The following is a 57,671-nucleotide window of genomic DNA, read 5'->3' on the forward strand; positions in this document are numbered from 1 at the left end:
CAGTCATGGCAACGCGCGTGGGAGCACGTCATACCGTTCTTCGTGTTTCCGCCGGAGATCCGACGGGTTGTGTACACAACGAATGCCATTGAAAGTCTGAACATGCAACTGCGCAAGATCATCAAGACCCGTGGTCACTTCCCCAATGACGAGGCGGCGATCAAGCTGCTCTGGCTGGCGCTGCGCAACGTGCTGGCCAAGACCGTGCGGGCCGCCTTCGACTGGAAATCAGCGATGAACCAGTTTGCTATCCTGTTCGGCGAGCGATTCACGCAGGCGCGTGGATAACCTGTTGTTCAACCGCCTCGCCCACAAAAATGCGGACAGGTTCGGCGAATGGGCCGTCCTTCATGCCAATTGGCCGTCTCGGCAGGCTCGGGCACCTGAAGGGACGATATTCATTTCGGCATGTCTCCCTGCATCTTTAGCCCATTCGACGTCAACTCGATACGCAAGGGCTTGTCCGCATCGAGCTTCTTTTTCTCGATGACTCGCTTCCAGTCCTGGGCGGCTCCGGGTACGCGGTACAACGCAACGACCGCCACATACTCCGTCTCTCGCTGCATCGGCTGAGACAGGCTTGCCGATGCTCCAGGGTTCACGACCGTCGACATGTCCGCCTGCAGATCCTGGGCGAGCACAGTCCGGTCGTGCTTCAACAGATCGTCGTATGACGCCCCATCGAACATCTTGCGATCCTTCAACTGGTAGACGCGCACGGCGACCGACGTCGGTCGTCCCGCGGCGTCCGGGTTCAGCGCGGCACGTGCATCAAGGTCTACATCAAGCACCTTCACCTGCTTGAAAAATACGGCCCGATACGCATTCGACGACGCGTCCGACACCGACTGCCAGGCACCACAACCCGACAGCAACAATACGGCGGCAGCGGTGGCCGCACTCATTCGGTAGAACATGGAAACTCCGGAATCAGATCGTGCGCGGCACGAGGTGCGGGTTGGGTTTTGACGCGGGCAACGCCTCGTAGATACCCAGTGCGATGTCGATCATTCGTTCGTCCGCCGACGGCAATACCGTCGTCCAGCCGAGACGCGGCGCCGGGCCGGCACGTTCGACCCCGACAGACGGATGCGGCACGAACCGGGACGACACCTCCATCCGCAAATGCACATCGGCCTTGATGCCCACATACAGCTGGACGAATGCCATCACCTCCCGATGCAGCCATGCGCCCGGCAACAGATCCTGGGCCTGCCGCGCATCGGCCGGCCGCAGCGTCACACACACCGCCCGGCTGCGATACGCGAGACGCCTGCCGAGCACGTAACCGCCACCGAGCCCATTGCGCTTCCCGTCCGACAGCGCATCCGCACCCGGCTTCGCCGACGTCAACGGTTTCGGCCGACCGGCACTCGTCGTCACGGCCCAGAATTCGTCGACACGAACATCGACGCCCGGCGCAGCCAGCGCCACCACGCCGGCCAGCCCTTCCGACGTACGCGTGCGCTGGATCAGCAGCCCCAGCAACGCGAGCATCCGCGAATCCGGTAGGCCTGCCCGCAAAGGCTTGTCGCCCCATCCGAATCCGGCCAGACACAACAGGCTCTGCGAATAGTCGTCAACACCGCCGGCGCGGAAATGCTCCGGATAACGATATTTCTTCCATGCGCGATACAACAGCGTCGCCGTTCGGTGATTGAACGGATCGAGAAACGCCTCGACCGCCTCATGCCCTTCCTCCCGCAGCACGATCTCGTCGATCATGTGCGACGGCATCGCCGCATCGACGCCGTAAAGCCCCATGAAGGTCGTGCGTACGGTCGGCGGCGCATCGGGTTGTTCGTCGTCGAATTCGACGGCGGCCATCTCGCCCGCCGGAAACCCCAATCGCGGACGCGGCCGGAATCGCACCGGCTCGTATTCCGGCGTATCGCGCGTGCCGAACCCGGTGCGTTCGGGCGCGCATGCCTCCAACAGACGACAGAACTGCATGAACGTCATTTTCGGCGCCTGCGCGAACAGCGTCCCGGCAATGGCCGGCAGTCTTGTCGGCTCGGTAACGTCGGCGCCCGTCTGGTCGATCGAAGCCGTCATAGCGGTGCCCGCCGCGCCTTGCTGCGCGGCCATTCCGTTCTCGACCGCGACGGCAGGCTGACGATCGCCAGCTTCGTGAACAGATTGATCTCCGCATACGCACCGAAGAAGCGATGCAGCAATTCGCCGAACAGCATCACGTCGCCTTCGCCGGAGAACGCATGCGTATCGAGCATGACCTCGATCAGCACGCCGCGCTCGACCGCGCCGCGCGACACCTCCTCGATCATGTCCTGCGACACATGCAGGATGCCGGCGAGCCGCCGCCGGTTCAGTTCGTCGTTCGTCCAGTCGTACAGCGCCAAAGCGCCACGCAACACTTCCGCGTCCATCATCGACAGGAAGTTGGGCGCGAGATGCGACAGCACGCGCCACTGGAAACGGTCGTCCGTCGGCGGATACAGCGGCAACGTCGGCGACACGAGATTGCGCACGCCCGCGACGTTCGGCGTGCTGGCCGCCAGCGCATCGAGGCTCGCTTCGCGCAACCCCTTGCGCGGCAGCAGTCCGTTCGTGCCCGTCACGCGCAGCGACAGGCTTTCCTCCGGCAGCGTGTCCATCGTTTCCCACGCGTGACCGCCGAGAATCACCCACATTTCGTGGAGCCCCGATACGCCCGCACGCACGCGCGTGTGGAAATAGCGCTCCGGCGCCTCGTGCCGCAGCATGCCGCCGCGATGCCGGAACGTCGCGAACGGCACGTATTCGTATCGCTCGGCCGTATCGTGATCGAACGTCGCGACCGCATCGACCGAGTAAGTCTCGACATGCGCGCCCTGATGGCCCGCCGGCACGACGCGATATTCGGTTTCGTGATGGTCGATCTCGATGGGCTCGGCATCCAGTTCGAACAGGTTGATCACCGGCGAACAGAACAGCCGCACGTTCTCTGCGTTGAACCGCTGATCCGACGGATAGGCTTCCTTCAGAACGATTTCCAGTTCGAAGCGAGTCGATTTTTCGGGCAGCTTCGTGATGTCGAGTCCGCACAGATCGACGAACAGGAATTTTTCCCGGAACGTGAAGTATTCGAGCAGCAGCTGATAGCCGGAGAACGCCGCATCGGCTTTGGGCCACAGCCGCTCTTCCGTCGAAAAGCCTGCCGGCTCGATCGTGACGCCCGGCAGCGGCACGGTTTCGCCATCGCGTATTTCCGGAACGCGCCAGTGAATTGCATCGACCTGGCGCGTCAACGCAAGATGCATCGCGAACGCGGTCGGCTGATCGGCGTTCAGATGCAGCCGCAGCCGCGACAGATCCGTCTCCTTGCGCAGCGCCGAGCCTTGCAACGCGAAGCCGACGCGGATCACCGAGCGGCCGTCGTGACGCACGGCCGGCCCGGCATGCGTGATCGACACCGGCTGCAATGCAACCGCCTGCGTCGTCCGGTACAGGCATTGCACCGTTCGCGGCGCCACGCCTGGGGCTGCGCCCGCAGCAGGCACGTTGATCGGCGAGGAACGCACCGGCACGCCGGCCGGCACGACGATCGTTTTCTGAAGCGTCTCCGCGAACGGCGTCAGCTCGACGATCGACAGCGAAGGAATCATCCGCAGATAGTGCGGCCACAACAGGCTGACGAGCCCTTCGGTCAGTTCGGGCAGTTCGTCGTCGAGCTTTTGCCTGAGCCGGCCGGTCAGGAACGCGAAACCTTCGAACAAACGTTCGACGTACGGATCGCGATCGCCGACGCGGTCGAGATTGAGCAGGCGAGCGCGGTCGGGGTGCGCCTTCGCGAATTCCTTGCCGGATTCGCGCAGATAGCGCATTTCCGCTTCGTAGTAGCGCAGGATGGGATCGTTGTTGTTCATGAGAATCCGTTACGAAAGGGTCAATGCACGGGCAGGGTCGAGTACCGTGAGTTCCGCCTGCAATTCGCCGATGCGGCGGGCGAGCGCCGGCTTGTCGGCGTCCTTGCGGTTGCTCATCGCTTTCAGTGCCTTGACAAGTTGTTGCTTCACCTCGAACGTCAGCGCCGGCTCCCAGCGCATCAGCGGCAGCGACCGGGCCGACGCGTCGAGTTCGGCCAGCAACGCGAGCGACGTATCGGGCCGGCCGGCATGGTCTGCCAGGCGCGCCATCACGAGCCGCTGCAAATAGCGATGCCGATCGGTTTTCATGCCGGGCAGCGCTTCGAGCCACGCGAAGGCCATCTCGACGCCTTCGCGCGCGGCGAGTTCACGGGCCTGGCTTTCGATCTCCGGCCAGTCGCCGGTTGAATCGCTTTCGCTATCCGCGCAGACGGGCAGCGGCACGACCGTCTCGCCCGCTTCCAGATTGCGCACGACGGCATGCCGGGCGATCCATTCGAGCGTCGTGTCGTCGGCGAACGGCGTGCCGTCGCTGAATGCCAGCCGTTCGATGCCCGGCAACCGTTCGAGGAACAGCGCGAAATCGGCGCGCAACAGTTCGCGCCACTCGCTGTATGGGGTACCAACATGATCGAGCGCGACGTGCTGGAAATACTGCAAGTCGAACCACAGATGATTCACGCCCTCCATGAACGCACCCTCGACACGCTCCAGCAACTCGTGCCAGTGCTTCTGCAGCGCGAGCCGCTTCATCTGCTGTCGCAACTCGGCGCGCGGGGGTGTCAGGCGCGTGTGAGAAGCGGCGTCCGCAGGCGGCACGTCGTGCAACGTGTCCCATCGAATGCTTCGCACGACGCGCACCGACGGCAAGTAGCCGTTTTCCTGATCGCGCAGCCACGCCGACATTGCACGTGCCTGATTGAGCAAATCGAGCGTCGAGGCGATCGAGCCGGCTGAAGTTTTGCCCGGAGCACTTGCCGGCGGCATTGCCATGCCCGAATCGGCACCGCGCACCGGTGCTTCCTTTTTATCGAAGCGGGACACGAGCGGCTGCAGATTCGGACGAGCAGCGTCGGGCCACGCCTGCGTATGCGTCATGAGCGCGTCGAGCGCTGCGAGCGCACGCTCGAGATCGGCCGGCGCGAAATCGCCGTGGCGATCCAGCGTTTCGATCAGGCGCGCGGTCGCGAGCATTTCCAGTGCGGCTTTCTTCGCTTCGTGACGGGCCGGCAACACGGCCTCACCGAACCGGTCGACGAGCGCGGCGCTCAGTTCGAGTCCATCGGCGAAACCTGCCGGGCCGTCCTGCCGCAGGCGTGCGAACGCGTAGTAGCCGGCGACGCGCAAATCCTTGCCGGTTTCCTTCAGCAGGTGTTCGCATGCACGGACGATCAGGCCGTCGTCGATTCCCGATAGTTTGCCGGCCTCGTCCTTCAGTTCGAAGAAGGCGTCCTCGTAGCCGGGGTCGCGCCCGCACGCGTGGTCGCCCGGTATCGGCGCAATCCACGCGGCCCAGGTATCCGTCCGTGCCCTCTGAAGTGAGTCGTCGCGAGGGCCCCCGACGAGTGTCTTTACAAAATTGGCTAGCGTCATCGCATGACTCAAAATACAAATGCGTCGCCCAGCAACGCGAGGGCATGCCCGAACGGGCTGGCGGGTGAATCCGAAAGCGCCGACGTCGTCGCCGCGGGCGAGATCGCAGGCTTCGGCGTCGTTTGTGTCGTCGAGACGGCCGTGGTCGTTTGCATCGGCGCTCGAGTCGGCTTGAGATCGGTATCCCGGCCGGATATCTGCTCCGGCGCCGCCCACATCGTTTCATCCGGCAACGGGCTTCTGCCCGGAAGCCCCCGCGGCAGCGGCACGGCCGCATGCTTCGCCGCCTCGATCGCCGACATCGGCAACGGCGGCGGGCCGCTCGCCGAGGCCCGCGCCCCGGCGTTCGCTGCTGCCGTCACGAACACGCGTGCCGGCAACGCGAAATGGCGCAACTGGAGAACGTCCAGCGGGCCGGCGCCGGCTTCGCTGCGCAATTGCACCCTGAGTGGGATGCCCTGGCTCGTGTCGGGCGTCCAGGTCAGCAGATAGCGGGCGTTGTCCTGCTGTGTGACCTTCGCGCGCTCCAGCAGCCTGATGAAACCGAAGCGCCCCTGCGAATCAAGCGCGGTGCGCAAGCCGCCCTGTTCCGTCTGCCACTCGATGTGCGACAGGTTCTCGAGCGACTGCCCCGGCCACTCGAACGGCGTCCACTCCTGCTTCTGGTTGAAGTAGTGCAATTCGCGGCCGGACAGCACGAATCGCATGTCGGTGATGCCCGGCGTCGGCTCGGCCCGCAGTTCGTAACGCACGCGTGCATCGCCTGACGGGAACAGCACCGTCGACGTGCGCGTGAGCTTGTTCAGGCCGTTGAGGAAAGCCGGATCGATCGTCAATGCGCCGGAGTCGGCTCCCTGCGCGGCGACCCACCGGTCCCCCTGCCGTTCGACGACACCGGCCAGTTGCGACGTCACGAACCGCGCGATCACGCCGCTGTCCGGACGCATGAAGCGCGCCATCTCGGGCAGCGACGCGTCGTTGTCCGAATCCGCGAACGGATAGCGGCCGCCGAAGGTCTTGTTCCAGTCCGCCAGGATCGCGATGCGCCAGATTTCGTTCAGGCTTGCAGCGGCCGGCTGCACGATGACCTGCCACGACTGATCGAACGGTGCGCGGAACAATGCGCCGAATCCGGACCATTGTTCACCGAGACTTGCGGCGACACGGCTCGCGTAATCGCGACTGTCGGCGATATCGGAAGTCTTGCCCTGCAGCACGGATTGCGCGGCCAGCCGTGCGATCGCGTCCGGATCCGGGCTGGATACGATCTGCGACGTTTTCAGGCGCATCGCCGTGATCCGCTCCAGATAGCGTGCCAGGCTCAGGTCGCCGGTTGCTGCCGGCGGTGTGACGGCCTTGCCGCCGGATGGCGCCCCCGCAACGAGATCGCTACCGGTCAAACGCAAGATCGGCCCGAATGCGGCCGCGAGCGGCGCAAGTTGTGGCTTTGCCTGCTTCGACGGATCTTTCTCGTCGGCACCGACCAGTTGCTGTGCCTTGCTGATCAGCGTGTCGGACAGCGACTGGGTGTTGGCTCCCGTTCCCGCCTGATACACGATCGCATTCATCAACGCGACGAGCGGCGAGCGTTGCGGATCGCCCAGTAGCGTGAGTTGATCAGCCGTGGCTGATAGCGTCGGTGCAGGTTGCCAGCGCAGGCTATTGAGGAAGAGCGCCCATGCGCGCGCGTAATCGTCGAAGTAGCGCCGGCGCAGTTCGGCCTTCAACGTCGACGGGGAGGCATTGGCCGACTTGGTGTCGGAGAGTATCCAGTCGCTCGCCACATCGCGTTGCTCGCCGGCTTCGTCGATTGCCTTCGAGATGCGCTCTTCCCATGCTGCACGCGTGAATACGCCGGGTACGGTCGCCGTCGTGCCGAACAGGCCACGGCTCGTCGCGCTGCTGACCGACGCTTGCGACGCCGCGTCGCCGAGCAGCGTCGCGAGTGATAGCGGCGGATATTTCGGTATCGCTTCGTCGATGATCTGCTGGTAGATCGCTTCCCCGGAGTTCTGAATGCCGCGCACGCCGACGATCGTCTGACGGGTGGACGCGATCAGCGCACCGTCCGGGGAAATCACCAGCGCGGCGCGGCTCGCTCCGGCTTCGTGCCCGATGTGATTGGCAAGGAACGTGATCGCGTGCTGACGCATATCTTCCCATTTGCCTCGCGACAGCTGCGAACCGGCCGGGCGTCCCGGCGCGGATGTCGCGACAAGTTGGGGCGTCAGGAATGTGGCCACGGCCCGCTCGGGCCTGGCGAGCATCAGGTAAGTCTTGAGCGTGTCGTAGGCGGCCTGCACCTGGGCGTCGCCGCCGCTCGCGATTTCCGCGTCGGACAGCGACGCGAGTTGATGCAGTCTTGCCTCGAGTCTCTGGCGGATCGGGCCGATGAGGATGCGGTTTGCGGCATCGGCGTAGTACGGCCAAAGGGCGTCGAGCAGCGCGTGGTCGCGGTTCAAGCCGAAACGGGTGGTGACAGATGCGCCGGTGCGCAGGTGGATTTCGAGTGTGTCGATTTGACGGTCGAGGTCGGTGAGCGTTTGCAGCGATTGCGTCGGGTTCAGGGCTCCGGCGAGCTTCGCAACCGTATTCGTGGCGCTCCCGATCGTCGCGCGGTTGGCGAAGCCGGACAGCAGCGTGCCGACGAGCCAGCAGCCGATCAGCGCGGTCGCCATCCACGCCGCCGTGGTCGATAGCGAAAAACCGATGCGGCGACCGTGTACCTTGCGGCTGTGGGCGGCGACGGTTTGCCAGATGGTGCGGTGTTGGGCGCCGTTCGACGGCGCATTGTCACGCGTGAGACCCGACGCGGGCCGTACCAGTTCTCTCTCCTTGAATAGCGGCGCAAACAGCACGCCATGGACGGCGTGCTTCCACGATCGGGACCGGGTAATCTGCTGTATCCGGCCCGCCAGCGCGCCGCTCACCCCGGAAATATGCTGCGACAATTCGGCGGGATACCGATCGCGGGCATCGTTCGCAAGCCGGGCAGCCCCAACATCCGCGAGATTGCTGGAGAGATTCTGCAACGAGGCGTCGATTTCCTGTGCGTCGACATGCGCACTCGTCCATGTGAAGCCGATCGCTTCGTCCGGCCCCGCCGACTCGCTGCCGAAATCCGTGACGTTCAGCAAATACACTGGAGCCGCCCAGCGCAATGCGCGCGTGTACCGCATCAGCCGCTGAGACGGATCGTCCGCATCGCATGGGGAACCGCCCGAACTGCCGTTGCGCTCCACCGCGACGATTGCGTCGACAGGGCGACGCCTGCGCATGCCCCGTACATGGTCGAGCCAGCCGGTATCGAGCGCGTTGCTTGTCTGCTTGGCGTACAGGAGAATCGCATCACCGGTGATCGCATACCCGGTGTCGGCGAGCCCCGGGGCCAGGCGCTTGACGAACGATTCATCGCCGACCACGAGTACCCATTGCTGGCGATAGCGCCACCGCCAGCCATGTCGGTCGCGAAGGCTATTGGCCAGCGAAGCGGCACGTACCGCCCCCTCGGGAGTTGCGCTGTCGCGCCGTTCGGCTTCCGACTTGAACTGCCGTCCGACCCAATGCCTGACTCGCCGCATTGCTACCGCAGGGCGTGCCGAGGAATCGAAGCTGTACCACAAGAAAAGCACGACGAACAGGATACAAAGGGCGACAATCCATCCTGCCCGCCCTTCGGCAGAACGCAAGCCAAACCAGGAATCCCCCTTTAGCCAGACCGCCAGTCCGGGCAGGACGACCGCTATAACGACGCTCAGAATGTCGATCCGAAACTTGTTCAGCATACTCAATCAAGGTTGGAACAGGCTGGGCGGCGCGACGGCCGCCACATGTCCTGCTGGTTAATCGCCACGTGACCGGAGCGCGGTTGGCTCGGGGTCCCGGGATAATTCGTTTAAACATCGACGTAGGACGAACGCTGCGACGGGAGCAGACGAGGAGGTGGATCGCATTTGCATACGCACAAATCGTCACTGAGCGCACCCTCTCTACCGTTCGGATCTTTCATCGACAATCGCGGCCCGTCGCACACAATGAGCCCCATCGACTGACACGTCGGACACCAAACCTCGTCGCGCTCGTATGCTTGTTCGCGATCGCCGATCCTGTCGTTCGCATCGCCACCCAATACGGTGCCATCGGACGTTGTCTTGTCGCCTTTCAGAATGTCATACCGCCTTATCATGATCTGGGTCTCCTGATTTCCCGGTGGTGCAATGCGCTGCGAGGTTCTCCAACAAACGTTGGGTAGTCGATGTACGGTTCAACGCGTACCGAGATTCCTTACTACCGCGAAACACGGTTTCGTCCTGCTAGTCGCCACAACCAGTTGAGTCGAGCCATCCCGGGCCGCCGCTTTGGCCGCGCACGCCATGCTCAACCACGACGCGGCCTCACCGGCATGGCCGACCATGTAATCGAGATCCGCCGGCTTCGTACCTATGCTTGCCCTGGCCAGCGCAGCCGTCGTTGCATTTGCCGTAGTGCCATCGACACCACCTCGCCATACGCCCTTAATTTCCGACGTCTGCACTTTTCCCCATTGCACAGCACGAGCGAGAGCGACGTCTACAGAACAGTCGCTTGTTCCGTTGGGTCGATGCATCAGCGCTACCGATGCGAGATTGAACTTGCGGCGCACAGCCTCGGGTACGAACAGAATCGCGACGACGCTTTCGGCGCTTCCATCTGGCGGCATCGCCTGAAGAACGGCGTTCAGCTGAACAATGACGAGAAGTCGCGCTTCCTGATCGGAATTCTGTTCGACGCGATCAAGCCAGGTGTCGACGTACATCAGATCGGCAATATCCGGCAAAACCTCCGCATCAAGCTTTCGACCATCCAGCTTCTGCCACTGTGCGTGCCATGACGCCAAGATTTCATCCGTTCTCGCCGCACCCGGCACGACCAACTGGGCCGTCAGCTTCAAATCCGGCGGCATTGAACGCACCGCGTCAGCCACCTCATCGATCACCGCGCCGAACGCCCACGCAGTGACATGGCGTCGTCGCTTATCATCGGTATCGAACCGCACGCCATCCTCATCCGCGTCAGGCTTTTCGAACCAACGCGCGTTCACCGGACGCGTATCGGGCTTCGGGGCGATTCGCGGCTCGAGCATCACGGACCCATCCAGCAATTTGGCGAACGCATCTTCCTTGGCGTCGCTTGCGAACCTGTAGCTCGCAGCCAGAACCGCGAGCGGCTGACTTGCCTGTTCGAATACATCATCAACATATTCTTTGCGGGCTTCGTTCCACACGATTGCGTCCAAACGTCGGCCTTCGTAGACGCTATAGCGCCTCAACACGACGAAGGAAGCAACGCCGAGCGGATATACGATGACGCAGACCCAGAACCACGGAGTCCGGGTTGGCTCTCCTTTCGGCCAGAGAAGGAGGACCAGAAATACGCCGGCCAACACGATCACGAAGAAAACAATCGTCCATACGAGTCGCGACGGTGGATCGTCTGGAACGGGCTCCTCGGGTGGTAGCTTGTTGAAGTCAACGGGCATTCGCTACCCTCAAAAACCATTTTGATACGGGAGCACCGCTCTGGGAGTGATCTCCCAAAGAGATACGCTGAAATTTTTCAGAAAGCATCACGACGTGGACGAAGGCTTCGGGACACTGCATCCCACAAGGCGACAGATTCGCCATCCGTTAAGGAAGCCTTGTCAATTTTCTCCTGCAATACATTGTTCGGCGCCCCGGTGTCCATGTCCAACGTCAGCAAAGGTGTTGCAGCGCTTCCCGTCTTTGAGTTGGCCTCCAGTGTCATATGATGTCCCGGTATCTCGAACACCGTCTTTCCCGACACGAGCCATTCTTCAGCCTCCATACCGTCCAAAGCGACTGAACCTTTGCGAATCGTCCGGCCACCGTTAAGCCGAAGTGCGGCATTGACGCTATCGCCTCGCTCCAGAAGCGTGTTCGGCTCCTGAATGTCGGTATCGGATTCGATGTTGAAACTAACGTCTCGATAACCACGCAAGACGAATTGCGTAAACACTTGCTCCCGTTCGCCGGCCTTACCTGGAAGAAATCCCCCAAGGAAGCAAACGCCGGGCACTGTAGGAATAATTTGGGTAGGGCGCCCCTCTACCCTTCGAAGTAGATCGAAGATGAGTTGCCTTTTTTCCGGCACGTTATTGATCAATTTTCCCGGTATGCCGTACGGCGTTCCTTTATGTTTTTTAACGTACTCACTATTGACTCTATCTGACGCGCCTACAAAAAGTTTGATTTGATATCCATCATGCCACTTGTAGGCCTCCACAAGACGATGCATGTCCCCGGGCTGGCCTTCATTTTCTAGACGAACAAAATATCGCGTACCTTTTTCTGGACCTTCGCCATGTTCATAGAGGAATCGATAGCCCAATGGACTTTCCTTCGCCTTCAGCATAGCTTCATATGCATCGATTGCATGGAGATAAGCCTCCTCCGACATCGCTTTTGTTTCAAAAGATACCCCCTTGATCTTGGCTGTTCCAAAAACATGCACTTCGGCCGGCATGTCGATCAAAAATCGTCCAATGCAGTAGGTATTTTTTTCAGAAAATTTATCTGCGGCCATTTCCTCTTGACCGTTAAGTTTCGTTGATTTATTACATCCCGCAAGAAATACCGCTAGAATCGACGTAACCCAAAAATTGATCGACATCATGATTTGTACGCCATATGCGATTCGAATCGCTTCTGGCATGGCGAGGGGAATACCTCCTCGCACAAATACCGCATGACTTCACCCACCGTCGTGACGCGCGGCGTACAAAACGAAATACGTGGCGTCAACGTGACTACCGGCGCGACGACGAGCGCCATCAAGACCTTCCTGCGGGACAAAGTCTTCATACCGCCCCCGGACGCAACCGAATAGAGTCCACCACGGCATCCCACAACTCCAGCGCCTCGTCGTCGTTGGCGAACGATTCCTTGTTTGTGGGATACGCGCTCTCGCCTACCCGCAACGATGCGTTCAGATTGGGTTCGGCCAACGAGTACGCCTTGCCAGGCGCTTCCCATTTGAAGCCGTAAGTCCGCTTGCCGTCCTGCGTGCCAGCCACCAGAATCTCGTCGGCTTCGATCGGGCCGACTGGTCGCGCTCGGTTGCGCAATTGGCCCACGCCCGCCACCGTTCCCAGCAATGCCGACAGAATGCCACCCGCGCGGGCGCGCAAGCCTGGCTCAATTTTGCGTTGCGTGTACGCTGTCAGCCGAAACCAGACATCGGGCTTGTTCGGGAGTTTTATGACCATCTCCCAACTTTCGAGATTGAAATCCGCATCAACCAATATAGTGTCGCCAGCCACAAAACCAACGCCTTCCGGCAATTCGTCGGGTGGAATTTCCTGCCACTCTCGTGATAGATCCTCACAAAAATCCAGTATCAACCTTTTCCTATCGCTGCCGACATTAGCCGTATACATCAATGCCTTTGACCCGGCTTTTAAATAAGAGTTAAAGCAATACTGTCGCTCCGAGTACTCACTAGACCAAGATACCAAGGTAACAGAGCCATTGGAATGCGGCACGCGCTCAACGAACATACTTCCAAGCACGGCGTGCTTACTGGCCCGCAACCCTCGCTCCCTTCTATCGACTAGATTATCGAAGCTTATCTGCGTCCTAATCTCTTGAAGTAGCTCAATGCGGCCATGGTTATATGAATACGTCTCAGCAGTGATCGCCTCAGCCGGCAAATCCACCAGATGGCGCCCAATAGCGTGAGTTCTCCAACCTTGCTTCATATCGACTTCTTCTTATGCCATCGGTCTGCGGCACAATGCGGTTCATTCCGCTTTTGATTCGGTGAGGGAAACACCTCGTCGCATAAATAACGCATCGCATCGTTCACCGTCATCACGTGCGGCGCGCCCAACGAGACGCCAGGAACCATCGTGGCGGCTGGCACGGCAACAAGCATCATCAGAACCGCTCTACGAGACAGCATCTTCATACCGCCCCCGGGCGCAGGCGAATCGATTCCACTACGCCATCCCACAGCTCCAGCGCCTCACCGTCGTTGGCGAACGATTCCTTGTTCGTGCGGTACGCGCTCTCGCCTACCCGCAACGATGCGTTCAGGTTGGGTTCAGCCAGCGAGTATGCCTTGCCCGGCGCTTCCCATTTGAAGCCGTAAGTCCGCTTGCCGTCCTGCGTGCCAGCCACCAGAATCTCGTCGGCTTCGATCGGGCCGACTGGTCGCGCTCGGTTGCGCAACTGGCCGACACCGGCCACCGCTCCCAGTAATGCCGGCAGAATCCCGCCGGCGCGAGCGCGCAGGCCTGGTTCTACCCTCTTCTGCGCATAGGCGGTTAGTCGGAACCATACATCGGGTCTGTTCGGCAACCGGATGTTCAACTCCCAGCTTTCTGGGTTGAAACGTTTGGCCACCAAGATGACGTCCCCAGCCACGAAACCGATACCTTCCGGTAGTTCACCGCGAGGGATTTCTCGCCATTCACCGGACATTTTTTGACAGGTCGCCAATGCCGCGTCCCGGAGATCCGGCGATACCTCTCCGGAGTACTTCAGGCTTTTTGAACCCGCTCGGAAGTAGGTATCGAAGAGGTATAGTATGTTCCCTGTGGGGCGATTCCAGGAGATCAGCGTCACCGAACCATTGGCATGCTGTATCCTCTCAACAAACAAACTGCCGTGCTTGACGTGCCTAATACCACGAAGCTCCTCCTCCCTCTTTGAAATCAAATCATCGAAGCTCTCCCGCGTAGTTATCTCGCCAAGAATTTCAATCGTCACCTCGTTGTATTTATACGTTTCAATAGTTACTGCTTCACTGGGCAGGTCTACCAAATGTCGCCCAATTGCGCGCGTTCTCCAGCCTTCCTTCATGCCGACTCCTTTTTATGCCAGCGGGCCTGTTGAGCAATCTTGATAATTGCGTACATGGTGGCGTACAGTGATCGCCCGTGCTCGTCGCCATAACTGGCTTGATGGTCATATCCGAAATGGTCATTGCATCGACCGGGATTGCCGTGCCCATGTGCGAAGCTCATGGCAATGCCCGCTTTACCCGGCGCTTCGCCGGAATACGCTCTCATCCCGCGCTCAAACTCCTCCAGCGTCTGGAATATCGCATTGACCATCACGCCTTCAAATTTTGTATGGCCAATCGGCTGAGTGCTGGCTGGCAAATCAATCAGATAACGCCCGGCACAGTTGGGCTTCGTTTCTGCCGTCATCTCCATTACCACCTTTCCCTCCTGCGCGGAGAGCAGGAGTGTCTTCCGCCCGCCGGTCGCAAGCGACATCATCCAGCAGATCGAACTAAGCCCAATCGCTTTCATCGCTCAGAATCCGTTGGGACGTGGCCGCAGCGTACGAATCACCTCGTCCCACAACGCAACCGACTCCCCTTCCGTGAGCGAAGATTGCTTGATGGTGTCAGCCTCTGTCAGAAAATTCGGGCTCGCGGTTTCCATGTCCAGAACGATGTAAGGCGCCTGCGGAGTGCCCTGGTAATTCGTTTCTACCGAGAAATGATGCCCCTGCACCTGTACCAGCGTCAGTGCCGACGTCAATACCTCGTCCACCTTCATGCCGCTGGGGAGCGTGACGCTCCCGGATCGAATGACGCGACCCCGTGCAGTTTTCAACGCGTCCTGAACATCCGCGCTCCATACGCGCGGCAGCAGAGTGCTGGTTGCCTGCAAATTGGCGAAGCTGTCCCAGTTGAACGACACATCCGTCTTGTCGGCCAGTACATAGTTGGTCGAGATATTCTCGTTTTCTGCACTTGCCTTACCCGGCATGAATCCGCCAACGAAGCAGGCACCAGGCTCGGTCGGAATAACATTTTCGGCACGGCCTTGCAAATTTTCTATCAGATCGAAGGCGAGTCCCATTTTGCGCGGCACGTCATTTTGGATTTCCTTCTTCTTGACCCAAGATTTTTCCTTGTCTACAGACTTAGTCCAATCCGTTCCTTCAACCTTCAGGCTGATCTGATAACCGCGATCCCACTTATGAACTTCGATATCTCGATTTGCATCGCTCAACTCCGGATTGGAGATGAAATATCGCGTGTGTTTGATGCCTCGCACCTTGCCGCTCTCAAAGAAGAACTGATACCCGAGTGGATTCTTGGTTACCTTCAGTTCCGCCTCACGCACTATCATGCCGTGCTCGAACTCCTCCAGCGTCTGGATTTTCGCATTGACCATCACGCCTTCGAACTTTGCATGGCCGATCGGCTGAGCGCTGGCAGGCAAATCGATCAGGTAACGCCCAACACAGCGGGGCTTCATATCCATTGTCATTTCCTTCACCATCTTTTTCTCTTGTTCCGTGAGCGCCGGTGTCTTGACACCGCACGCCGTCAGCAATATTGCGCAGATTAGCCAACTGGTCTTCAACATGCGCGGTATTCCATGGACGTGCCCTTGACGTTCCACACCAGGCGCGTGATTGCCCGAAGCGCGAACAATCGGCATGGCAGCGGGTTGTACGCGCCCTCGTGGTCGACACCCTCGAAGGCGACGCAAGCCTTTGCATGAGGTGTGGGCGCACGGCCGGAACGGACCGGAACGGTGCCATCGCCGTTTTCCTCGGCCGGTTGCAAAACGAAATCATGTATTGCTGGGACGGGTTGCTTCGTACGGTCAATCACGCGCTGAACACCAGTGCGGGAATCCCATTTTCCTTCCAGCTCCAATGGCTTCATAATGGGCGGCGTACTGCTAGATAACAGGTTGCGCTTGGGCAAGCTCCGCCGCCACACTACATCGCCCCAGGTCTTGTGTTTCTCGTCGTTGCCGTAGAAGGCATACGTGTACTCATGGTAACAATCACTAATTACGGTTTGAAACGTTCTAACCTGCTTATCAATGAGATCAACATATGCGATCCAATCTCGCTCCAAATGAACCTTCGCCTTATCGAGAGGATTGATAAGCTTATCGTCGACAAGTCCCCACCACGTCCCGCGCATTTTATAGATCTCATCATAGGGATCTCCCGCTCTAGGCAACGAATCAAATCGATCGCCGTCCCGAATCTTTAACCAACCGTTACCGTAATTGGCATCCGGAAGTAGTTGCAATGGTCCAGGCGATTGCGCAAATACTGCTGTGATCTCTGCGGCGGTTTCGCCTAATACCTTGCGGCCGATTCCCTCTTCGATTGTGTTACCGGGCTCCCACCCCGCCTTTACCCGCTTGTAGGCTGTAGCCGAACCGATGGCGGGCATCACGCTGTGCACGATGCCCAGAATATTGGTGCGATACCCTTTTACTTCTGAGCAATAGCGTGCCACCAACCCGCCCATCGAATGAGTAACGACAATGACCTTTTCGCAACGAAAATGCTTACGATAGTCACTCATGATTCGATCAATTTCGAGAGCCAGATATTCCCCCGAATCCTTGTTCGAACGAAGCCAGTTATAGCCCACTGCGTGAACGGGAAGTTTGTATTGATACGACAGCTCAACTTCATCGTCGCTCAGTGTGTCAAGGCCCGGCGCCACCACCTGCTTGATCAGACTGTTGCGCAAACCGTTGCGGCCGTGATTGGTTCCCGCGTGAGCATCGTCGAGCGCGTCCTGCAGCCATACCAGCCAGTCCCCGTAGCTTTTCTTGGAAACCGTGCCCCACCCGCGCGCCTTCTTTTCGGCGTCGGTAAGCGACGTGCCTTTCGGGAGATCGCCTCCATCGAAGACCTTGGTATTGGCTGGGTCCAGCGCCTGCTTCCGGTATGCTGCATCTTTCCAAGACCAAGGCAGCATGCCGGCGCCGCTATTGACGACCCACACTGACTGATTTTGGTTATTCATCAAATTGCTGCCCATGACTCCCGGCACGAAAATCACCGGAATCACCCGGTCAGGCACCATGTGGCAAACGGCGTGGCTGTCATCCGATGGTGACGAAGCCGACGAATAGTGCGCCGAACCATCGTCGGCAAGTTTGGCGGCAAGGATACGTTCAACAGGCATCTGAATGGTTCCGTCTAGTCGCGCGCGACTGGTGAGTTGAAGAAATGCAAATAGACAACGATCACTCAGGGTCAATGCGCAACCGCATCCCTTCAGCGAACAGAGTCCTTTGCAACCCCGCCCGGCCTTCCGCGTCGGTTACGCCCCGGATTACGCTCCCATCCTCCCGGATGATTGAATACTTGCGATTAGGCACCGGCTTTCCGCTGTATGGCCACTTGACGACAAACTCCTCATCAAACTTCGCGTGCTTCCACGTATTCATCGATTCCGCAAGCGAACTCGGCCCCTGACGACTGAAAGCCGCTGACTTGATCGTTCGGTTTCCTTGCGTCCCATCCTCGATGCCAGTTGACGAGATTCGAATGTACGAACCGCCACATTTGAGAATGAGTTCGCTCTTCGCCTCGATCGTCACCCGGCCATTGGCACTCGTCATCCGCATGTCCTTGTCCGACAGCAAATGCATCTCGTCGCTCTGCGCCTGAATCTCGACTTTCCCGCGCGCCGCAAAAAGCTTCATTCCCAGTTTCTGCGCGAAGATCGATACCAGTTCGCCAGCCGCGACCGTAAACCGCTTCATCACACCGATGTCGGCGTTCCCACCCGCCGTTGCGATCAGATGGTCCTTCGCGCTCAGTTGAAGATCGGTTCCCGAGACCAGCCCCATACCGTCGGGCGCGCTCACGAGCACACCCGATTTCTTCAACTCCTTCAGCGTTCCTTCAAGCAATGCGCGCTGACGCTCATAATCCGCCGCTACCGCCTGCGCCACGCCGGCCGCCTCTCCCAATCCGCGCATCTGCTGCAGTGCCAGATCGAGCAACCCTTGCGCACCCTGCATCCCGAGTTGCTCGCCGACGCCTCCAACCTGAGCCTCAGCCGTCACCAGCACACCCATTGCACCTCGAACCGCAACATGCTCGTCGGTGCGCAGTTCCGCCCCTTTACCGCGCTCCTTGCGGCTCTCATCGACCATGTGACCCAGATTCAGCTCACTGGTCTGAAACGGCGTCGTCAAGTGGACATGCTCATCGCCCTCCTTATCCTCCATCCGCAACTCATTCCGCGCGGCCGTCCGAATAAGGTTCCGCGTATGGTTCAGGTTGTTCACCAGATCCGGATGCACGCTGTCATGCATTGCCCCGATGATCACCGGCCGGTTCGGATCGCCGTCCGTATGGACAATCGCCACCTCCGCCCCGTCGATCAGCGGAAAGTGATGCCCATAGTCGCCACCGCTATACGGCTTCGCCAACCGCACCGGCCTGCTCGTCCCACCCGGGCTCCATTCATCGAGATCGAACGGCAGCTTGATCACGTACCAGCCCTGCTCGGTCAGATACGCATACTTGTAGTTGCCCGGCGACGTAATCCGCGCCGGCAGGATCCCGTCCACCACCGGCCGTGAAACCGAAGCCACCGGCGTGCGCCACACGCGATCCGACGGAATTCCCTCGAACGCCACCCAGAACGACTCATTCCGCCCGCCGTGCGACTCGACCGACGTAACGAAAACGCCGTGCTTCGCGTCAGCCGGTTTCGGCTCGACCCGCATCACCTCGCCGGCCTCGAGCCAGAACGGATTGCCCGTTCCCTTGAACGTAATCTGCTCGGCCAGATAAGCCTCGTGCCGCAACCGCGCAACCCGCTTGCCCTCGTCCGGCGTCTCGTAATGCTCGCCCCAGCGATAATCGACCGCGTTCGTCGTCTTGTCGTCGCGCGCCGCGTTTTCCTCGACCAGCAGCGACACCTCGGCCTGCCGATGGTTGTAGTCATGCAGCCGCACCGCCTCCGGCACACGCTTCATTTCGCGCCCGAGCGTCTTGATCGCATCCGCACCGACACTCTCGAGCCCCGAGTCACGCCGATACGGCACCGTGCGCTGCTTGCGCGCATAGGCATCCAGATCGTCGCCGAACACGACCACCGCACGATCCTTCTTTTGCTCCCAGCGAAACCAGATCCCTTCTTCCGCACAAAGGCGCTGAATGAAGGAAAACGTCGTCTCGTGATACTGCGTCACGTACTCGCGACGTTTGTACTGCCCGCGTAACTGAAACTGGAAATCGACACCCGCGCGGTAACCGTAATGCCGCAATGTGTCGGTCACGATCTCCTCGACCGACTGCTTCTGAAACAACCGGCTGGTCACAGCACGATCGAGATCGGCCAGGGTGGGCTCCAGCACGACCCGGTAGCGCGTTTCGTCCGCCGACGTCTCCCGCTCGTCGAACTGCGTGATCACGCCATGAACCGTATACGCCGCCGGCTTCGTACTGAACTGCGCGGCGTTCTCCCCGAACATCTTGCGCAGGTAATCCATGTTCGAATCGATTGGATCCGCGCTGAACTTGGCCGGTCGCCCCAGCACCTGATCCATCGGAATCCCCGCCACCGGGCTCGTGAATTCGATCTCGTATCGATAGAGCTGGCTCACGCGGTCCAGCCCGGTGAACTTCAGGATCGAGAACGGCGCCGGATGCGGCGCGAGTTTCAATTCATAAGCCTGCGAAGGCAGAATCATCGCCATGGAATTTCTCGGTTGCGCAAACATGCGGTGCCGCCGGGGCAACCTCGTCACCCCGGCGGCTCACCATCACATGTCAGATCAGTTCTTGGATTTCGGCATCTGAGACACGAGCGACAGCCCGATGTCCATCCCTTCGACCTGGAAGTGCGGGACGATGAACAGCTTGATCCGGAAGAAACCCGGGTTGTCCTCGATGTCCTCGACCGTGACCTTCGCCTCGCGCAGCGGATGCGATGCCTGCAGCTCGTCACCCGGATCCTTCATCTCGGTCACGAGCCCCTTGATCCAGTTGTTCAACTCGAGCTCGAGCAGACGGCGATCCTTGGTCGTGCCGATGTTCTCCCGCTGGATCAGCTTCAGGTAGTGCGCGATGCGCGACAGCAGGAAGATGTACGGCAGCCGTGCGTTGATGCGGCTGTTCGCGGTCGCTTCCCGGGTTTCGTACAGCGCCGGCTTCTGCGCCGAGTTCGCGGAGAAGAAGCACGCAAAGTCGTGGTTCTTGTAGAACGACAGCGGGATGAAGCCGAGATTCGCGAATTCGAATTCGCGGGTTTCGGGAATCAGCACCTCGGTCGGGATCTTCGGCTGATGGCCGGTGCCGAGGTCGTACAGGTGAACCGGCAGATCCTCGACCTTGCCGCCCGCCTGCGGACCGCGGATCTGCACGCACCAGCCGTTGCTCACGAAGCTGCGCACCATGTTCGCCGCGAACGCGAACGACGCATTCATCCACAGGTACTTGTCGTGGTCGGGGCCCTTGACGGCCTCCTCGTAGTTGAACGCTCGCAACGGCGCCGTGTCCTTGCCGTACGGCAAACGGCCGAGCACGCGCGGCATCGTCAGGCCGACGTAACGCGCATCGTCGGTATCGCGGAAGCTCTTCCACTTGATGTACTCGGCACGATCGAAATAGTTGCCGATATCCTGAATCGCTGCCACTTCCTCCATCGACTGCTTGCCGAAGAACGCCGGCCCGACCGAGCCGATGAACGGCATGTGCGCGGCGGCCGCCACCTTCGAGATGTTGCGCAGCAGTGCGACGTCCATCGGCGAATTCGCGAACTCGAAGTCGCTGATCATCGCGCTGATCGGTTGACCGCCCGGCGTGTCGTATTCCTCGATGTACGTCAGGCGGTACAGGCCGCTCTGGATCAGTTCCGGCGTGTCCTCGAAGTCGCGTTGCAGCGCGTCCTTCGACACGTCGAGCACTTCGATGCGTGCGTTCTTGCGGAAATCGGTGCGACTCACGAGCATCTTCAGGCCGCGCCAGCGTGCCTCGAGCGCCTGGAATTCCTGCGTGTGCATCACGGCGTCGAGCTGACGGCTGATCTGCCGGTCGAGCTGGCCGATATGAAAATCGAGCAGCGACTTGTCGAGGCGGTCCACCGGCTGGCTCGCGTTCGCGACGAGTTCGAGGAATGCGCCCATCCCGCGCGCGATGCGCTCGTCGGCCGACGCCTCGGACAGCATGTCGTTGTCGCGGAACGCCTCGAGCGGGCGCGCTTCGCTGACGGGCTTCAGGTTGATCTTGCTGCACAGCGACGCATAGACGCTGTCGATATCCCCGTGCGGGGCGTCCAGCACGACGGTCTCGCTCGCGCCGGCGTGCTGCGTTTCAGTGGATTTCATGGCGTGTCCTGTCTGCGATCGAATCGCTACGATGTTGCGGAATGCGCTGAACGCGCGTTTTGCCCAGCGCGTTTCACGCATGCCCTTCCGGCTGCGTCGCGGCGGTCGCGATCTGCGCGAGTTCGCCGCGCAGCTTCGCGGACAGGCGATCGTCCTTCAGCACCTTCTCGAACTCGCGACGGAACGTGCCGTTGTCGAGCAGGTTCGATTTGAGGTCGCGCAGCAGATTGCGCATCGCGAGGAGCGCCTGCAGCTCGGGAATCTGGCGCGCGACCTGCTCGGGCGCGAAATCCTTGATCGAGCGGAACGACAGGTTGATGGGCAGTTCCGAACCGTCGCCGGCCAGCGTGTTTTCCGCGGCGATCCTGAGGTCCGGCGCATAGTCGGCCAGCACGGCATCGAAGTTGTTCTTGTCGATGTTCACCTTCTTGCGCTCGGCGAGCGGCGCCTGCTCACGGCCGGCGCTGAAGTCGCCCGCCACCAGCAGTTTCAGCGGCAACTCGACCTTCTTTTGCGCTCCACCCGTATGCAGATCAAGGGTGATCGACACCCGGCTCTTCGGGATCTCTCGCTGAAAGCTATCCAATTCGTTCTCCTTATCTCAGAAAGCTTGAAGACTCCGCGACACGCACCCGCGACCACGGGTGCGCCGTCGTTCACGTCACCTTTGCTCAAACCCCGCAACTCGTATTGACGGACGACCGAATCGGATATCCGCGGCACGACATCCGATTCAGGCGGCAAAAAGTATCATGCACGTTCACGCAAAGTAAACCACAAAGATCAAAATCCCATCATCGATCCGACGCGAAATAGACAAATTAATACTCGTCCTAATTTTTAATCATCCCATTCAACCATCAGCAGAGACAAACCACACCTGCGACCAATCTCATATCACAACATTAAAAGTCTAATCTGTTGATTTTTATAACAAAATTTTTGAATACGAATACATGAATATCTCGATAAAAACCGCGCACAACGATTCTGCTGCTTCGCAAACCTCATCCACCCACACAATTTCACAATCATTTACATTCATATCTCGATATAAATGAAACATTCGTCAACGAATCGCCCAATTACGGGTATACGAAATCATAAAACGATTGTTAGAATCGGCGCCTCATAATTCCTACATCGGTATTGACCACACCATGCGGATCGACAAACCGCTCTGGCATGAAGGGCTGATTCTTACGCAGCAGCATTTCCAGCAGCAGGAGCGCTGGACCGGGTTTGCGCTGCAACAACTGGCGTCGGCTGTCGCCGTATCGCCATGGGGAACGCTGAACGTCGACATAGACGAGGAGGCACTGTCCTCCGGCCGCCTGAAGCTCGCGCGGCTGCAATTGCGTTTCCCTGACGGCACGCCGATCGACACGACCGTCGCCGACGCGTTGCCGCCAGCGCGCGACCTCGTCAGCGAAATTCCCGCGGACACCCAGACCGTCGACGTACTCGCCGCGCTCGCGCTACCCGACGCGAACGGCAGCAACTGCCGTTTCGACGAAACGGCGCTGGCCCGCCCGCGTCGCGCGTATCGCGAGTTCGTCAAGGTGACGGACCTGAACGGCTCGGCCGAAACCGAAATTGCCGCCGAGCGTCACGCCGTCCGGTTGCTGTTCGGCTTCGAATCGCATGCGGACGACACGGTATGCGCGATCGCGCGCCTGACGCGCACGACGAGCGGGCAATTCCAGATCGATCGCCGATACGTCCCGCCCTGTCTTGCGCTATCCGGTCACACGCTGCATATCGAACGCATTCGGCGGATTGCCGACATCCTCGCCGCCAAAAGCGCGCTCCTCGGGGCGCGCCGCAGCGAGCGCATCGAGCAGGTGGCCGAGTACGGCGTCGCCGACGTCCAGCTCTTCTGGCTCCTGCATTGCATTCACCAGGCGTGGCCGCAACTGCGGTTCCTCGCGTCGCATCCGGGGCAGCCGACCGATCGCCTGTACCAGGTGCTCGCCCAGTTGGCCGGCTCGCTGATCACGTTCTCGACGCGCGTGTCGCTGACCGACATTCCGCCCTACGACCACGCGAGCGCCCCTGACGTGTTCGCAGCGCTCGAATCGCTGATCCGCGATCTGCTCGACGCGATCATCCCGTCACGCGTCGTCTCGATCGGGCTCTCGCATACGACGCCGACGACCTGGGCCGGCCAGTTCCGCGACGAGCGCATCGTCGAAGACGCCGCGGACTGGTATCTGTCCGTCAATGCCGCGCTGCCGGCGTTCAAGCTGGTCGAACAGTTTCCGCGCCTCTGCAAGATCGGCGCGCCGGACGACGTCGAGCACATCGTCAATTCCGCCGTGGCGGGCATTCCGCTCAAAGCCGTGCAGCGGGTGCCCGGCGCCATACCGGTCCGGCTGGACAACCACTATTTCGCGCTCGATGCGCACGACGCCGCGCATGCGCGGATGCTCGCCGCGCGCGCTTGCCAGATCTATCTGCCCGCGTCGATTCCCGACGCGTCGCTCGAACTTTATGCGGTGCTGCGCTGATGAATGCCGTCACCTCCCTGCGTCACGAAACCGCACTGCTTGCGCGCGATCCGTCATCCGGTCATGCACATCCATCTTCGATGCGCGCGCTGCTGCGCGATACCGCATTGCTCGTCACTCACCTGTCGAACGGCGGCCAGGTCGACAACGCCGCAAGCCTGCGTGAGCAGTGCCGCCTGCTGGTCGCACAGTTCGCGGCCGCACTCGATGCGCAGGGCATTGCCGCGGACGTACGGGACGACGCCATCGTCGCCCAGTGCGGGCTGATCGACGAAACCGCACTGCGGCACCTGCCGGCTTCCGACAAGGCGAACTGGGAATCCACGCCGTTGCAGGTCGACCGGTTCGGCACTCACGACGCCGGCACGCGCATTTACGAGCGGCTCGACTACCGGATGCGCGAACCCGCGCCGAACGTCGACCTGCTCGAATGCTATGCGGCCATTCTCGGCCTGGGATTCCATGGCCGGTATGCCGCTCGCTCGGGGCCGTCCGCAGGCCCCCATGACGGTGAGGCGAAACGTCAGGCACTGATCGCCGCGCTGGTTGCGCAGATCGATCGACTGCGCCCTGCGGTCCGCCCGGCGTTCGTCACCGATCGCTCCAACACGCGACTGCTCGACCGGTTCAGGCATGTGTCGCCATGGGCGGTCGCGGGCGCGGCATGCGTCATCGCGATACTCGTCTGGTTCGCGTGGGATCGGATTCTCGATGCCGAACTGGCCCAACTCGTCCAGAAAGCGAAACGGCCGTGAGTTCGGGCACCCCACTCCCAACGGCGGCAACCCGCGCCGATTCCAACGCGGCACGCGCGGCGTTGTCGGGCCTGGGCTATCCGCTCCGGACGGTCGTGACGCTGTCCGCGGCACTGGCTCTGGCCGTCGTCGGATGGGTTGTACCCGTCGAGCGCGGCGTCATGTGGGGATGGATGGCGATCGTCGTCGCACTTTCCGCGCTGATCGTCTGGCTGCATTCGCGCCGGCTGGCGCGTGCCCGAGAACGGAACGTGCACGTGATTGCACAACTCGGCGCGGCGACCGCCGACCTGCCCGTCACGCTGCGCACGAGAATGCCGCTCGCGCTCGTCACCGGCGACGGCCTGTCCGCGTTGTTCGATCGCGATACGGCGCGCGCACGTTTCGTGCACCTCGGCGACGGCGCAATCTGGTTGCGCGCCGATCGCCCGCAGGATCTCGCCCGGCTTGCCGTCGCCGTCCGCCAATGGCGGGACGGCCATGCACCCGATTGTGTCGTGCTGGCGGTCGCGCCGGGCCTTCATGCGAACGACGACACGCTATCGCAGTCGCTGCGCGTGATCCGGCAAGCTGTTGCGGACGCGTGCCGCATGCTGGGGACGTCGCTGCCGGGCTATGTCGCCATCTATCAGCAACTGTCGGGCACAAGCGTGGCGACGAAGCCGACTGCCGGCGCATCGGCGGCGCAGTGGTACGGCATGTCGACCGGCTCGGCAATCGCGAATCTGCACGGCTTCGACACCGCAATCGAGGCGGCCGAATCGGACGCACTCCATGCCGATGCAAGTCCGGCAGCCGCGGCCCGCGCCGCCGGCGTCGCATCGATCGTCGGATGGACCCGCCGTCTCGTGTTCGACACGCTGACGGACCGACGTCAGCCCGCATCGCCCTGGCCACTGCTCGGCGCCGGCTGGATCGATCATGGCCCGGCGTCCGGTCCCGGCAAACCATGGGAACGTGAAGTGCGCGCGCTGACAGGTATCACGCCGGCCGCATTGCCTGCGTCGCCGCTTCCCTGGCCGTTGCCGCAACCGCTGATCGATGCGATGCCGCGCCGCGCGTGGCGATCGCCGCGCATCGCCGCCATCGCGCATGCGATTGCGATCGTTGCCTGCGCGGCGGTCGTGGCCATCTACGCCGCCGCCAGGAACAACGATGCGCTCATGGCCCGCATCGGCGAAGATCTGGAACGCTACAACCGAATCCCCGCCACGCACGACGCGGCCAAGCGCGACGCGCTCCGCATCCTTGCGTCGGACCGCGATCAGCTCGACCGGTACGCACGTGTCGGCGTGCCGCTCCGGCTGTCGTTCGGCACCTATCGCGGCGCACCGCTGCTGCCCGTCCTCAACGACGCAATCGCGTCGTACGAACCGCCCCCGCCGCCGCCGGCCGTCGTCACGCTGGACAGCATGTCGCTGTTCGACAGCGGCAAGGCAAGGCTCCGAACGGGCACCACGCGCGCGATGGTCGATGCGCTCGAACTAATCAAGGCCCATCCGGACAAACGCGTGCTCGTCGCCGGCTACGCGGACGATCAGGGTCGGCCCGATCGCAATCTGAAGCTGTCGATCGATCGCGCGTCGGCCGTACGCGACTGGCTCGTCGAAGCGTCCGGCATCCCGCCGACACGGTTCGCGATCCAGGGCTACGGCGATACGCGGCCGGTTGCCGACAACGCCACGCCGGAAGGGCGGGCGAAGAATCGTCGGGTCGAGATCACGCTCGTGCCCGATACACCGGTGCCTGCCGTCCCGAGCAGCGCCGCGAAGTAACACGCGTTTGGGTTCCCGGGGCAACCGCCCCGGGTTTATCAGCGCCGGAATCCGGTTCCGGCGATTCGCAGTACGAAGAAGAAGGAGTGAACAAATGGCAATTCCGGCCTACATGTGGCTCAAGGACGACGGTGGCGCGGACATCAAGGGTTCGGTAACCGTCCAGGATCGCGAAGGTAGCGTCGAACTGGTTGCGTTCGATCACGGCGTGCACATTCCGACCGACGGCAATACGGGCAAGCTGACCGGCACGCGCGTGCACAAGCCGATCACGCTGACGAAGGAGACCGACGCGTCGACGCCGTACCTGTACAAGGCCGTGACGAGCGGGCAGACGCTGAAGTCGGTCGAGATCAAGTGGTACCGGATCGATGATGCGGGCAAGGAAAAGGAATACTTCAACACGAAGCTCGACAACGTGAAGATCGTCGCGGTGAAGCCGAAGATGCTCGACATCAAGAACCCGGACTACGAGAAGCACAACCATCTCGAAGACGTCGAACTGCGTTACGAGACGATCACGTGGTCGTACAAGGACGGCAACATCATCCACAAGGACACGTGGAACGAACGTTCCTGATGGATTGAACGGTTGGCGGAATCCGTCGCGCTTGCGCGGCGGGATTCCGCTCTTCCGCGCGCTCGCCCTCTTCCCTTCCCTTCCTGATCCGCTATCGACATGACGCCGCCGCTCCGGGACGCTTCCCATCTCATTCGCCGTCTCAATCCCCACTGCACGCGCGCACTCGAAGCCGCGGCGAATCTTTGCCAGACCCGGCTCGCGGACGAAATCGCGGTCGAGCACTGGGTGCTGAAGCTGATCGAAGCCGACGACGGCGACATTCCCGCGCTGCTGCGCCACTACGACCTCGACATCGACGCCGTCTGGGATGCGATGATCGACGTGATCGACCGCATGCCACGCACGTTGCGCGGCATGCCGGCGCTGTCTCGGCAACTCGCCACGGTGCTGGAGGATGCGTGGGCGCAGGCGGTGTCCGACGACCCCGACGGCGCCATTCGCTCCGGGCATCTGCTACAGGCCATCGTCGACGCACCGCATGTGCTGCGCACCCAGCGCGCATGGCCGCTGCTGTCGGTTTCCAGTGCGCAGATCCGACGCGTGCTGCCCCGGCTCGGGCGGCGCTCGTGCGAAAACGTATTCGACGAAACGGTATCGAAACGGGCGGCCGACCCAGTCGACAGTTCGCGCGCCGACGGAACAACGACCGGGGCCGCCACCGGCAACGCCTCACCGCACACGCCCCACGTGCCGCCGCGCGCGATCGACGGCGATGCACTCGCACGCTTTGCGCTCGATCTGACCGAAAAGGCGCGTAGAGGCGAAATCGACCCGGTATTCGGCCGCGACCGGGAGATCCGGCAGATGATCGACGTGCTCGCGCGCCGCCGCAAGAACAATCCGATCCTGGTCGGCGAGCCGGGCGTCGGCAAGACCGCACTCGTCGAAGGGCTTGCGCTGCGTGTGGTCGAAAGCGACGTTCCGGAAACGATCCGCGACACGCGCATCCTGACGCTCGATCTCGGCTTGTTGCAGGCCGGTGCGGGCGTCAAAGGCGAATTCGAGCAACGCCTGAAGAACGTGATCGACGAAGTGCGAGCATCCGAAACACCGATCCTGCTGTTCATCGACGAAGCCCATACGTTGATCGGCGCAGGCAACGCGGCAGGCGGCGCCGACGCGGCCAACCTGCTCAAGCCGGCGCTCGCGCGCGGCGAGTTGCGCACGATCGCGGCCACCACGTGGGCCGAGTACAAGGAATATTTCGAGCGCGACGCCGCGCTCGAACGGCGCTTTCAGGTCATCAAGGTCGACGAACCGGACGACGATTCCGCCTGCCTGATGCTGCGCGGGCTCGCGAGCCGCTATGCGAAGCATCACGGCGTGCATATCCGCGACGAAGCGATCGTCGCGGCCGTGCGGTTGTCGCGCCGCTATATTCCCGCGCGACAGTTGCCGGACAAGGCCGTCGACCTGATCGACACGGCCGCCGCGCGCGTGCGCATGTCGCTCGACGTGCCGCCCGCGGAACTGCAACAGGCGCGTGCGACGCTGGCGGCGCTCGAACTGGAGCGCGCCGCGCTCGACGCGGACCTCTACGCAGGGATCGCGGCTGTCGCCGAACGGCGTGCGTCGATCGGCACGGAACACGACACCGCGCGCGAAGCCGCCGACAGGCTGCTGGATCAGTACACGCGCGAACGCGAACTCGTCGGCGTCGTGCATTCCCTTCGCGACACGACGAATCGATCGGCCGATCCGGCCGCCGTCTCGGATGCGCTCGACGCGTTGTCGGCCGTTCAACGCAAGTCGCCGATGATTGCCGCCGACGTCGACGCGCCGTCCATCGCGCGTGTCGTCGCCGAATGGACGGGCGTACCGGTCGGCAACCTCGTCGAGGACGAACTGCGAAGCCTGCTCGCGCTCGAGTCGACGCTCGCGACACGCGTGGTCGGACAGGACGATGCGATCGGCGCATTGGCGGAGAGCCTGCGCACCGCCAAGGCCGGCCTGAAAAGCGAGCACGCGCCGCTCGGCGTATTCCTGCTCGCCGGGCCGTCCGGCGTCGGCAAGACCGAGACGGCGCTAGCGCTCGCCGACGTGCTCTTCGGCGGTGAAGCCGCGCTGACGACGATCAATCTGTCGGAGTACCAGGAAGCGCACACGGTGTCGCAACTCAAGGGTTCGCCGCCCGGTTACGTCGGCTATGGACGCGGCGGCGTGCTGACCGAAGCGATACGCCAGCGCCCGTACAGCGTCGTACTGCTCGACGAGGTCGAGAAAGCGCACCGCGATGTGCTCGACATCTTCTATCAGGTGTTCGACCGCGGCACGATGCGCGACGGCGAAGGGCGCGAGATCGACTTCCGCAACTGCGTGATCGTGATGACGTCCAATCTCGGCAGTGCGCAGATCGACGATGCGACGGCCGAAAACGCGTCGATCACGCAGGTCGCATTGCGCGAAGCCATTCATCCGCAGCTGGTCGCGCATTTTCAGCCGGCGCTGCTCGCACGCTTCCAGACGCTCGTCTATCGGCCGCTCGATGCCGCGGCGCTTGCATCGATCGTGCGGATCAAAGTGGACAAGACTGCCGAACGCCTGCATCGGCAACACGCCGTCACGCTCACGTGTGGGGACGATCTCATCGAATCGATCGCGCAGCACTGCGTGTCGCGGGAATCCGGCGCACGCGGCGTCGATGCGTTCCTGAACCAGCGCGTGCTGCCCGTCGTGTCCCGTGAACTGCTTGCCCGGATGGCAACGGGTGTCACGCCGCGACACATCGTGCTGTCGACCGGCCTGGAAGGTGCGTTGACGATCGATTTCATCGATGCCCCGGCCACGATCGATGCTCGCATCGAGCAACCGAACCACCCATGACCGCCGGCCCCTCCCTCTACGACATGCTGCTCGGCCAGGTCGGCGGCGAGCCGATCGGCGCCTACGACGACCGGACGCTCGAATGCCTGAGCGTGCAGCAGAACGTGCGCCGCATTCTCAATACGCGGGCCGGCGCGCTCAAGCATCTGCCCGACTACGGTTTGCCCGACCTCACGAACATCTACAAGGCATTGCCCGCGTCGGCGCATTTGCTCAAGCAGCAGATGGAAGTCACGCTACTGAAATACGAGCCGCGCATCCGTTCGATCGAGGTCGGGATCGTCGACAACCGCGATCCCGGCATCCTGGTCAGCTTCGAAATGACATGCCACCTGAAGAACACGGGACTCGTGCGCTTCGGCACCCACTTCGAACCGCCGGGCCGCCTGCGCATCGAGCGGCGCATCGACCGGCCGTGATCGCACACGTCACTGCTCGTGCGCGAGGTGCGCCGCAAACCCCACCTTCTCCGGCGCGATCCCGGCCTTCAGCGTCAGCGCCGGAATTTCGTAGTCCCCTGCATTCTGCCGCCGGAACGGAATCGGCCGTGCGGTCCACAGTTCGTCGAGACGCTTGCCGAGCGCCGCGCGCGTTTCGTCGAAGCGCACGTCGTTCATCCGTCCCGTCCGGTAGATCACGAACGGCGGCAGCACGTCGAACCCCGGGTAATACAGGATCCCGTGCTGGATCGGAAACAGCACGTCGTCGATCGGCCCGTTGATGCCGCGCGCGCTGTAGTGCGACTCCCAGCCGCCCGTCGTGACGATCACCATCGCACGCTTGCCCGCCAGCGAGCCTTCGCCGTAGCGGTCACCCCAATGCTGGTCGGAATGCTCGCCGACGCCGTACGCGAAGCCGTACGCATACACACGCTCGACCCAGCCCTTCATGATCGCCGGCATCGAGAACCACCACAGCGGAAACTGCAGGATCACCGCGTCGGCCCACTTCAGCTTGTCCTGTTCGCGCGCGATGTCGTCGCGCTGCGTGCCCGTCTCGAACGCACGCTTCGAATCGAGCGCGGGATCGAAGCGTGCGTCGGGCGCACGGTCGGTCACGTCATGCGCGTCGAACGCGGCCTTCCAGTTCATCGCGTACAGATCAGTCACCTGCACGGCATGGCCGGCGGCTTCGAGATGCTCGACCGCGAAATCCCGCAACGCGCCGTTCAGCGAACGTGGTTCGGGATGGGCATAGACGATCAGCACGTTCATGTTCACTGCTCCGTTGATTGAATGACTGCAGGATGCCGCCGCCAACGCTATATTAGAAATGAATTCCTGATATTCCAGGTATAGCCATGAACAATCTCAGACGACTCGACCTGAACCTGCTCGTCACGCTCGACGTGCTGCTCGCCGAGCACAACGTCACGCGGGCGGCTGAAAAACTGAACATGTCGCAGCCGTCGGTCAGCGTGCAGTTGCAGAAACTGCGCGACCTGTTCGGCGATCCGCTGCTGCTGCCGGGGCCGCGCGGGATGCGGCCGACCGCACGCGCCGAAACGCTGCGCGAGCCGCTGCGGGAAGCGCTCGACGCGCTCGAGCGGGCGGTGCTGACGGCGACGCCGTTCGATCCGGCAACCGCGACGAACACGTGGCGCGTAGCCGCCACCGACTATGGCGAATCGACGATCGTGCTGCCCGCGCTGAACACGCTGCGTTCGGCCGCCCCCGCTGCGCGGCTCGCCGTCGTCGAACTCGTGCCGCCACGCATCGAGCAGGACGCGGAGCGAAACGGCATCGACCTGGCGTTCCATACGACCGAAGGATCGCCGCAAGGCATGCGGCGCCTGCCGCTGTTCGTCGAGCGATACGTGCTGGTCGGCCGCGCCGGTCATCCGAAGCTGAAGCGGCGCCCCACGCTCGCGCAGTTCGGCGCGCTGGAACACGTGATCGTGTCGCCCGACGGCGGCGGCTTCTTCGGCGTGACGGACGAAGCGCTCGCGAAAGCGGGCGCCGCGCGGCGCGTCGTGCTGTCGGTTCCGCATTTCCTGTTCGTGATGTCGGCCGTCGCCAGCACCGATCTCGTTGCCATGCTGCCGGAGCGGCTGGTCCGCAACACGCCCGCATTACGCGTCGTGGAAGCGCCGGTCGACGTCCCCGGCTACGAGATGTCGATGCTGTGGCACGAACGCGTGCATCGCGATCCCGCGCATCGGTGGTTGCGCGAGACGATCGCCGCGTCGGTATGAATCGCGTGCGGCACGGACGCAACCGCACTTCCCATCGTCCGAAACAGGCCGCGGCACACGCGTGTTCATTCAGGGCTTGAAACCGCGTTGAACACTGTATATATTTACAGTGCTTTTGCACCATTTGACCCGAATTCCGTCACCCATGACGGACGGACTTTTGTGAGGCGACCATGTTCCAGTCATCCGCATTCGATCCCGAGCAACCCGGTTTCAACCCCGGCCACTTCGAGCGTGCCGCGCAGCGGGCGGTCGTCGATCTGCAGCGTGTCGTCGGCGGCCCTGCGCAGCGCGCGCTCGGCCTGCGACGCCGCACGCATCCGGCCGCCGTCCGCACGATGAGCTGGCAGGCGCTGCTGAACGTCGAGGAACTCGCGTTCTCGAACGCCGGTTTCCTGAGCCGCAACGATCCGACCGTCGTCGACGCGTTCATCCGCCTGCGCGACAGCCGGCTGGTCGCGGCGGACGTCGAGGAGCCGGTCGACTGGCGTCGCGACGACGACGACCTGCCGGCCGTCTACCTGATCGTCAAGGCGATGCTGGAAGCGGAGGAGGAGGAACGGGCCGAAGCGGCATGACACACGCGGGCCGGCGGCAGACGGCAGCGTGCCGGAATCGCGTCGCATGGCGACGCGGCACATCGGTTCCACGCTGTCGGTGCGCGCCGGCCTGGCGAGTCACGAGGCGGAAAACCGCGAGCCGTCGCGCAGGCAGCGCATCGCCGCGCGACGCACGCCGTCCCGATACCCGGAACGATGGCCCGTTACAGCCGCGCGGCGAGACGCGAACCCTGATCGATCGCACGCTTCGCATCGAGTTCGGCCGCCAGTTCCGCGCCGCCGATCAGATGCACCGACCGTCCGGCTGCCTGCAGCGGCGCCAGCAGCGCGCGCTGCGGTTCCTGCCCCGCGCACAGCACGATCGTGTCGGCTTCGATCAGTTCGTGATCGGTACGCTGCTCGCCATACGACACGTGCAACCCGCGCGCATCGATCAATTCGTAGTTCACGCCGCCGATCATCTTCACCTGCTTCATCTTCAGCGTCGCGCGGTGAATCCAGCCGGTCGTCTTGCCGAGCCCCTTGCCGAGCGGCGCGGCCTTGCGTTGCAGCAGCGTCACTTCGCGCGCGGGCGCCGCGACCTGCGCGCGCGTCACGCCGCCGCGCGTCGCGGCCGGATCGGTCACGCCCCACTCCGCTTTCCACTCTTCCAGATCGAGCGTCGGCGACTCGCCGTCCTGCACCAGATACTCGGCGACATCGAAGCCGATGCCGCCCGCGCCGACCACCGCGACACGCCGGCCGACCGGCCGCCTGCCGGCGAGCACGTCGATATAGCTGAGCACGTTCGGCCCGTTCTGCCCGGGAATCTTCGGGTCGCGCGGCGCCACGCCGGTGGCGAGCACGATCTCGTCATAGCCGCCCGCGATCAGGTCGCTCGCGTCGACGCGGCGGTTCAGATGCAGGTTCACCCCGGTCAGCTCGACCTGGCGGCCGAAGTAGCGCAGCGCTTCGTCAAACTCTTCCTTGCCCGGGATCCGCTTCGCCATGTTGAACTGGCCGCCGATCTCCGCGGCTGCGTCGAACAGGTCGACGTGGTGGCCGCGCTGCGCGAGCACGGTCGAGCACGCGAGCCCGGCCGGCCCCGCCCCGACGACCGCGATGCGCTTCGGCTGCCGCACCCGCGCGTAGACCAGCTCCGTCTCGTGGCACGCGCGCGGGTTCAGCAGGCATGACGCGATCTTGTTCTTGAACGCGTGGTCGAGACACGCCTGGTTGCAGCCGATGCAGGTGTTGATCTCGTCGGCGCGGCCCTGCGCGGCCTTGACGACGAACTCGGCATCCGCGAGCAGCGGACGCGCCATCGACACCATGTCCGCGCAGCCGTCCGCGAGAATCTGCTCGGCCACTTCGGGCCGGTTGATCCGGTTGGTCGTCACGAGCGGGATGCCGACTTCGCCCTTCATCTTCCTGGTCACCCACGCGAACGCGCCGCGCGGCACCGACGTCGCGATCGTCGGCACGCGCGCCTCGTGCCAGCCGATCCCCGTGTTGATGATGGTCGCGCCCGCGCGCTCGACGGCCTTCGCAAGCTGCACGGTCTCGCTCCAGTCGCTGCCGTCCGGAATCAGGTCGAGCATCGACAGCCGGTAGATCAGGATGAAGTCGCGCCCGACCGCTTCGCGCGTGCGCTCGATGATCTCGATCGGCAGGCGGATCCGGTTTTCATACGAACCGCCCCACTGGTCGCCGCGCTTGTTCGTATGCATCGAGATGAACTGGTTGATCAGGTAGCCCTCGGAGCCCATGATCTCGACGCCGTCGTAGCCGGCCTCGCGCGCGAGCTGCGCGCAGCGGACGAACGCACGGATCTGCCGCTCGACGCCGCGCGCGCTGAGTTCATGCGGCGCGAACGGCGAGATCGGCGACTTGATCTTCGACGGCGCGACCGCGAACGGGTGGTAGCCGTAGCGGCCGGTATGCAGGATCTGCAGCGCGATCTTGCCGTCGTCCGCATGCACGGCGTCGGTGATCACGCGATGGCGCCGCGCGCCGGCGGACGTCATCAGCGTGCCGCCGAACGGCTTGGTCCAGCCGGCCACGTTCGGCGCGAAACCGCCGGTCACGATCAGGCCGACGCCGCCGCGCGCCCGTTCGGCGAAATAGTCGGCGAGCCGCGGCAGCGTCTTGCGGCTGTCCTCGAGGCCCGTGTGCATGGAGCCCATCAACACGCGATTCTTCAGCGTGGTGAAGCCGAGGTCGAGCGGGGCGAGCAGGTGGGGAAAGGGAGTCGTCATGATGAGTCTGCCGTAAGCGATGGGTGTCATCGTAGGCGCGCGCCGCCTTGAACGTGAGGGGGCAAACAGCCATAATGCTTGTCATTTCCGGCCAAATCGACATGACCTCCCCGTCACGCAAGGATCACCTCGGGCTCCGCCGGCCGACGATTCCGGTCGCCTATCCGCGCCTGCTGCTGCAGGCGCTGGCCGCGCGCGGCGTCGATCTGGCCGCGGTGCGCGCAGGCACCGGGCTGCGCGATGCGGTGTTGGCCGAACCGGACGCGCGCGTCGCGCCGTCGCAATGGGGCCGGCTCGTGCTGAACGCGATCGAGATCGGCGGCGATCCGGGCATCGGGCTCGCGTTCGGGCTGCTGCTGAAGCCGACCGTGCACGGCTTCCTCGGCTATGCGACGTTGACCGCGCGGGACATCCGCGACGCGCTGGTCGTCACGCAGCGCTACTTCCGGATGCGCAATCGGCAATATCGTCTGACCTACGCGGAGGACGAACACGGCGCAACGCTCGAACTGCACGGCGTGCAGGCGAGCCCCGCGCTGCAGCATCACGTGATGTTCGAGTTCGTGCTGACGGGGCTCGCGCAGAATATCTCGCAGTGGTCCGGGCGCGCGTCGCCGCCGATCGCGCTGCGCTTCGCGTGGCCGGAGCCCGACTATTTCGCGCGTTATCGCGACCCGTTGCCGCCGGTCGAATTCGGCTGCGCGGCGAATGCGCTGTGGATCGCGCGCGACGTGCTCGACTGGCCGCTGCCGCTCGCCGACGAAGTCGCACACCGGCAGGCGCTCGTGCAGGTCGAGCGCGAGTATGCGCAGGTGCGCCAGGAGGAAGGCGATCTGGTCGAGCGCGTGCGCGCGGAACTGGCGCGCACGGCCGGCGACTATTCGAGCCCGGAGGCGCTCGCCGACGCGCTGCTCGTGTCGACGCGCACGTTGCGGCGCCGGCTCGAGGAAGCCGGCTCGAGCTACCGGCAACTGCTCGACGAAGCGCGGTTTCGCGATGCGAAGCAGTTGCTCGCGGCCTCGGACCTCGACCTGAAGACGATCGCCGAGCGGCTGCAATTCACCGACCCGGCGAATTTCACGCGCGCATTCCGACGGTGGGCCGGGCAGACGCCAAGTGCATACCGGGAAGCGGCCGGCGACCCGGCACGCGAGTAAGCGGAAGGTCAGCTGCCGACGTCGATCCGCGCGCCGCCATCGCCTTCGACTGCATCGATCCGCACGTCGCCGGTCGCCGCGACAATCGCGTCATACACGTCGTCCGTCACGCAGATCACCGGCACCGCGATCGCATAGAGCTCCGCCGCCACGATCGCGCCTATCGAGATGATCAGGTCACGCTCCTTCAGCACGATCCCGACCGGCCCCGTGCCGTTGCGCACCGCTTCCGCGAGCACGCTGCTGCTCGAACTCGAGCCCTTCGCGTGCGGCATCACCATGATCCGGCCGGACAGGCTCGCGCCGGCCTGCGGATGCCCGCGATCGACGATCCGCCCCGCGGCGGAGTCGTAGCCGCCCCAGAAGCTGAGCGGCTTGTCGAGCACGATCGTGTGCGCGCAGGCGCTGCCCGGCACGAGCGTGTCGCCCGTCAGTTGCCTCATCGTTGCTTCAGTCATCGAATCGCACCTTTCCCTCGAACGCGGAGCGCACACACTCGCGCATGCTGCCGTACGCAACCGTCACCCCGATGTTCGCGGGCGCATACGACGCCCACTTCGCCGAGTTGGTCATCACCAGGCCCGACAGCTGTTTCATCACCGGCGTGATGTACGTGCAGGTGTCGACGACGATCTGGACGCCGCGCGCGTCGAATTTGCCGGCGAGCCCGAGCTCGCCCAGCTCCCAGAGGATGAAGCGGCTCGTGTTCACGTAGAAATCGCACTTCGGCTTGCCGTCGAACTGATCGAGCAGCGCGTCGAGCGTGCGGAATTCGGCGAGCGAAAAATGCGGCGTGCCGAGCGCGACCGCGACGAGCGCATCGCCGGCCGCGCCATGATTCAGCGTGCGGCGAATCTCGTCGAGGTCGGCCATCGCGACATCGACCGTTCGCTGCGCCGCCTGTCCGTGCAACGCGGCGTCGAGCGTCGGCGCCTCGGGTGTGACGCCCACCGCATGGAACAGCGCGACGGCCCCGCTCGATGCGGCGGCCGCGCCGAGCGCCTTGAGTTCGTCTTCGGTGGTGTCCGTGGGCAGCCCGACGATGGCAGGGACGATCGCGCCCGCGATCCTGCCGATCAGCAAGCCGAGCGCCGCGAAATAGATGTCGCGCGACGGCCGGTTGCCGAACGCCGGCGCGTTGAATACGATCCGCGCCGCGCGATTCGATTCGACGTGCAGGCCCGCATACGGCGCACGCCCCGTGATCGCGGCGGCCAGATCGAGAAAGTCGCCATAGCGGCTGGTGCGCGCGCCGAGCACCGAATTCGCGAACACGATCGCATTGGATTCGGCCCACGCGATCTGCTCGCCCACGCGCGGACGATGCTTCAGCTGATACGGCGCGCACGTGAAGCTCGATTCGCAGCCGAGCTGCAGATGCGCATCCATCAGCCGCCGGGCGTCGCGCTCGATCGTGCGGTCGCCGTGATACAGCTCGGGATGGATCAGGTCGAGCGACCCGACGTTCAGCGTGGTCGGCACCGCGACTTGCGCGCCGGTGTCGACGAAGTACTCGACGAAGTCGAGGCTCGTCCGGCCGTGGTAAAGGCAGCCGTCGATATGCGCGGACGTGATGTCGATCAGGTGCGGCGCCGACATGACCTCGGCCGTGCGCGTGACGATCCGCATCGCGCGCGCGACGCCGTCGCCGAATGCGCCGCGCAACATCGCGTCGTCGCGCTCGCTCAACTGCAGCATGGGGGTACTCCTCGTGTCTCGTCCGGCGGGCCCGGATCGCTTTTGTCATACTACCGCGCGTTGCGGCTATCGCTGCGCCGTCAGGCTGAACAGTTCGTCGCGCAGCGCCTTGGCCCGGTCGCGGCCGAACTGCGTGTCGAACTCGTCCTGCGCGGCCTGCCACGCGACTTTCGCCTGCGCGTAAGTGCGCTCGCCGAGCTTTGTCAGGCTGAGCGCATGCGCGCGTGCGTCATGCTCGGCCGCGGCCGCGGCGACGAATCCGTCGCGCTGCAGCGGCTTGAGCGCGCGCAACAGCGTGGTGCGGTCCATCACCAGCGTGTCGGCAAGCTCGCTCATCACCAGGCCGGGCCGGCGCGACAGGTTCGCCATGATCGAGAACTGCGCGGGCGTGACACCGACCGGGGCCAGATGCCGCTCGTAGAGTTGCGTGACGAAGCGCGCCGCCTGACGCAGCGCGAGGCAATTGCAGGCATCGGCGATCTGGATATCGTTCATGATCGGCAATTTATATGTGCATATGCATAAAGTCAATGTACACTCCGCCGTAACATGGCCGGGCCGGCCGCCTTCACCGCGCCGCCATCGCCGCGAGGAGACGAACATGGACTACATCGACAAGCTGCGGATCTTCCGGTCGGTGGTGGAAATGCGCAGCTTCACGCGCGCCGCCGACATGCACGGCCTCGCGCGGCCGGTCGTGTCGCGGGCGGTCGCGGATCTCGAGGCGCGCTTCGGCAGCCGCCTGCTGCACCGGACCACGCGCCAGGTCTCGCTGACCGAAACCGCCGAGCGCATCTACGAGCGCTGCGCGGCCGTGCTCGACGAACTCGACTCGCTGGAAGCGCAGGCGCAGTCGCACACGCGCGAACCGGAGGGGCTGCTGCGCCTCGTCGCGCACACGACGGCCGCGCTGAACCGGCTCGTGCCGCTGATCGCCGGCTTCAAGGCCGCGCATCCGAAGGTGCGTCTCGACGTCACGCTGACCGAGCGCCCGGTCGATCTCGTCAGCGAAGGCTATGACATCGGCATCGTCGTGCCGTACATGCTGACGAGCGAGACGACCGTGGTGCGCCTCGTCGAACGCATTCCGGTGGTGATCGTTGCGACGCCCGCGTATCTGCGCGCGCATCCGCGCCCGGAGACGCCGGCCGCGCTCGCCGAGCATGCGTTCGTGCCGATGTCGCCGTCGCTGCGCCGGCCCGCGCTGACGTTTCGCGTCGACGGCGACACGCTGACCGTGCCGTTGAGCTTCGACATCTCGTCGAACAGCCCCGTCTTCAACCGTGAAATGGTGATGCACGACTTCGGCATCGGCGTCGTGCCGAGAACGCTCGTCGAGGCCGAACTCGCGTCGGGCGCGCTCGTACAGCTGCTCGAAGGCGCCGATCTGGTCGACGCGTTCGTGGAGATCAAGCTCGCTTACGCGAACCGCGCGCTGCTGCCCGCGAAGGTCAAGGCGTTCATCGACTACACGGCCGCGTACTGCGACCACGACGGCCGGATTGTTCCCGCCGCCGCCTGATCCGGCGCGAAAACGCGCCGTCCGGCCGCCGATTGGTACAGCCACGACACCAATCTGATCGCGTCCCGCCCCTCGCTTCGGGCCGCCTCGGCACCTAATATGTGCACATGCACACGACCACCCTCACCGACGACGATTGCTTCGCGATCCGGCAGGCCGCGCGGCGAATCTCGCAGTTCTACGAACGCTATCTGTCGCGGGCGGGCGTCACGCCGTCGCAGTACAGCATTCTCGCGCTGCTGCGGGAGCGCCCCGGCCTGACGATGGCGACGCTGTCGGCGGTGCTGGTGATCGAGCGCACCGCGCTCCTGCGCGCGCTCAAGCCGCTGATCGGCGCGGCGCTCGTCACGGGCCGGATGGAGCCGCGCTGCCGCCGCCAGACGTTCGTGCTGACCGAGCACGGCGAAGCCAGGATCGCCGACGCGCATGTGCACTGGCTCGCCGCGCAGCAAGCGTTCGAGCAGCGGTTCGGGTCGGCCCGGGCGGCCCGCCTCAGAGACGAATTGTTTCGGATCACGCACAACCTGCCGGACCGCTAGCGCCCTTTCCCGATCGATGCGACGTCGTCGATCGTTTTGATAAGTGCATATACATAGGTGACTCGATGGAAACGACCCAAGCCGCTGCTTCCCGCGAAGCAGCCACAATCGACCGGCCCGCGAAGCAGCAGCGCCGCGTGCCGTGGATGCGCATCGCGGTGGGCGCCGTGGTCGTCGTCGTGGCCGCGGCCGCGCTCGACTGGCTGTTCGTGCTGCGCTTCCAGGAAAGCACCGACGATGCGTATGTCGGCGGCGACGTCACAGTGCTCGCGCCGAAGGTGAACGGCTTCGTCGACAAGATCCTCGTGACCGACAACCAGCGCGTGAAGGCCGGCGACGTGCTCGTGAAGCTCGATGCGCGCGACTACGATGCGAAGCTCGCGCAGGCCGACGCGGAAGTCGACGGCGCGCGCGCCGCGGTGACGGAACTCGAAGCGAAGCAGCAGCTGCAATACGCGGTGATCGGCCAGCACGCGGCGGACCGCAATGCGTCGTCGGCCGAGCTCACGCGCGCGTCGTCCGACCGCGTGCGCTACCGCGAGCTCGTCAAATCCGATGCGGTGTCGAACCAGATCGTCGAGCGCGCGGATGCCGATTATTCGAAGGCGGATGCGGCCGTCGCCCGCAGCGACGCCGCGCTGCTCGCATCGAAGCGGCAGCTCGACGTGCTCGGCGCGCAGCTCGCCGATGCGCGGGCCCGCGTGAACACGGCGCTCGCCGCGCAACGCGTCGCGGCGCTCAATGTCGAGTACACGACGATCCGCGCGCCGGTCGACGGTTACGTCGGCAATCGCACGAGCCGCGTCGGGATGCTCGCGAATGTCGGCGTGCCGCTGCTGACGGTCGTGCCGGCCTCCGGCCTGTGGATCGACGCGAACTTCAAGGAGGACCAACTGCGCAAGATGCGCGCGGGCGATCGCGTCGACGTCACGCTCGATGCGTCGAGCACGCGCCTGCACGGCCGCGTCGACAGCCTTGCGCCTGCAACCGGCGCGACCTTCAGCGTGCTGCCGCCCGAGAATGCGACCGGCAACTTCACGAAGATCGTCCAGCGCGTGCCGGTGCGCGTGCATCTCGATCCGCAGCCGGGCATCGAGCACGTGCTGCGCCCCGGCCTGTCCGCGGCCGTGATCGTGCACACCGACCACGCGAACTGAACGGGAGCCGACCATGACCACCGCGTTTTCCGGCGACCCCGCGTCGCAACCGACGAAGCAGCGCGTCTTCGCGTTCGCGTTGATGTGCGTCGGCTTCTTCATGGCGACGCTCGACATCCAGATCGTCGCGTCGTCGCTGCGCGACATCGGCGGCGGCCTGTCCGCCAGCCAGGACGAGCTGTCGTGGGTGCAGACGGCCTACCTGATCGCCGAGATCATCGTGATCCCGATGTCGGGCTGGCTGTCGAAGGTGATGTCGACGCGCTGGCTGTTCGTCGCGTCGGCCGTCGGCTTCACGATCACGAGCATGCTGTGCGGGCTCGCGTGGGACATCAACTCGATGATCCTGTTCCGCGGGCTGCAGGGCGCGCTCGGCGCCGCGATGATCCCGACCGTGTTCACGACCGCGTTCGTGCTGTTCCCGGGCAGGCAGCGGCTGATCGCGTCGACGACGATCGGCGCGCTCGCGTCGCTCGCGCCGGCGATCGGGCCGGTGATCGGCGGCTGGATCACCGATCAATGGTCGTGGCACTGGCTGTTCTACCTGAACCTCGTGCCGGGCATCGCCGTGGCCGTGCTGGTGCCGCGCTACGTGCATATCGACGAACCCGACCCGAGCCTGCTCAAGCGCGGCGACTATCTCGGCATCGCGCTGATGTCGGGCTTCCTCGGCTGCCTCGAATACGTGCTGGAGGAAGGCCCGCGCAAGAACTGGTTCAGCGACGACGCGATCGTGATCTGCGCGTGGATCTCCGGCATCTGCGGCTTCCTGTTCATCGTGCACGCGCTGACCGCGGACGATCCGGTCGTCGACCTGCGCGCGCTCGCCGTGCGCAACTTCGGGATCGGCAGCCTGCTGTCGTTCGTGACGGGCATCGGCATCTTCGTGACGGTGTTCCTCACGCCGCTGTTCCTGTCGCAGGTGCGTGCGTTCAGTTCGCTGCAGATCGGCATCGCGTTGCTGTCGGTCGGCGCGTTCCAGCTGCTCGCGCTCTGCGCGTATGCGTTCGCCGCGCGCTACTTCAGCATGCGCGCGCTGCTCGTGTTCGGGCTCGTCTGCTTCGGCCTCGGCTGCTACCTGTACACGCCGATCACGCATGACTGGGGCTGGCGGGAGCTGCTGCTGCCGCAGGCGCTGCGCGGCATCGGCCAGCAGTTCAGCGTGCCGCCGATCGTGACGATGGCGTTGGGCTCGCTGCCGCAGTCGCGGCTGAAATCGGCGAGCGGCCTGTTCAACCTGATGCGCAACCTCGGCGGCGCGATCGGCATCGCGGTGAGCGCGACGATGCTCAACGACCGGCTGAACTTTCACTACCTGCGCCTGAACGAGCACGTGAGCGCCGGCGCGCCGCAGGTGGCGTCGCTGCTCGATCGCCAGGCCGCGTACTGGACCTCGGTGGCCGGCAACACGCTGGATACCGCCCAGGCCGGCCTCGCGAACCTGCACCGCCTGATCTATCGCGAAGCGCTGACGCTCACCTACGCCGATGCGTACTACGCGCTGTCGCTATGCTTCATCGTCGCGCTGATCGCCGTCGCGTTTTCCCGTCCCATTACCCTGAACGCGCCGCCGCCGGACGCGCACTGAAGCCGAGGTCATCGTCTTGAAAAAACTACTCGTCGCGCTGGCCGTCAGCGCGTTCGCCGCCGGCTGCGCGGTGCAGCCCGCGCAGCATCCCGCGCTGCACGATTCCGTTCAATCGCTCGCGCCCGTCGCGTGGGACACCGACGTGCCGCGCGCGGACATCGACGCCGCCGCGTGGTGGGCGCGGTTCCACGATCCCGTGCTCGACCGGCTGATCGCGACCGTACTCGACGGCAACCTCGATCTGCAGGCCGCCACCGAGCGCGTGAAGCAGGCGCAGGCGCTGACCGTGCAGAAGCGCGCGGCGCTGCTGCCCGAACTCGACGCGACAGCGCGTGCGTCCGACGCGCGCCAGAACACGCCGCCGCCGCTCGGCTACGTGCGGCAGGCCGGCATCGGGCTCGCGCTGAGCTGGTCGCCGGACGTGTTCGGCGGCGAACGGCTCGACCTGCTCGCCGCGCAAGCCGAGTTGGTCGGACAACAGCATGCGGAAGATGCGATGCGGCTCGCGCTCGCGGCCGATGCGGCGTCCGCGTACGTCGACCTGCGCTGGGCGCAGCAGGAACTGAAGCTCCTGCAGGACAACGCGGCGATCCGTCGGCATGCGCTCGAGCTCACGCGCAAGCGCCAGGCGTTCGGGTTGTCGACCGAACTCGACGTCACGCGCGCGCAGAACCAGCTCGATGCGCTCGAAGCGCGAATTCCGCCGACGCACGCGCAGATCGCGCATCAGCTCAACCTGATCGCCGTGTACTCGGGCCGCACGCCCGAGTCGGTCGACCGGCTCGTGCTCGCGCAGGCCGGCGCGATTCCCGCGCCGCCGGCCGGCTCGCCCAGCACGCTGCCTTCGCAGGCGCTGCTGCGAAGGCCCGACGTGCTCACCGCTTACGCGCAGGTCGAACGGCGCGCGGCGCAGGTCGGTGTCGCGAAGGCCGAGCGGTATCCGAAGTTCTCGCTGAACCTGGCGGACGGGATTCTTGCCGCGTCGTATCTCGGCTTGCCGACGCTGACCGACAACCTGTTCAGCGCTGCGCTGAGCGCGACCAGCCCGATCTTCAACGCGGGGCGGATCACGGCCGACATCACGCAGAGCGAAAGCCGGATGCGCGAGTCGGAACTCGGTTTGCGGCAGACGATGCTGCAGGCGCTGCGGGAAGTCGAGGATGCGCGCGCGAACCTCGTCAGCAGCGATGAAGCGGCACGGCGGCTCGACAGTGCGCTCGCGGCGTCGGGCAAGGCGCTCGGGCTGGCGAATCAGCTCTACAAGGGCGGCGCGACGGATTTTCTGGATGTGCTGTCCGCGCAGGAGGTCTATCTGCGGGACTCGGATGCGCTCAATCAGGTGAGGCGCGAGCATGCGCTGGCCGCGGTCGCGTTGTATCGGTCGCTTGGCGGCGGGTGGAGCAGGAACGATGCGGCGGGCGGGACGGACACGCAAGCCGTGGCCGCCGTCGCCGCCGCGAAGGACTGACCGCTGCCGCCCCGCGCCCCCGGCCCGTGGCCCGTGGATGTACGGGGTGCAGGGCCGGCGGCGCGATCAGCCGGCGTCGGGCCACCGGTATCCGATCACCTCGCTCAGCGGATACGCGAGTTCGCGCACCTCGTCCAGCTGATTGCCGCCGAACAGATGCACGTGCTCGTCGTCATGACGCAGATAGAACCCGACGTGACCCTTCCAGCTCGCGGGATCGTCGCGCGTCAGGATCGCGATGCAGCCGTACACCGGGCGCGCCAGCGGCCGACCCCACTCGAGCCACGAGCGCGCGAGCGCCGAGCCCGTGCCACGGATGCCGGCGTGCGTCATACACCAGTTGACGAACGACGAGCACCACGAAATCTTGTCGTCGTAGCCGACGAGATTCGTGTGGTTGTTGTATTCGACGATGCGCGGATTGATGCTGCCGGGCGGGAAACGGCGGATGCCCAGCTCGGCCAGCGCGACGGACATCCACGGCGGATGACCGGATTGCGGATTGCCTTCGGGATTCGATCGGATCACGACGGTCTCGGGTTTGGTGGTCGGATAGAGGGTTAATGTTCGCACGAATGGCGGCGTTGTGAGTGCACCGCTTCGTGAGCAGCCGGCGATATCCGACCACCATCGTCTACTCGATTTCCGACACAGACGCGAACAATGGGCCGGATTTTTTCGCCTTTCGCATTCGTGCGAATCCGGATCCGGGACGCGAGCCATTCCGCGATATCGACTACCATCTGATCAATCGTCGATCTCCAGAACACCTCCTCCGGAAAAGGGCCACGCGCCATGACTACCCGCTCAGACGGCACCTTGTCGTCCGGCATCGCCGACACGTCGAACCCATCAAGACAGAACACCGGCGCAAACCCGCGCGTCATTACGCTCCCGGCGCATCTTCGGCAGATTCCGTCGTGCGAAGGGATTCCGGACCTGTTCAATACCTATCTGGTCAATATCGGCTTCCTGCTGTTTTTCGGCACGATGTTCGTCGGGCTGCTCACCGCGCCATTCGGCGATGCGTCTTTCGCGCGAGGCGGCTTCATCGGATTCGTTTTGTGGCTCGGCATATTGGGCTGCCTCGCGTGGGCGGTGGTCGTCGTCGTTCGGGCCATGCGGAATACTGGCGGCTGGTTTCATGTCGATGCAACCGGCTTCCGATATGGGATAGGCAAACGCTCGAATGCGGCAGCCCTGCAGCAGGAACGTCACATCGAATGGCATGAAGTCGTACCCAGCCAGGACCTGCGCTGCGATGTCGAATACAACACGGCATCCCGAGTGGCCATGCGCCCCGCGAGTTTCCAGTTCTGGCGACGCGGTGCCAAGCGCGAACCGGCGACGCGATTCACGCTGCGCACGAGTCTCGTGGATTACGATGCCGACAGTGCCATCCGCTGCGTTCGCTTCAAGAATCATCACGAATTGATTGTCGCGCTGCTGTGCGGCCTCGCGCATCAGGGGTTGCGTTTCAATCCGAGGACGTTCATCGCCGCGGGGATTCACCCTGAAACCTGGCAGCCGCTCGCAACAGCGCGACGCCCAGCGATGATCGCTTTTTCGATCATCGGCGCGCTCGGGCTTCTCGCTTTTTGGGCATGGGGGCGCATGTCGCTGCCCGTTTCGCTGGCGATCCTGATCGTTTCCTTCGCGTATTACTGGGCCGAGGGCAGGTACGCTTTATCGCCGGATATCAAGCACTATCCGCGCGATCCGATCGTGTTCCGCATCGACGACGACGCTCCAGCCGCCGACGCGAAATCGTAACGGACCGGGCGGCCGTGCACGATTCGCGTCGGCTTGCCCGCCGCCGCCATTCCGAGGCCGCTCCGCATCTCACCGAAGCAGTCTCGTCGAGCCCCCTTCCCGTCACTCCACCGTCACCGATTTCGCGAGATTCCTCGGCTTGTCGATATCCGCACCGCGCAGGCACGCCGCGTGATAGGCGAGCAGCTGCAGCGGTACGACGTGCAGGATCGGCGACAGCAGCCCGTAGTAATCCGGCATCCTCAGCACCGACACGCCTTCGCCGTTGTCGATCCGCGTATCGGCATCGGCGAATACGTAAAGCTGCCCGCCACGCGCCCGCACCTCCTGCATGTTCGACTTGAGCTTCTCGAGCAGCGCATCGTTCGGCGCGATCGTCGCGACCGGCATCGCGTGCGTGACGAGCGCGAGCGGCCCGTGCTTCAGCTCGCCGGCCGGATACGCTTCCGCGTGAATATACGAAATCTCCTTGAGCTTCAGCGCCCCTTCGAGCGCGATCGGGTAATGCAGCCCGCGCCCCAGAAACAGCGCATTCTCGTGCCGCGAGAACTCCACCGCCCAGCGCTCGAGCTGCGGCTCCAGCGCGAGCACGCCCTCGAGCGCGTCCGGCAGCCGTCGCAGTTGCGTCGCATAGCGGGCGAGCTGCGCATCATCGACATAGCCGCGCAGCCGGCCAAGCGTCACCGCGAGTATGAACAGCGCGACGAGCTGCGTCGTGAACGCCTTGGTCGACGCGACACCGATTTCCGGGCCGGCGCGCGTCAGGAACCGCAGGCTGGTCTGACGCACCATCGCGCTGGTCGGCACGTTGCAGATCGCGAGCGTGTCGACATGACCGAGCGCCTGCGCGTACTTGAGCGCGGCGAGCGTGTCGGCGGTCTCGCCGGATTGCGACACGCTGATCACCAGCGTATTCGGCAGCGCGAGCGCGTCGCTGTAACGGTATTCGCTCGCGATCTCGACCTGCGCGGGCAGGCGCGCGATCGTCTCGAGCCAGCGGCGCGCAGTCAGGCCGGAATAGTGACTCGTGCCGCACGCGAGGATCAGCACGTTGTCGATCTGCTCGAACGCCCGCGCGGCATCCGGGCCGAATGCCGCCGGATCGAACAGCCCCGCATCGGGAATGGTCGCGGCCACGGCCTGCGGTTGCTCGAAGATTTCCTTCTGCATGAAATGCCGGTACGGCCCGAGCTCGACCACGCCCTGCGTCGACGAGACGGTCTGGATCGGGCGATCGACCGGCGTGCCGCCGCGCTCGAGAATGCGCACGCCGCCCGGTGTCAGCTCGACGATGTCGCCTTCCTCGAGAAAGATGAAGCGATCGGTGATGCCGGCGAGCGCGAGCGCGTCGGACGCGAGAAAACATTCGTCGTCGTTCAGGCCGACGACGAGCGGCGACCCGACACGCGCGCCGATCAGCCGCTGCGGCTCGTGCTTGCTGAACACCGCGATCGCATATGCGCCGTGCAGCTGCGACGTCGCATCGCGCACGGCGGCGAGCAGGTCGCCGCGATACTTGCTGTGGATCAGGTGGGCGACGACCTCGGTGTCGGTCTGGCCGTCGAATTCGTAGTGCTCGTCCGACAGTTGCCTGCGCAACGTTTCGTGATTCTCGATGATGCCGTTGTGCACGAGTGCGATTTCGTCGCGCGAGAAGATCGGATGCGCGTTGCAGGTGGCGGGCGCGCCATGCGTCGCCCAGCGGGTGTGCGCGATGCCGGTGGTGCCGCACAGCCCGGCGCTGCGCACGTGCGCGTCGAGATCCGCGACGCGCGACACGCTGCGTTCGCGGCGCGCGTGGCCATCAATGACGGTCGCCACGCCGCATGAATCGTAGCCTCGATATTCGAGGCGGCGCAAACCTTCGATCAGAATCGGAACGACGTTCCGTTGCGCGACCGCGCCGACGATGCCACACATGACACGTCTCCTTCCCTTTGTCCGTTCATGAACGGCGGGCCGAACCGTGCGCCGTTGTATCAGCGCGATCCGGTCACCGTGACCTCCGCCGTCGTGAAGCCGCACTTGGCGGGCGTGAGCGGGTCGGTCATCCTGTTTTCGAATGCCAGGTACAGTGCCTCCTCCAGTACATTCCAGTGCGCGCCGTGACGGTACGGGCCCGAGCGCGCATACCAGCAGGCGACGGTGTTCCAGTCGTTCATCTTGTATGCGACCAGCGCGATCAGCCCCCACGGAAAATCGGAGCCGGCGAGTTGCATCCAGGTCTTGCCGTACTTCTGCATCCACTGCGCATAGATCCTGTCGTTCGACTGGTCCGGCACCTGGATGCCCGACAGGATCGGGAAAATCTGCGCGACTTTCGCCGGATAGAAGCTCGCGTCGCTGATCTTCTGCGTGCTCGCGCGAAAGCCGGACTGCGTGCCGCGCCAGAACACCTTCACGATCGCCGACGACAGCCGGTCGGCGCGCTGGCTCCACGGCGCCGCATGCACGGCGTCGCCGCGGCGCACGTAATACGCGGCGAGCGCCTGGAACGCGCTGTGCACCTCGACGTTGTCCATCAGCAGTGCGACATGCAGCGACGACGAGATCTGATAGACGCCGCTCGTCTTGTCGAGCAGCGCATCCAGGTGCGCGCCCGCGCGGTTCAGGCTGAGCTCCCACGCGGCCGGCATTCCGTCGGGCGGGGCGAAGCGTGCGAGCAGCTCGATCCAGGTCGCCATCATCGCGTCGTCCGCGTCGGCTTCCGCGCACCGGTTCGTCAGGCCGTCCTTCACGCAATAGCGATCGAAGCCGCCATCCGGACGCTGCCGCGGCAACAGCCATGCGATCCATGCAAGTGCCGACTGACGGGCGTCCATCCGGGTATCGGCCGCGGCAAGCAGGGCCTTCGCCGCAAAATATGGATCGATGCCGGCCCCGTTCAGGCGCACGGTGATCGCGCCGTCGGGGCGTTGATACAACCCGTTGAGCTGGAGTTCGGCGGCGCCCGCGTGCAGCACGGAGCAGCACACGGCGACGCAGCAGGCAACGCGCCACGCATGGCACCGCCTGACGGTGGCCGCCACGCACGCGCGTGCGGCCGGGAAAAGCGCGGGCCAGTTCATGATGTGGGGCTCCTGCGCGGGATTGTCCTGCGCAATCGTCGCCGAACGCGGCGTTGGCCGCGTCGCGTCCGGCGAACGGGTCGACGGTGTGGCTCAGTGCATCTTGATGCTGCTGAACTTGAGGCTGGTACCGCTGTTCGCGGTCACGAGCCAGTACGTCGAGTCGGTGATGCCGATGGTGCCGCTGCCTTGCGTGATGACCGGCGTCCCGAAGCTGGCTTTCGGCAGCAGCCACGTCATGTTCGCGAGGCTCGTCGGGTGGCTGGCCGAGAACGCCCAGCCGCTGCCGGTGTCGGTGGCCGACCACGTGACGTTCAGGCGTGCGCGGTCGAACACCGTGATGTCGCTCATCGTGTACCACCTGAACTGCCCCGTCAGCTTCAGCGTGTTGGCCTGCGAGAAGATCGCGGACAGCGTCGACGTGTAGGACGACGCGCCTACCGGGTGCGCGTAGATCAGCCGGCTCGTGCGGTTCGCGACGACGAAGTTCATCAGCGATGCATACCAGTTGTTCACGTCGGTCGTCGGCACCGCATACTGCTGGAACTCCTCGAACGTCGCGTACTTGCCGAACGGCATCACCGGGTAAGCCCACAGGCCCGGGTTCAGCATCGCGCCGTTGCGATATGCGCGGGTCGGCGCCGAGCCGGTGTGGCCGGTGAAGTAGTACCCGTTGAAACCGTTGCTTTCAAGCCAGTTCACCGACCAGGTCGGCGTGTTGCCTTCCGGCGCCGCGTATTCGACATCCGGCAAGGCGGTCACGGCCTGGACGGCCTGGTGGTTCATCACCAGGTACTGCGTGAACGTGCTCGCGTTCGTTTCGCTCGCATTCGCACCCCAGTAGTCGTGGATCCAGCCGCCGTGGCTGCCGACGCGATGCCCCTTGGTCAGGAAGTACCTAAGGAGACTCTGCGCGGTCGGATTGTTGGCGAGATTGACGCCGTTTCCGTCGCCGAAGGCCGCCTCGTCGGGGCCGGCCGTCACCACGAGCGAGAACGGCCCGTTGTTCCAGACGCCCAGGCTCTTCAGGTAAAGCGCCGGCTGGATCTGGTCGCCTGCGCAGAAGTGCCAGTTGAACACGAGCCCGGCCTGCGCGTTCGGCAGCGGCGACAGCGAAGGCAGGTTCAGCAGCTTCGTGCCGAAATAATGCAGGTAGCCGTGGATCAGCATCCCGTCGGTCTGGCCGTCGAGGTAGGCCAGCGGCAGGTTGACGAACAGCACGCCGCCGTTGCCGTACGTGTTGTAGCCCGATACCAGCCCGAACGTCGGCGAGGTCAGGATCGTGGTGCCGGTGTACGTGCCCTGCGTGACGAAGCTCGGATAGGTCAGGAAGCCGTATACGTAGCCGGAGATCCCTTCGAGCGTATCGGTGGGGGTCGCCAGCATGGATGCCAGTGTGTTGGCCGTCGTGCCCGTCGCGGTGCTCAGGAGCGAGCCGGCGCTATACGAGGTGGTCGTCTTCAGCTTGCCGGTCACGATGCCCGTCAGCTTCGGGAGGCTCTGGCTCAGCAGGCCGCTGCCCGTGGGCGGCGTCGAGTACTGGAACCACGCGCCGTGGTTGTAATTCGCGAGGCCGCCCGGGTTCGACGGGCTCGCGGGCAGGAACAGCGCGTTGCCGGACGTGGACCCCGACGTCGATGCCGAAGTCGTCGACGTGCCGGAGCTGCTCGTCGACGCGAACGACGTCGTGGGACTCGCGGTCGTGCTCGACGAAGTCGTCGTCCATGCCATCGACTTGCCCGGAGGCACCTGCAGCGTGCGCAGCCAGCTGCTCATGCCGGTCACGTTGCCGAGGCCGATCATGTTGCCGCCGTATTGGTCATACAGCACGTAATTGACACCGGCCATGCTGCTGAAGCGCGATTTCGGGCTCACGTAGAAGCCCGCCGAGTTCAGCACGCCGAAATCGTAGACGAGCATTACCTTGCCGCCATTCAGCGCGTAGTTCTGGATTGCCGTCACGAGCGTGTCGGCGGCCGTCGTATGAATCTGATCCGGCAGGATCAGGCCCGGATACTGCGACAGCGTCGAGCCGGCGGCCATGAACTGGCTGTCGGTCATCACCTTGATCTGCAACCCTTCTTCCTGCGCGGTATCGAGCCACGCGGAGACGCGTGGATCCGGCAGTGTCAGCGTGTCGGGCACCAACAGCAGCAGCTGGTTGGTGGCCGCCCGAACGCCGCCCGGACTGAATGCGATCGCGAGCGCGAACAACGCGAACAGAATCCGCAAGAACTTGCCTGACTTTGCCAACATGGTGTGCTCCTCGCTTCAGGAATGGGTGGTGCGCGGCGGCAGCGCTGCCCGTGCCGTCAGGTCAACCAACCTTGCCCGGTGGATGTATGGGGCTGCCCGGTTCGTCGAGCATCGAACGGCACCTGCCATCGGCAGCCGGACCAGCGAATCCGGCCCGGCGTGCCGCGCCGTTTTCTCCGTGGAAAACGAATCGATGCGACGAAGCAGAAGAAGCGAACAACGTGCCATTGGCGCCGGAGCCCCGGTCGTGCTCGCTTCGTGCGCCGGGCTCCCGGCAGGCCGGCCGCAAACGCGGCCGAATCGTTTCATCACTGATACGGCGGCGTTTGCGCGCGATCTCGGCGCGAACCATCGGACGGATTCGTCAGCGAGCCAGGCCAGCTCGCGCAGTAGGTGTAGAGCGTGACCAGCAGGCCGATCAGCAGCGGGCCGCCGAGCAGGAAATAGCAGAACGGCAGGAACAGCAGCGAGCCGTGATGGATGATGACCGCATGCAGCAGCATCACGAACGGCAGCGCGAACACGAAATAGCCGACCACGAGCACCGATGCGACGATCTTTTGCAGCAGCGTGAAATCGAGCGGGTAGTAAAGCGCCGCCATCACCAGCGGAATCACCGCGATCGCCGCGCCGTGCAGCACGAACATGTCGCGCAGATGCAGCATCGGCACGTACGGGAACGCGCCCGGCGCCAGCCAGAAATACGCGCAAATCAGCAACTGCGTGAAGCTCGCGATCCGTAACAGATATGCAACGGGCAACCAGTTCGCACGCCGGAAAAACGACGCGCAGAAGCCGATCGCGCAAATCGCGGCGGTCACGGCAAGCTGCGTCGCGCTCGGCATCCGCGCGGCGAGATCGATCGACAGCAGCGATACGCGCGGCGCGTCGGGCGGGTAGCCGATCGCGATCACGTGCAGCGCCGGATCGATCTCGTGCGCGCCCCACGCGAGGACCCCGCGCCAGTAGCGCCACGCCAGCGGCAAGCCGAGCCACAGCAACGCATAGAGCGTCGGTGTCAGCAGCACGATCGACGTCAGCCAGCGCTGCGGATGCGGGTGGATCCGCAGCGACCGGTCGACAGGAGGACGGACGGGATGCGTCTGCATGGCGCCCGCCCCCGCTACCAGCGATAGAACACGCTCAGCTCGCCGCCGACCCGTGAATAGTAGGGGTTATGGTAGTAGTCGAATTCGAGCTGCGTACCCCACTTGCGCGTGAACCAGTAGCGCCACTTCGCGGACAGCTCGTGACTGCGGAAATCCGCGATCTGCGAGCCGGAGCCGGTGATTTGATACGCCTCGCGGCCGAACCCGCCGCGCAGCACGATCACGCTCTTGCCGACTTCGCCGTAGGTGACGGCGCCGTAGTACTGGGGCGCCTTCACCGACCCCGGCGAATCGACCGTATAGTTCGCGCCCGCCTCGAAGATCCACTTCGGCAGCGCGTACCAGATCAAGCCGGCGTGATACAGCTGATCCTTGTGGCCGCTGCGGTTGCGTGCGTAGCCGGCGCCCAGCGACACGATCAGCGAACGGTCCGGCAGCAGCTTGCGATTGATCGACAGGTCGACGCGCGCGCTCGGCAGGATCGTGCCGGACGTGGTGCCGGCAAAACCGATGCCGCCGAACCAGTTCGGCCCCATGTCCTGCACGTACGTCAGCGAGCCGAGCTGCGTGTTCTCGCCGAAACGGTGCAGTTGCGCCAGCTCGCCGAGTATCGTGCGGCCACCGTCCTGATAGATGCCGCGCACATGCACGCCGTACCAGTCGCCATACCCGTGCGTCAGATGCGCGCTGGACACGCCGAGCGACATCTCGGCATGCGATTCGCTCGGCGCCTGCACGTGCGCGATCACGGCGTCGGGCAACGGCGGCCGATTCGTATCCTCAGGCGTGAATTCGGCGAGCGACATGCCATCCTGCAAGCCGTCGGGGGTCACGCGCACGAACACGGGAGCGTCGAGCGTGCGCGGCACGATGACGGGCACGGCAACGTCGGGCGCCTGCGCGGGTGCCGACGCGCCGGCATCATCCGGCTGCGCCGCGAGCGCCGGGAGCGGGCCGACGGCGACGCCGTACAGCACCGCCAGGGCGGCGACCGGCGCGCGCGCGCCGCGACGACGGGAACGATCGGACATGAAGGCGCTCCTTAACGGGATGCGTGGAACCAGCCGCTGCGGCAGGCGACGAGGTCGCCGTGCACGCAGGCATGACCGATGACCGAGACGTCGCGTGCGCATGCGCTGACAGGATGGCCGGCGGCGCCGATGCGCCCGCCGGTCAGGCGCAGCAGGCCGCCGGCGGACACGACGCCGTCGATGCAGCTGCCGCTCGCGAGCAGCACGTCGTCCCGCGCGAACACGGCGCCGTGCAGGAACGCGTGGCGTTCGAGCTCGACGCGATGCGCCTTGACGCTGCCGCGCAGCACGCAGCCGTCGCCGAGCACCAGCGTGCCGTCCACCACGAGGTTGCCCTGCACGACCGTGTGCGCGGGCAGACGCACGTCGCAGGGCAGCAGGTAGCGGCCGTGCACATAGCGATAAGGGAGCTTCGCGAAGTGGCGCGTCAGCGAGACCGCGCGGCGCGGCGCGCCGGCCGTATCGTCGGACGGCAGTTCCGGGGCCTTGCCGAACACGATCGGCTCGCCGTACAGGCACACGAAGCCGCCCGCGCCGTGCAGGTACATCGTCCCGCCGACCACGACGCCGCGCAGCACCGCGCTTTCGACGTCGATGTGCGATGCGTGCGCGAGCATGCCGATCGTCGCGCCCGCGCGAATGTCGATGCGCTGCTCGGCGAACGCATACGCGGCCCGCGCGCCGCCGTCGAGCGTGATCGCGCGATCCGCGTACAGCACGTCGTCGCAATGCTCGTCGCGCAACACGCGGATCTCTTCGTCATGCCGCACCAGCAGCCCAAGCGCGTGCCACGGCGGCTCGGCGGACGGATCGGCCGGCTGCGCACCGTCGGCGTGCATGCGCAGCGCCTCGTGCCAGCGCGCGGCGAGCAGCGCCTGGTCGACGAACGGTCCGTCGCCGATCGGCAGCGCCGCCACGTCGCTGCGCCGGATCAGTTCATGCAGCAATGGCAGGAACGGCAGGCTGAGCACCCCGGCCACCGGCACCATCACATTGAAGGTCGTCATCGTTCATCGCCCCGGTTTCAGTTGCCGGCGAAAGCGCTCGGTCTTGTCCCATTTCAGTTCGCGGCGCAAGGCGGCGTCGAGCACGAGCCCCCACAGCGCGGAGACCACCGCCGCGATCGTCACGCAAAAGCCGACCACGTTGACCGGCACGAGCCGCAGGCGTGTGGCGCGACCGTCGAGCCGGGCGGCGACGACGATCTCGAAGAACACGCCGAAATTGCCGAAGGTGCTGAACCCGAACAGCGCGAACAGCGACACGAGCAGACCGAGCGTCGTCGAGTTGACACCGTTGAGCAGATAGAGCGTGATCGCGGTCGCCCATGCGATCGCGAGCAGCGCGGGCATCAGGAACACGCCGAGCAGCAGCGCGCCGTCGAGACGGCAGCGCCGCGAGATCAGCGGATTGCGCAACACCGGGACCAAATAGCGCAGGAGCGTCTGGTTATGGCCCTTCGCCCAGCGCGTCAGTTGCCGCGCGCGCACCGACCAGCGCTCGGGCACTTCCTCATAGCATTCGGCGTGATTCAGGTAGACCGTGCGCCAATCGCTCAACAGCAGGCGATAGGTCATGTCGGTATCCTCGGCGAGCGTGTCGTCGCACCAGCCGCCGACCGCGTCGAGCGCGCTCTTGCGGATCCCGCCGACGGTGCCGCCGTATTGCGGCACCAGGTTCAGGTTGTTGCGGGCTTGCTGGTTGACCTGGTAGCCGCCCGCGCGCTCCAGATCGAGCAGCCGCGCGAGCAGGTTGCTGTCGGCGTTCTGCGGCACGACGCGGCCCATCACCGCGCCGACTTCCGGATCGAAGAACGGTGCGACGAGTTCCTTCAGCAGCCCGGGGCGCGGCAGGTAGTCGGCGTCGAACACCACCATGATGTCGCCGCGAATGAAACGCAGGGCGTCCTTCAGCGCGGCGGCCTTGCCCGGCTTGCCGCTCTCGCGGTGAAACGGCTTGACGAGATCGGGCGCCAGCGCCCGCACCTCGTCGATCAGCGCACGCGTGTTGTCGGTCGAACGGTCGTTGACCGGAATGATCGTCAGCCGGTCGCGCGGATAGGTCGTCGCGAGCAACGCCATCAGACAATCGACGACGACGGCCTCCTCGTTGTGCGCGGCGACGAACACGGTAAGCAGCGGCCATTCGCCGTGGGTAATCGTCTGATAAGGCGCGTGCTGCGGCTTGAACAGCCGGTCGAGACTGAATACGTAATGCCGCGCGGCGTAGACGCAGGTCAGCAGCGTGAACAGCCACAGGTACACGACGCACGGCATCAGCAGCGTGTAGGGATCGAACGTGATTTGCGCGTCGTCGGCCCGCACCGCTTGAAGCGGCGCGTTCGCATCGGCCGACTCGCGCGCCGCGAGCGGCGCGGCATCACGCACGCTGCGCTCGGCCGCGTCGGCGGCCGACATGCCGATGCGCCCCGCTTCGGCCGCCGGCCGCGTGGCGGTGTCGCGCACGGCCAGCGAGCAGGCCAGCACGATCAACAGCAGCATGCCTTCGATGCAGAGTGACACCGACCGACGGTTCTTCATGTCCTTCCCCCGTGCCGGCGACGGCGGCCGCCGAGCGGTTGAGCCGGGGCCGTGGATCGCGCGGATGTCAATGGGAAGCGGCTGCATGTTCGTCGCGCATGCGCGGCCTTCTTCCGCGCAGGAGGAGCGTGGCGTGCCGCTTTCCGGATTCGTTGCCGTGGCGCCCCATCCGTCCGCTGTCGTTGGAACACGTCGGAACGCGCCTGTCCGGCTAGAACAAGCAAGCGGCGAGCCATCGGCCGCCGTGCCGCGTGGGGCAAGGGCCGTCCAGCACACGGCGCGCGTGGCCGGGGTCGCGGCCGGGCGTTTTTGATTCATCGGCGAATCAGCTTCGCCGCGATACGCGCGGCCCGGACTCGCGACGCGTCCCCATCCGGCGGCGAATCGTCTGCTCATCGCGCGCGTGGCGCCTTGCGCGATGCGGCTCAGGAACGCAACCGATCGCGAATCGCCGCTGCATGGACTGTGGCCGGCGAGCGTGCGCGGCGCGCGTCGCCGCGCCTGGGATGGCCGCGACGCGGATGCGGCCGCCGCATTCCGGCCGCGCGTTACAGATACGCAACATTTCGAACCTGTCAGCGCGGACGATGCCGGCGATGCACCACGGCGGCGAAATCATTCGTGCGCGACCGGCATCGGACGCGCGATGACGCTGCGTTCATTGCCCAGACAAAATTCGCATATCGAAGCGATTCAATGCGCTTCGAAAGGCGCATGACGTTCGATCGCCCACCAATGCATGACACCCATCGCTGCTTGCCGAGTGACGCGAGCGGACCAATCGCGCGCACGGCCGCCCGTTTATCTGCATCGCGGCCGCCCGCCGACGGGGCGTCCGTAGCAGTTGTGAAACGTTCCGTAACGAACCGCGCGGGCCCCGCGATCCGGACCAGTCCGCAGGGCGGCTGGTTTGAATATTGCTGTATCGAACGCAGGGACACCCGTCGGGTGCGGCGCCGCGTGGCAATGCGAAAGGTGTGACGGAAAGACGTGGCGATCGATGCAGCGAGGAACGCTCATGACGTGATTGACGAGGTCCAAGGTAACGACCGTAGCCCGACGATTGCGCGGCGCAGACCGCGCGGACAGAAGCGGCGCGCTCGCCCCGCAACACCGCTGCGTGTCGCGCGGCCGGCGCCGGTCGGCGCGGCCGCGTGCGGGCACGGGACGGTTCGCCTGCAACCATGCTTGGCGCCAGGTGCCGGGTCGTACGGTGCGAAGAAGCTCAACGAGGATAACGATGAAAAAGATCTTGCTTGTGTTCGGGACTCGGCCGGAAGCCATCAAGATGGCGCCGCTCGTCCGCGCGCTGAAGGCGCGCAGGGATGTCGACGCCAGGGTATGCGTCACTGCCCAGCACCGGGAAATGCTGGATCAGGTCCTCAAGTTATTCGGCATCAAGCCCGACTACGATCTCAACCTGATGCGTCAGAGCCAGACGCTGACCGACGTGACGACCGGCATTCTTCAGGCGATCGGGGTCGTTTTCGAGGACTTTCATCCGGACGTCGTCCTGGTGCACGGCGATACGACGACGACACTGGCCGTGAGTCTCGCCGCGTTCTACCGTTATCTGCCGGTGGGACACGTGGAAGCGGGTTTGCGCAGCGGCGACATCTGGTCGCCGTGGCCCGAGGAACTGAATCGCCGTGTGACCGACGCGGTGTCGTCGTGGCATTTCGCGCCGACCGGCCAGGCTCGCGACAACCTGTTCAGCGAAGGCATACCGGTGGGTGCGGTCGT

47 protein-coding genes (1 of these 47 running past the window's edge) are annotated in these 57,671 nt (G+C 64.2%); 17 read left to right on the forward strand and 30 right to left on the reverse strand.

Annotation, left to right across the window (positions count from 1 at the left end; translation table 11 throughout):
• Window positions 1-288: transposase (locus SB786_RS03365; RefSeq protein ID WP_139164708.1), on the forward strand; the 288-nt coding region annotated here is incomplete at its 5' end.
• Window positions 289-398: 110 nt separating this feature from the next.
• On the opposite strand, the gene tssJ is transcribed toward SB786_RS03365, so the two are convergent.
• The 17 genes from tssJ to tssB form a co-directional block, all read right to left on the reverse strand.
• Window positions 399-917 (reverse strand): type VI secretion system lipoprotein TssJ, encoded by a 519-nt coding sequence (gene tssJ, locus SB786_RS03370; protein ID WP_410726189.1) that lies wholly within the window; start codon window positions 915-917, stop codon window positions 399-401.
• A 13-nt stretch (window positions 918-930) separates the two neighbouring features.
• Entirely contained in the window at window positions 931-2,088 is a 1,158-nt protein-coding gene (tssG, locus tag SB786_RS03375; protein ID WP_410726190.1) for a type VI secretion system baseplate subunit TssG, read from the reverse strand.
• Complete coding sequence (tssF, locus tag SB786_RS03380) at window positions 2,052-3,866, reverse strand: type VI secretion system baseplate subunit TssF (protein ID WP_410726191.1); 1,815 nt, start codon at window positions 3,864-3,866, stop codon at window positions 2,052-2,054. Before tssF ends, tssG begins: the two co-directional genes overlap by 37 nt.
• A gap of 9 nt (window positions 3,867-3,875) precedes the next feature.
• A complete protein-coding gene (tssA, locus tag SB786_RS03385; RefSeq protein ID WP_410726192.1) occupies window positions 3,876-5,459 on the reverse strand; it encodes a type VI secretion system protein TssA in 1,584 nt (527 codons plus the stop codon).
• An 8-nt stretch (window positions 5,460-5,467) separates the two neighbouring features.
• Window positions 5,468-9,244 carry an ImcF-related family protein gene (locus tag SB786_RS03390; protein WP_410726193.1) on the reverse strand — a complete coding sequence of 1,259 codons (3,777 nt, stop codon included), beginning with the start codon at window positions 9,242-9,244 and terminating at the stop codon, window positions 5,468-5,470.
• Window positions 9,245-9,354: 110 nt separating this feature from the next.
• Window positions 9,355-9,645 carry a PAAR domain-containing protein gene (locus SB786_RS03395; protein WP_410726194.1) on the reverse strand — a complete coding sequence of 97 codons (291 nt, stop codon included), beginning with the start codon at window positions 9,643-9,645 and terminating at the stop codon, window positions 9,355-9,357.
• Window positions 9,646-9,723: 78 nt separating this feature from the next.
• Window positions 9,724-10,977: a hypothetical protein gene (locus SB786_RS03400; RefSeq protein ID WP_410726195.1), complete on the reverse strand. Its 1,254-nt coding sequence runs from the start codon at window positions 10,975-10,977 to the stop codon at window positions 9,724-9,726.
• Window positions 10,978-11,054: 77 nt separating this feature from the next.
• Window positions 11,055-12,170, reverse strand: a complete 1,116-nt coding sequence (locus tag SB786_RS03405; RefSeq protein WP_410726196.1) for a T6SS immunity protein Tli4 family protein — start codon at window positions 12,168-12,170, stop codon at window positions 11,055-11,057.
• Window positions 12,171-12,315: 145 nt separating this feature from the next.
• On the reverse strand, window positions 12,316-13,215 hold the full coding sequence (locus SB786_RS03410; RefSeq protein WP_410726197.1) for a T6SS immunity protein Tli4 family protein: 900 nt from the start codon (window positions 13,213-13,215) through the stop codon (window positions 12,316-12,318).
• Window positions 13,212-13,424, reverse strand: coding sequence for a hypothetical protein (locus SB786_RS03415; RefSeq protein WP_410726198.1), 213 nt, complete (start codon window positions 13,422-13,424; stop codon window positions 13,212-13,214). Before SB786_RS03415 ends, SB786_RS03410 begins: the two co-directional genes overlap by 4 nt.
• Window positions 13,421-14,320: a T6SS immunity protein Tli4 family protein gene (locus SB786_RS03420; protein WP_410726199.1), complete on the reverse strand. Its 900-nt coding sequence runs from the start codon at window positions 14,318-14,320 to the stop codon at window positions 13,421-13,423. Before SB786_RS03420 ends, SB786_RS03415 begins: the two co-directional genes overlap by 4 nt.
• Window positions 14,317-14,775, reverse strand: a complete 459-nt coding sequence (locus SB786_RS03425; protein WP_410726200.1) for a hypothetical protein — start codon at window positions 14,773-14,775, stop codon at window positions 14,317-14,319. Before SB786_RS03425 ends, SB786_RS03420 begins: the two co-directional genes overlap by 4 nt.
• 3 nt (window positions 14,776-14,778) lie before the next feature.
• A complete protein-coding gene (locus tag SB786_RS03430) occupies window positions 14,779-15,846 on the reverse strand; it encodes a T6SS immunity protein Tli4 family protein (protein ID WP_410726201.1) in 1,068 nt (355 codons plus the stop codon).
• Window positions 15,840-17,423, reverse strand: coding sequence for a lipase/acyltransferase domain-containing protein (locus SB786_RS03435; protein ID WP_410726202.1), 1,584 nt, complete (start codon window positions 17,421-17,423; stop codon window positions 15,840-15,842). The genes SB786_RS03430 and SB786_RS03435 overlap by 7 nt, the downstream gene beginning before the upstream one ends.
• A 61-nt stretch (window positions 17,424-17,484) precedes the next feature.
• Complete coding sequence (locus SB786_RS03440) at window positions 17,485-19,956, reverse strand: type VI secretion system Vgr family protein (protein WP_410726203.1); 2,472 nt, start codon at window positions 19,954-19,956, stop codon at window positions 17,485-17,487.
• A gap of 78 nt (window positions 19,957-20,034) precedes the next feature.
• Window positions 20,035-21,585, reverse strand: a complete 1,551-nt coding sequence (gene tssC, locus SB786_RS03445; protein ID WP_410726204.1) for a type VI secretion system contractile sheath large subunit — start codon at window positions 21,583-21,585, stop codon at window positions 20,035-20,037.
• A 73-nt stretch (window positions 21,586-21,658) separates the two neighbouring features.
• Window positions 21,659-22,171 (reverse strand): type VI secretion system contractile sheath small subunit, encoded by a 513-nt coding sequence (tssB, locus tag SB786_RS03450; protein ID WP_410726205.1) that lies wholly within the window; start codon window positions 22,169-22,171, stop codon window positions 21,659-21,661.
• A 574-nt stretch (window positions 22,172-22,745) separates the two neighbouring features.
• On the opposite strand from tssB, the gene tssK reads away from it, so the two are divergent.
• The 6 genes from tssK to tssE all read left to right on the forward strand — a co-directional run bounded on the left by tssK (window position 22,746) and on the right by tssE (window position 30,450).
• On the forward strand, window positions 22,746-24,095 hold the full coding sequence (tssK, locus tag SB786_RS03455) for a type VI secretion system baseplate subunit TssK (RefSeq protein ID WP_410726206.1): 1,350 nt from the start codon (window positions 22,746-22,748) through the stop codon (window positions 24,093-24,095).
• Window positions 24,095-24,850 (forward strand): DotU family type IV/VI secretion system protein, encoded by a 756-nt coding sequence (locus SB786_RS03460; protein ID WP_410726451.1) that lies wholly within the window; start codon window positions 24,095-24,097, stop codon window positions 24,848-24,850. Before tssK ends, SB786_RS03460 begins: the two co-directional genes overlap by 1 nt.
• Entirely contained in the window at window positions 24,847-26,625 is a 1,779-nt protein-coding gene (locus tag SB786_RS03465; protein ID WP_410726207.1) for an OmpA family protein, read from the forward strand. Before SB786_RS03460 ends, SB786_RS03465 begins: the two co-directional genes overlap by 4 nt.
• Before the next feature lie 94 nt (window positions 26,626-26,719).
• Window positions 26,720-27,205, forward strand: a complete 486-nt coding sequence (locus SB786_RS03470) for an Hcp family type VI secretion system effector (protein ID WP_006750272.1) — start codon at window positions 26,720-26,722, stop codon at window positions 27,203-27,205.
• Between the two features lie 99 nt (window positions 27,206-27,304).
• Window positions 27,305-30,031 (forward strand): type VI secretion system ATPase TssH, encoded by a 2,727-nt coding sequence (gene tssH / locus SB786_RS03475; RefSeq protein ID WP_410726208.1) that lies wholly within the window; start codon window positions 27,305-27,307, stop codon window positions 30,029-30,031.
• On the forward strand, window positions 30,028-30,450 hold the full coding sequence (gene tssE, locus SB786_RS03480; RefSeq protein WP_410726209.1) for a type VI secretion system baseplate subunit TssE: 423 nt from the start codon (window positions 30,028-30,030) through the stop codon (window positions 30,448-30,450). The genes tssH and tssE overlap by 4 nt, the downstream gene beginning before the upstream one ends.
• 9 nt (window positions 30,451-30,459) lie before the next feature.
• Here the strand turns inward: tssE and SB786_RS03485 are convergent, their stop codons facing one another.
• Entirely contained in the window at window positions 30,460-31,245 is a 786-nt protein-coding gene (locus tag SB786_RS03485) for an NAD(P)H-dependent oxidoreductase (RefSeq protein WP_410726210.1), read from the reverse strand.
• Window positions 31,246-31,331: 86 nt separating this feature from the next.
• Between SB786_RS03485 and SB786_RS03490 the strand changes: the two genes are divergently transcribed.
• Together SB786_RS03490 and SB786_RS03495 are read left to right on the forward strand one after the other, a co-directional pair.
• Window positions 31,332-32,225, forward strand: coding sequence for a LysR family transcriptional regulator (locus SB786_RS03490; RefSeq protein ID WP_410726211.1), 894 nt, complete (start codon window positions 31,332-31,334; stop codon window positions 32,223-32,225).
• 173 nt (window positions 32,226-32,398) lie between these two features.
• A complete protein-coding gene (locus tag SB786_RS03495; protein ID WP_006750278.1) occupies window positions 32,399-32,803 on the forward strand; it encodes a DUF2471 family protein in 405 nt (134 codons plus the stop codon).
• Window positions 32,804-32,988: 185 nt separating this feature from the next.
• On the opposite strand, the gene SB786_RS03500 is transcribed toward SB786_RS03495, so the two are convergent.
• The gene (locus tag SB786_RS03500; protein WP_410726212.1) at window positions 32,989-35,022 is read right to left on the reverse strand and encodes an FAD-dependent oxidoreductase; all 2,034 of its coding nucleotides are present in this window, start codon (window positions 35,020-35,022) and stop codon (window positions 32,989-32,991) included.
• Between the two features lie 74 nt (window positions 35,023-35,096).
• Here SB786_RS03500 and SB786_RS03505 point away from each other — a divergent pair, with 74 nt between their 5' ends.
• Window positions 35,097-36,179 (forward strand): AraC family transcriptional regulator ligand-binding domain-containing protein, encoded by a 1,083-nt coding sequence (locus SB786_RS03505; protein ID WP_410726213.1) that lies wholly within the window; start codon window positions 35,097-35,099, stop codon window positions 36,177-36,179.
• Window positions 36,180-36,187: 8 nt separating this feature from the next.
• Here SB786_RS03505 and SB786_RS03510 read toward each other — a convergent pair whose 3' ends face one another.
• From SB786_RS03510 to SB786_RS03520, 3 genes are all read right to left on the reverse strand, one after another.
• The gene (locus SB786_RS03510) at window positions 36,188-36,637 is read right to left on the reverse strand and encodes an aconitase X swivel domain-containing protein (RefSeq protein WP_410726214.1); all 450 of its coding nucleotides are present in this window, start codon (window positions 36,635-36,637) and stop codon (window positions 36,188-36,190) included.
• Window positions 36,630-37,877 (reverse strand): aconitase X, encoded by a 1,248-nt coding sequence (locus SB786_RS03515; protein ID WP_410726215.1) that lies wholly within the window; start codon window positions 37,875-37,877, stop codon window positions 36,630-36,632. Before SB786_RS03515 ends, SB786_RS03510 begins: the two co-directional genes overlap by 8 nt.
• A 66-nt stretch (window positions 37,878-37,943) precedes the next feature.
• Window positions 37,944-38,372, reverse strand: a complete 429-nt coding sequence (locus SB786_RS03520) for a MarR family winged helix-turn-helix transcriptional regulator (RefSeq protein WP_410726216.1) — start codon at window positions 38,370-38,372, stop codon at window positions 37,944-37,946.
• A 106-nt stretch (window positions 38,373-38,478) separates the two neighbouring features.
• Here SB786_RS03520 and SB786_RS03525 point away from each other — a divergent pair, with 106 nt between their 5' ends.
• The 5 genes from SB786_RS03525 (at window position 38,479) to SB786_RS03545 (ending at window position 44,151) form a co-directional block, all read left to right on the forward strand.
• Window positions 38,479-39,399: a LysR family transcriptional regulator gene (locus SB786_RS03525; RefSeq protein WP_410726217.1), complete on the forward strand. Its 921-nt coding sequence runs from the start codon at window positions 38,479-38,481 to the stop codon at window positions 39,397-39,399.
• Window positions 39,400-39,506: 107 nt separating this feature from the next.
• Entirely contained in the window at window positions 39,507-39,938 is a 432-nt protein-coding gene (locus SB786_RS03530) for a MarR family winged helix-turn-helix transcriptional regulator (RefSeq protein ID WP_410726218.1), read from the forward strand.
• A 65-nt stretch (window positions 39,939-40,003) separates the two neighbouring features.
• Window positions 40,004-41,095 carry an HlyD family secretion protein gene (locus SB786_RS03535; protein ID WP_410726219.1) on the forward strand — a complete coding sequence of 364 codons (1,092 nt, stop codon included), beginning with the start codon at window positions 40,004-40,006 and terminating at the stop codon, window positions 41,093-41,095.
• A gap of 13 nt (window positions 41,096-41,108) precedes the next feature.
• Entirely contained in the window at window positions 41,109-42,683 is a 1,575-nt protein-coding gene (locus SB786_RS03540; protein ID WP_410726220.1) for a DHA2 family efflux MFS transporter permease subunit, read from the forward strand.
• A 16-nt stretch (window positions 42,684-42,699) separates the two neighbouring features.
• Window positions 42,700-44,151 carry an efflux transporter outer membrane subunit gene (locus SB786_RS03545; protein ID WP_410726221.1) on the forward strand — a complete coding sequence of 484 codons (1,452 nt, stop codon included), beginning with the start codon at window positions 42,700-42,702 and terminating at the stop codon, window positions 44,149-44,151.
• A 66-nt stretch (window positions 44,152-44,217) separates the two neighbouring features.
• Here SB786_RS03545 and SB786_RS03550 read toward each other — a convergent pair whose 3' ends face one another.
• On the reverse strand, window positions 44,218-44,628 hold the full coding sequence (locus SB786_RS03550; RefSeq protein WP_410726452.1) for a TIGR02594 family protein: 411 nt from the start codon (window positions 44,626-44,628) through the stop codon (window positions 44,218-44,220).
• A gap of 318 nt (window positions 44,629-44,946) precedes the next feature.
• Here SB786_RS03550 and SB786_RS03555 point away from each other — a divergent pair, with 318 nt between their 5' ends.
• On the forward strand, window positions 44,947-45,924 hold the full coding sequence (locus SB786_RS03555) for a hypothetical protein (protein WP_410726222.1): 978 nt from the start codon (window positions 44,947-44,949) through the stop codon (window positions 45,922-45,924).
• Between the two features lie 102 nt (window positions 45,925-46,026).
• Here SB786_RS03555 and glmS read toward each other — a convergent pair whose 3' ends face one another.
• The 7 genes from glmS to SB786_RS03590 form a co-directional block, all read right to left on the reverse strand.
• Entirely contained in the window at window positions 46,027-47,844 is a 1,818-nt protein-coding gene (glmS, locus tag SB786_RS03560) for a glutamine--fructose-6-phosphate transaminase (isomerizing) (RefSeq protein WP_410726223.1), read from the reverse strand.
• Window positions 47,845-47,903: 59 nt separating this feature from the next.
• Window positions 47,904-48,992 carry a hypothetical protein gene (locus SB786_RS03565; RefSeq protein WP_410726224.1) on the reverse strand — a complete coding sequence of 363 codons (1,089 nt, stop codon included), beginning with the start codon at window positions 48,990-48,992 and terminating at the stop codon, window positions 47,904-47,906.
• 93 nt (window positions 48,993-49,085) lie between these two features.
• Window positions 49,086-51,248, reverse strand: a complete 2,163-nt coding sequence (locus SB786_RS03570; protein ID WP_410726225.1) for a polysaccharide deacetylase family protein — start codon at window positions 51,246-51,248, stop codon at window positions 49,086-49,088.
• Window positions 51,249-51,556: 308 nt separating this feature from the next.
• Window positions 51,557-52,357 (reverse strand): hypothetical protein, encoded by an 801-nt coding sequence (locus SB786_RS03575; RefSeq protein WP_410726226.1) that lies wholly within the window; start codon window positions 52,355-52,357, stop codon window positions 51,557-51,559.
• A 14-nt stretch (window positions 52,358-52,371) separates the two neighbouring features.
• On the reverse strand, window positions 52,372-53,388 hold the full coding sequence (locus tag SB786_RS03580; RefSeq protein ID WP_410726227.1) for a YaiO family outer membrane beta-barrel protein: 1,017 nt from the start codon (window positions 53,386-53,388) through the stop codon (window positions 52,372-52,374).
• A gap of 11 nt (window positions 53,389-53,399) precedes the next feature.
• Entirely contained in the window at window positions 53,400-54,395 is a 996-nt protein-coding gene (locus SB786_RS03585; RefSeq protein WP_410726228.1) for an N-acetylglucosamine-1-phosphate uridyltransferase, read from the reverse strand.
• 3 nt (window positions 54,396-54,398) lie between these two features.
• Window positions 54,399-55,928 carry a glycosyltransferase family 2 protein gene (locus tag SB786_RS03590; RefSeq protein ID WP_410726229.1) on the reverse strand — a complete coding sequence of 510 codons (1,530 nt, stop codon included), beginning with the start codon at window positions 55,926-55,928 and terminating at the stop codon, window positions 54,399-54,401.
• A 1,240-nt stretch (window positions 55,929-57,168) separates the two neighbouring features.
• Here SB786_RS03590 and wecB point away from each other — a divergent pair.
• Window positions 57,169-57,671 carry the beginning of a non-hydrolyzing UDP-N-acetylglucosamine 2-epimerase gene (gene wecB / locus SB786_RS03595; protein ID WP_410726230.1) on the forward strand. Its footprint extends 715 nt past the window's final position, so only the first 503 of its 1,218 coding nucleotides appear in the window; the start codon lies at window positions 57,169-57,171; the stop codon falls past the right edge of the window.

It is taken from the genome of Burkholderia sp. SIMBA_062, assembly GCF_046534765.1.
Lineage (GTDB): Bacteria > Pseudomonadota > Gammaproteobacteria > Burkholderiales > Burkholderiaceae > Burkholderia > Burkholderia ambifaria.

Bases quoted from the DNA above. Each gene is read 5' to 3' on its own strand.
- tssJ (WP_410726189.1), bottom strand. From the start codon at position 917: ATGTTCTACCGAATGAGTGCGGCCACCGCTGCCGCCGTATTGTTGCTG.
- tssG (WP_410726190.1), bottom strand. From the start codon at position 2,088: ATGGCCGCGCAGCAAGGCGCGGCGGGCACCGCTATGACGGCTTCGATC.
- tssF (WP_410726191.1), bottom strand. From the start codon at position 3,866: ATGAACAACAACGATCCCATCCTGCGCTACTACGAAGCGGAAATGCGC.
- tssA (WP_410726192.1), bottom strand. From the start codon at position 5,459: ATGACGCTAGCCAATTTTGTAAAGACACTCGTCGGGGGCCCTCGCGAC.
- SB786_RS03390 (WP_410726193.1), bottom strand. From the start codon at position 9,244: ATGCTGAACAAGTTTCGGATCGACATTCTGAGCGTCGTTATAGCGGTC.
- SB786_RS03395 (WP_410726194.1), bottom strand. From the start codon at position 9,645: ATGATAAGGCGGTATGACATTCTGAAAGGCGACAAGACAACGTCCGAT.
- SB786_RS03400 (WP_410726195.1), bottom strand. From the start codon at position 10,977: ATGCCCGTTGACTTCAACAAGCTACCACCCGAGGAGCCCGTTCCAGAC.
- SB786_RS03405 (WP_410726196.1), bottom strand. From the start codon at position 12,170: ATGCCAGAAGCGATTCGAATCGCATATGGCGTACAAATCATGATGTCG.
- SB786_RS03410 (WP_410726197.1), bottom strand. From the start codon at position 13,215: ATGAAGCAAGGTTGGAGAACTCACGCTATTGGGCGCCATCTGGTGGAT.
- SB786_RS03415 (WP_410726198.1), bottom strand. From the start codon at position 13,424: ATGAAGATGCTGTCTCGTAGAGCGGTTCTGATGATGCTTGTTGCCGTG.
- SB786_RS03420 (WP_410726199.1), bottom strand. From the start codon at position 14,320: ATGAAGGAAGGCTGGAGAACGCGCGCAATTGGGCGACATTTGGTAGAC.
- SB786_RS03425 (WP_410726200.1), bottom strand. From the start codon at position 14,775: ATGAAAGCGATTGGGCTTAGTTCGATCTGCTGGATGATGTCGCTTGCG.
- SB786_RS03430 (WP_410726201.1), bottom strand. From the start codon at position 15,846: ATGTTGAAGACCAGTTGGCTAATCTGCGCAATATTGCTGACGGCGTGC.
- SB786_RS03435 (WP_410726202.1), bottom strand. From the start codon at position 17,423: ATGCCTGTTGAACGTATCCTTGCCGCCAAACTTGCCGACGATGGTTCG.
- SB786_RS03440 (WP_410726203.1), bottom strand. From the start codon at position 19,956: ATGGCGATGATTCTGCCTTCGCAGGCTTATGAATTGAAACTCGCGCCG.
- tssC (WP_410726204.1), bottom strand. From the start codon at position 21,585: ATGAAATCCACTGAAACGCAGCACGCCGGCGCGAGCGAGACCGTCGTG.
- tssK (WP_410726206.1), top strand. From the start codon at position 22,746: ATGCGGATCGACAAACCGCTCTGGCATGAAGGGCTGATTCTTACGCAG.
- SB786_RS03460 (WP_410726451.1), top strand. From the start codon at position 24,095: ATGAATGCCGTCACCTCCCTGCGTCACGAAACCGCACTGCTTGCGCGC.
- SB786_RS03470 (WP_006750272.1), top strand. From the start codon at position 26,720: ATGGCAATTCCGGCCTACATGTGGCTCAAGGACGACGGTGGCGCGGAC.
- tssH (WP_410726208.1), top strand. From the start codon at position 27,305: ATGACGCCGCCGCTCCGGGACGCTTCCCATCTCATTCGCCGTCTCAAT.
- tssE (WP_410726209.1), top strand. From the start codon at position 30,028: ATGACCGCCGGCCCCTCCCTCTACGACATGCTGCTCGGCCAGGTCGGC.
- SB786_RS03485 (WP_410726210.1), bottom strand. From the start codon at position 31,245: ATGAACGTGCTGATCGTCTATGCCCATCCCGAACCACGTTCGCTGAAC.
- SB786_RS03490 (WP_410726211.1), top strand. From the start codon at position 31,332: ATGAACAATCTCAGACGACTCGACCTGAACCTGCTCGTCACGCTCGAC.
- SB786_RS03495 (WP_006750278.1), top strand. From the start codon at position 32,399: ATGTTCCAGTCATCCGCATTCGATCCCGAGCAACCCGGTTTCAACCCC.
- SB786_RS03500 (WP_410726212.1), bottom strand. From the start codon at position 35,022: ATGACGACTCCCTTTCCCCACCTGCTCGCCCCGCTCGACCTCGGCTTC.
- SB786_RS03505 (WP_410726213.1), top strand. From the start codon at position 35,097: ATGCTTGTCATTTCCGGCCAAATCGACATGACCTCCCCGTCACGCAAG.
- SB786_RS03510 (WP_410726214.1), bottom strand. From the start codon at position 36,637: ATGACTGAAGCAACGATGAGGCAACTGACGGGCGACACGCTCGTGCCG.
- SB786_RS03515 (WP_410726215.1), bottom strand. From the start codon at position 37,877: ATGCTGCAGTTGAGCGAGCGCGACGACGCGATGTTGCGCGGCGCATTC.
- SB786_RS03520 (WP_410726216.1), bottom strand. From the start codon at position 38,372: ATGAACGATATCCAGATCGCCGATGCCTGCAATTGCCTCGCGCTGCGT.
- SB786_RS03525 (WP_410726217.1), top strand. From the start codon at position 38,479: ATGGACTACATCGACAAGCTGCGGATCTTCCGGTCGGTGGTGGAAATG.
- SB786_RS03530 (WP_410726218.1), top strand. From the start codon at position 39,507: ATGCACACGACCACCCTCACCGACGACGATTGCTTCGCGATCCGGCAG.
- SB786_RS03535 (WP_410726219.1), top strand. From the start codon at position 40,004: ATGGAAACGACCCAAGCCGCTGCTTCCCGCGAAGCAGCCACAATCGAC.
- SB786_RS03540 (WP_410726220.1), top strand. From the start codon at position 41,109: ATGACCACCGCGTTTTCCGGCGACCCCGCGTCGCAACCGACGAAGCAG.
- SB786_RS03550 (WP_410726452.1), bottom strand. From the start codon at position 44,628: ATGTCCGTCGCGCTGGCCGAGCTGGGCATCCGCCGTTTCCCGCCCGGC.
- SB786_RS03555 (WP_410726222.1), top strand. From the start codon at position 44,947: ATGACTACCCGCTCAGACGGCACCTTGTCGTCCGGCATCGCCGACACG.
- glmS (WP_410726223.1), bottom strand. From the start codon at position 47,844: ATGTGTGGCATCGTCGGCGCGGTCGCGCAACGGAACGTCGTTCCGATT.
- SB786_RS03565 (WP_410726224.1), bottom strand. From the start codon at position 48,992: ATGAACTGGCCCGCGCTTTTCCCGGCCGCACGCGCGTGCGTGGCGGCC.
- SB786_RS03570 (WP_410726225.1), bottom strand. From the start codon at position 51,248: ATGTTGGCAAAGTCAGGCAAGTTCTTGCGGATTCTGTTCGCGTTGTTC.
- SB786_RS03575 (WP_410726226.1), bottom strand. From the start codon at position 52,357: ATGCAGACGCATCCCGTCCGTCCTCCTGTCGACCGGTCGCTGCGGATC.
- SB786_RS03580 (WP_410726227.1), bottom strand. From the start codon at position 53,388: ATGTCCGATCGTTCCCGTCGTCGCGGCGCGCGCGCGCCGGTCGCCGCC.
- SB786_RS03585 (WP_410726228.1), bottom strand. From the start codon at position 54,395: ATGACGACCTTCAATGTGATGGTGCCGGTGGCCGGGGTGCTCAGCCTG.
- SB786_RS03590 (WP_410726229.1), bottom strand. From the start codon at position 55,928: ATGAAGAACCGTCGGTCGGTGTCACTCTGCATCGAAGGCATGCTGCTG.